At 60.9% G+C, this 56,857-nt stretch carries 57 protein-coding genes (2 of these 57 only partly in view); 25 read left to right on the top strand and 32 right to left on the bottom strand.

All coding sequences use genetic code 11. From position 1 onward, the window contains the following. From FGU65_RS05935 to FGU65_RS05975, 9 genes are all read right to left on the bottom strand, one after another. On the bottom strand, positions 1–484 hold the 5' portion of the coding sequence (locus tag FGU65_RS05935) for an ATP-binding cassette domain-containing protein (protein WP_301663507.1). Its footprint begins 194 nt before the window's first position; the window shows 484 of its 678 coding nt (coding positions 1–484); it begins with the start codon at positions 482–484; the stop codon falls past the left edge of the window. Then, complete coding sequence (locus FGU65_RS05940; RefSeq protein ID WP_301663508.1) at positions 481–978, bottom strand: biotin transporter BioY; 498 nt, start codon at positions 976–978, stop codon at positions 481–483. Before FGU65_RS05940 ends, FGU65_RS05935 begins: the two co-directional genes overlap by 4 nt. Before the next feature lie 441 nt (positions 979–1,419). Beyond that, positions 1,420–2,400 carry a biotin--[acetyl-CoA-carboxylase] ligase gene (locus tag FGU65_RS05945; RefSeq protein ID WP_301663509.1) on the bottom strand — a complete coding sequence of 327 codons (981 nt, stop codon included), beginning with the start codon at positions 2,398–2,400 and terminating at the stop codon, positions 1,420–1,422. Positions 2,401–2,405: 5 nt separating this feature from the next. Continuing rightward, the gene (locus FGU65_RS05950; protein ID WP_367652356.1) at positions 2,406–2,804 is read right to left on the bottom strand and encodes a DUF2111 domain-containing protein; all 399 of its coding nucleotides are present in this window, start codon (positions 2,802–2,804) and stop codon (positions 2,406–2,408) included. 56 nt (positions 2,805–2,860) lie between these two features. After that, on the bottom strand, positions 2,861–3,442 hold the full coding sequence (locus FGU65_RS05955; RefSeq protein WP_301663510.1) for a hypothetical protein: 582 nt from the start codon (positions 3,440–3,442) through the stop codon (positions 2,861–2,863). Further along, entirely contained in the window at positions 3,439–4,875 is a 1,437-nt protein-coding gene (locus FGU65_RS05960; RefSeq protein ID WP_301663511.1) for an RtcB family protein, read from the bottom strand. The genes FGU65_RS05955 and FGU65_RS05960 overlap by 4 nt, the downstream gene beginning before the upstream one ends. 9 nt (positions 4,876–4,884) lie before the next feature. After that, entirely contained in the window at positions 4,885–5,292 is a 408-nt protein-coding gene (locus FGU65_RS05965; RefSeq protein ID WP_301663512.1) for an archease, read from the bottom strand. A gap of 3 nt (positions 5,293–5,295) precedes the next feature. Next, a complete protein-coding gene (locus FGU65_RS05970) occupies positions 5,296–5,565 on the bottom strand; it encodes a hypothetical protein (RefSeq protein WP_301663513.1) in 270 nt (89 codons plus the stop codon). A 56-nt stretch (positions 5,566–5,621) separates the two neighbouring features. Further along, positions 5,622–5,936, bottom strand: coding sequence for a DUF2551 domain-containing protein (locus FGU65_RS05975; protein WP_301663514.1), 315 nt, complete (start codon positions 5,934–5,936; stop codon positions 5,622–5,624). 264 nt (positions 5,937–6,200) lie between these two features. Here FGU65_RS05975 and FGU65_RS05980 point away from each other — a divergent pair, with 264 nt between their 5' ends. From FGU65_RS05980 to FGU65_RS06000, 5 genes are all read left to right on the top strand, one after another. Further along, entirely contained in the window at positions 6,201–7,055 is an 855-nt protein-coding gene (locus FGU65_RS05980; RefSeq protein ID WP_301663515.1) for a protein translocase subunit SecF, read from the top strand. Continuing rightward, positions 7,052–8,512 carry a preprotein translocase subunit SecD gene (locus FGU65_RS05985; RefSeq protein ID WP_301663516.1) on the top strand — a complete coding sequence of 487 codons (1,461 nt, stop codon included), beginning with the start codon at positions 7,052–7,054 and terminating at the stop codon, positions 8,510–8,512. The genes FGU65_RS05980 and FGU65_RS05985 overlap by 4 nt, the downstream gene beginning before the upstream one ends. A 61-nt stretch (positions 8,513–8,573) precedes the next feature. Beyond that, the gene (locus tag FGU65_RS05990; protein WP_301663517.1) at positions 8,574–8,861 is read left to right on the top strand and encodes a thioredoxin family protein; all 288 of its coding nucleotides are present in this window, start codon (positions 8,574–8,576) and stop codon (positions 8,859–8,861) included. Further along, positions 8,858–9,508: an NADPH-dependent F420 reductase gene (gene npdG / locus FGU65_RS05995; RefSeq protein ID WP_301663518.1), complete on the top strand. Its 651-nt coding sequence runs from the start codon at positions 8,858–8,860 to the stop codon at positions 9,506–9,508. The genes FGU65_RS05990 and npdG overlap by 4 nt, the downstream gene beginning before the upstream one ends. Before the next feature lie 100 nt (positions 9,509–9,608). Next, positions 9,609–10,148, top strand: coding sequence for an aldolase (locus tag FGU65_RS06000; RefSeq protein WP_301663626.1), 540 nt, complete (start codon positions 9,609–9,611; stop codon positions 10,146–10,148). Here the strand turns inward: FGU65_RS06000 and aglJ are convergent. Beyond that, positions 10,122–11,045 (bottom strand): S-layer glycoprotein N-glycosyltransferase AglJ, encoded by a 924-nt coding sequence (gene aglJ, locus FGU65_RS06005; RefSeq protein WP_301663519.1) that lies wholly within the window; start codon positions 11,043–11,045, stop codon positions 10,122–10,124. The two genes, FGU65_RS06000 and aglJ, sit on opposite strands and share 27 nt — an antisense overlap. A gap of 39 nt (positions 11,046–11,084) precedes the next feature. On the opposite strand from aglJ, the gene FGU65_RS06010 reads away from it, so the two are divergent. Continuing rightward, positions 11,085–11,651, top strand: coding sequence for an endonuclease dU (locus tag FGU65_RS06010; RefSeq protein ID WP_301663520.1), 567 nt, complete (start codon positions 11,085–11,087; stop codon positions 11,649–11,651). 221 nt (positions 11,652–11,872) lie between these two features. Here FGU65_RS06010 and FGU65_RS06015 read toward each other — a convergent pair whose 3' ends face one another. The 5 genes from FGU65_RS06015 to FGU65_RS06035 form a co-directional block, all read right to left on the bottom strand. Next, the gene (locus tag FGU65_RS06015) at positions 11,873–12,703 is read right to left on the bottom strand and encodes a fibronectin type III domain-containing protein (RefSeq protein ID WP_301663521.1); all 831 of its coding nucleotides are present in this window, start codon (positions 12,701–12,703) and stop codon (positions 11,873–11,875) included. Positions 12,704–13,068: 365 nt separating this feature from the next. After that, the gene (locus tag FGU65_RS06020) at positions 13,069–13,527 is read right to left on the bottom strand and encodes a universal stress protein (protein ID WP_301663522.1); all 459 of its coding nucleotides are present in this window, start codon (positions 13,525–13,527) and stop codon (positions 13,069–13,071) included. Between the two features lie 65 nt (positions 13,528–13,592). Continuing rightward, positions 13,593–14,126 carry a type IV pilin domain-containing protein gene (locus tag FGU65_RS06025; protein ID WP_301663523.1) on the bottom strand — a complete coding sequence of 178 codons (534 nt, stop codon included), beginning with the start codon at positions 14,124–14,126 and terminating at the stop codon, positions 13,593–13,595. Between the two features lie 76 nt (positions 14,127–14,202). After that, entirely contained in the window at positions 14,203–14,544 is a 342-nt protein-coding gene (locus tag FGU65_RS06030; protein ID WP_301663524.1) for a helix-turn-helix transcriptional regulator, read from the bottom strand. Between the two features lie 6 nt (positions 14,545–14,550). Further along, on the bottom strand, positions 14,551–14,787 hold the full coding sequence (locus tag FGU65_RS06035; RefSeq protein WP_301663525.1) for an LSM domain-containing protein: 237 nt from the start codon (positions 14,785–14,787) through the stop codon (positions 14,551–14,553). 142 nt (positions 14,788–14,929) lie between these two features. Here FGU65_RS06035 and FGU65_RS06040 point away from each other — a divergent pair, with 142 nt between their 5' ends. From FGU65_RS06040 to FGU65_RS06050, 3 genes are read left to right on the top strand one after another with little or no spacing between them, the layout of a single operon-like run. Then, positions 14,930–15,823, top strand: a complete 894-nt coding sequence (locus tag FGU65_RS06040) for an ABC transporter substrate-binding protein (protein ID WP_301663526.1) — start codon at positions 14,930–14,932, stop codon at positions 15,821–15,823. A gap of 29 nt (positions 15,824–15,852) precedes the next feature. Beyond that, a complete protein-coding gene (locus tag FGU65_RS06045; protein ID WP_301663527.1) occupies positions 15,853–16,830 on the top strand; it encodes a FecCD family ABC transporter permease in 978 nt (325 codons plus the stop codon). Continuing rightward, positions 16,827–18,104, top strand: coding sequence for an ABC transporter ATP-binding protein (locus tag FGU65_RS06050; protein ID WP_301663528.1), 1,278 nt, complete (start codon positions 16,827–16,829; stop codon positions 18,102–18,104). Before FGU65_RS06045 ends, FGU65_RS06050 begins: the two co-directional genes overlap by 4 nt. 144 nt (positions 18,105–18,248) lie before the next feature. Here the strand turns inward: FGU65_RS06050 and fbp are convergent, their stop codons facing one another. From fbp to thiC, 6 genes are all read right to left on the bottom strand, one after another. After that, the gene (gene fbp / locus FGU65_RS06055) at positions 18,249–19,346 is read right to left on the bottom strand and encodes a fructose-1,6-bisphosphate aldolase/phosphatase (protein WP_301663529.1); all 1,098 of its coding nucleotides are present in this window, start codon (positions 19,344–19,346) and stop codon (positions 18,249–18,251) included. 102 nt (positions 19,347–19,448) lie between these two features. Continuing rightward, a complete protein-coding gene (locus FGU65_RS06060; protein ID WP_301663530.1) occupies positions 19,449–19,904 on the bottom strand; it encodes an Hsp20/alpha crystallin family protein in 456 nt (151 codons plus the stop codon). A gap of 105 nt (positions 19,905–20,009) precedes the next feature. After that, positions 20,010–22,430, bottom strand: coding sequence for a CDC48 family AAA ATPase (locus FGU65_RS06065; RefSeq protein WP_301663531.1), 2,421 nt, complete (start codon positions 22,428–22,430; stop codon positions 20,010–20,012). Positions 22,431–22,494: 64 nt separating this feature from the next. Beyond that, positions 22,495–23,067, bottom strand: coding sequence for a 5-formyltetrahydrofolate cyclo-ligase (locus FGU65_RS06070; protein WP_301663532.1), 573 nt, complete (start codon positions 23,065–23,067; stop codon positions 22,495–22,497). A gap of 57 nt (positions 23,068–23,124) precedes the next feature. Continuing rightward, positions 23,125–23,532 (bottom strand): carboxymuconolactone decarboxylase family protein, encoded by a 408-nt coding sequence (locus FGU65_RS06075; RefSeq protein WP_301663533.1) that lies wholly within the window; start codon positions 23,530–23,532, stop codon positions 23,125–23,127. A gap of 536 nt (positions 23,533–24,068) precedes the next feature. Continuing rightward, complete coding sequence (thiC, locus tag FGU65_RS06080) at positions 24,069–25,343, bottom strand: phosphomethylpyrimidine synthase ThiC (RefSeq protein WP_301663534.1); 1,275 nt, start codon at positions 25,341–25,343, stop codon at positions 24,069–24,071. Between the two features lie 176 nt (positions 25,344–25,519). Between thiC and FGU65_RS06085 the strand changes: the two genes are divergently transcribed. From FGU65_RS06085 to FGU65_RS06135, 11 genes are all read left to right on the top strand, one after another. Further along, positions 25,520–26,230 carry an anaerobic ribonucleoside-triphosphate reductase activating protein gene (locus tag FGU65_RS06085; RefSeq protein ID WP_301663535.1) on the top strand — a complete coding sequence of 237 codons (711 nt, stop codon included), beginning with the start codon at positions 25,520–25,522 and terminating at the stop codon, positions 26,228–26,230. Positions 26,231–26,406: 176 nt separating this feature from the next. Beyond that, a complete protein-coding gene (locus tag FGU65_RS06090) occupies positions 26,407–26,955 on the top strand; it encodes an AAA family ATPase (protein ID WP_301663536.1) in 549 nt (182 codons plus the stop codon). Then, positions 26,952–27,725 (top strand): sugar phosphate isomerase/epimerase family protein, encoded by a 774-nt coding sequence (locus tag FGU65_RS06095; RefSeq protein WP_301663537.1) that lies wholly within the window; start codon positions 26,952–26,954, stop codon positions 27,723–27,725. The genes FGU65_RS06090 and FGU65_RS06095 overlap by 4 nt, the downstream gene beginning before the upstream one ends. Continuing rightward, a complete protein-coding gene (locus FGU65_RS06100) occupies positions 27,722–28,666 on the top strand; it encodes a ribonuclease Z (RefSeq protein ID WP_437344439.1) in 945 nt (314 codons plus the stop codon). Before FGU65_RS06095 ends, FGU65_RS06100 begins: the two co-directional genes overlap by 4 nt. Positions 28,667–28,688: 22 nt before the next feature. Next, positions 28,689–29,885: a magnesium transporter gene (locus FGU65_RS06105; protein ID WP_301663539.1), complete on the top strand. Its 1,197-nt coding sequence runs from the start codon at positions 28,689–28,691 to the stop codon at positions 29,883–29,885. Positions 29,886–29,919: 34 nt separating this feature from the next. Then, positions 29,920–31,119 carry a potassium channel family protein gene (locus tag FGU65_RS06110; protein ID WP_301663540.1) on the top strand — a complete coding sequence of 400 codons (1,200 nt, stop codon included), beginning with the start codon at positions 29,920–29,922 and terminating at the stop codon, positions 31,117–31,119. Between the two features lie 15 nt (positions 31,120–31,134). Then, positions 31,135–32,970, top strand: a complete 1,836-nt coding sequence (locus FGU65_RS06115) for a DHH family phosphoesterase (protein WP_301663541.1) — start codon at positions 31,135–31,137, stop codon at positions 32,968–32,970. Positions 32,971–33,181: 211 nt separating this feature from the next. Then, positions 33,182–34,054: a hypothetical protein gene (locus FGU65_RS06120; protein ID WP_301663542.1), complete on the top strand. Its 873-nt coding sequence runs from the start codon at positions 33,182–33,184 to the stop codon at positions 34,052–34,054. A gap of 204 nt (positions 34,055–34,258) precedes the next feature. After that, a complete protein-coding gene (locus tag FGU65_RS06125; RefSeq protein ID WP_301663543.1) occupies positions 34,259–34,576 on the top strand; it encodes a hypothetical protein in 318 nt (105 codons plus the stop codon). A 249-nt stretch (positions 34,577–34,825) separates the two neighbouring features. Continuing rightward, positions 34,826–35,077 carry a DUF7123 family protein gene (locus tag FGU65_RS06130; RefSeq protein ID WP_301663544.1) on the top strand — a complete coding sequence of 84 codons (252 nt, stop codon included), beginning with the start codon at positions 34,826–34,828 and terminating at the stop codon, positions 35,075–35,077. A gap of 30 nt (positions 35,078–35,107) precedes the next feature. Further along, positions 35,108–35,497 (top strand): hypothetical protein, encoded by a 390-nt coding sequence (locus FGU65_RS06135; protein ID WP_301663630.1) that lies wholly within the window; start codon positions 35,108–35,110, stop codon positions 35,495–35,497. Positions 35,498–35,533: 36 nt separating this feature from the next. Here the strand turns inward: FGU65_RS06135 and FGU65_RS06140 are convergent, their stop codons facing one another. After that, the gene (locus FGU65_RS06140) at positions 35,534–36,148 is read right to left on the bottom strand and encodes a hypothetical protein (protein ID WP_301663545.1); all 615 of its coding nucleotides are present in this window, start codon (positions 36,146–36,148) and stop codon (positions 35,534–35,536) included. A gap of 167 nt (positions 36,149–36,315) precedes the next feature. Between FGU65_RS06140 and FGU65_RS06145 the strand changes: the two genes are divergently transcribed. Next, a complete protein-coding gene (locus FGU65_RS06145; protein ID WP_301663546.1) occupies positions 36,316–36,576 on the top strand; it encodes a hypothetical protein in 261 nt (86 codons plus the stop codon). Positions 36,577–36,581: 5 nt separating this feature from the next. After that, positions 36,582–37,172 carry a hypothetical protein gene (locus FGU65_RS06150; protein ID WP_301663547.1) on the top strand — a complete coding sequence of 197 codons (591 nt, stop codon included), beginning with the start codon at positions 36,582–36,584 and terminating at the stop codon, positions 37,170–37,172. A 116-nt stretch (positions 37,173–37,288) separates the two neighbouring features. On the opposite strand, the gene FGU65_RS06155 is transcribed toward FGU65_RS06150, so the two are convergent. The 4 genes from FGU65_RS06155 to FGU65_RS06170 all read right to left on the bottom strand — a co-directional run bounded on the left by FGU65_RS06155 (position 37,289) and on the right by FGU65_RS06170 (position 43,213). Further along, positions 37,289–38,068: a CheR family methyltransferase gene (locus FGU65_RS06155; RefSeq protein WP_367652358.1), complete on the bottom strand. Its 780-nt coding sequence runs from the start codon at positions 38,066–38,068 to the stop codon at positions 37,289–37,291. A gap of 76 nt (positions 38,069–38,144) precedes the next feature. Further along, positions 38,145–38,621 carry a chemotaxis protein CheW gene (locus tag FGU65_RS06160; RefSeq protein WP_301663549.1) on the bottom strand — a complete coding sequence of 159 codons (477 nt, stop codon included), beginning with the start codon at positions 38,619–38,621 and terminating at the stop codon, positions 38,145–38,147. An 11-nt stretch (positions 38,622–38,632) separates the two neighbouring features. Next, positions 38,633–42,253 carry a methyl-accepting chemotaxis protein gene (locus tag FGU65_RS06165; RefSeq protein WP_301663551.1) on the bottom strand — a complete coding sequence of 1,207 codons (3,621 nt, stop codon included), beginning with the start codon at positions 42,251–42,253 and terminating at the stop codon, positions 38,633–38,635. Between the two features lie 36 nt (positions 42,254–42,289). Continuing rightward, positions 42,290–43,213 (bottom strand): ParA family protein, encoded by a 924-nt coding sequence (locus tag FGU65_RS06170; protein ID WP_301663552.1) that lies wholly within the window; start codon positions 43,211–43,213, stop codon positions 42,290–42,292. A gap of 282 nt (positions 43,214–43,495) precedes the next feature. Here FGU65_RS06170 and FGU65_RS06175 point away from each other — a divergent pair, with 282 nt between their 5' ends. Together FGU65_RS06175 and ade are read left to right on the top strand one after the other, a co-directional pair. Next, on the top strand, positions 43,496–43,852 hold the full coding sequence (locus FGU65_RS06175) for a hypothetical protein (protein ID WP_301663553.1): 357 nt from the start codon (positions 43,496–43,498) through the stop codon (positions 43,850–43,852). Between the two features lie 3 nt (positions 43,853–43,855). Further along, on the top strand, positions 43,856–45,514 hold the full coding sequence (gene ade / locus FGU65_RS06180; RefSeq protein WP_301663554.1) for an adenine deaminase: 1,659 nt from the start codon (positions 43,856–43,858) through the stop codon (positions 45,512–45,514). 114 nt (positions 45,515–45,628) lie between these two features. Here the strand turns inward: ade and FGU65_RS06185 are convergent, their stop codons facing one another. The 4 genes from FGU65_RS06185 to FGU65_RS06200 all read right to left on the bottom strand — a co-directional run bounded on the left by FGU65_RS06185 (position 45,629) and on the right by FGU65_RS06200 (position 48,983). Next, complete coding sequence (locus FGU65_RS06185; protein WP_301663555.1) at positions 45,629–46,495, bottom strand: DMT family transporter; 867 nt, start codon at positions 46,493–46,495, stop codon at positions 45,629–45,631. A 26-nt stretch (positions 46,496–46,521) separates the two neighbouring features. Then, positions 46,522–47,262, bottom strand: a complete 741-nt coding sequence (locus FGU65_RS06190) for a heparan-alpha-glucosaminide N-acetyltransferase (RefSeq protein ID WP_301663558.1) — start codon at positions 47,260–47,262, stop codon at positions 46,522–46,524. Positions 47,263–47,275: 13 nt separating this feature from the next. Continuing rightward, entirely contained in the window at positions 47,276–47,434 is a 159-nt protein-coding gene (locus tag FGU65_RS06195; RefSeq protein WP_301663559.1) for a hypothetical protein, read from the bottom strand. A gap of 856 nt (positions 47,435–48,290) precedes the next feature. Further along, positions 48,291–48,983, bottom strand: coding sequence for an HAD family hydrolase (locus FGU65_RS06200; RefSeq protein WP_301663560.1), 693 nt, complete (start codon positions 48,981–48,983; stop codon positions 48,291–48,293). 616 nt (positions 48,984–49,599) lie between these two features. On the opposite strand from FGU65_RS06200, the gene FGU65_RS06205 reads away from it, so the two are divergent. Continuing rightward, positions 49,600–54,927 (top strand): GLUG motif-containing protein, encoded by a 5,328-nt coding sequence (locus FGU65_RS06205; protein ID WP_301663561.1) that lies wholly within the window; start codon positions 49,600–49,602, stop codon positions 54,925–54,927. A 522-nt stretch (positions 54,928–55,449) separates the two neighbouring features. On the opposite strand, the gene FGU65_RS06210 is transcribed toward FGU65_RS06205, so the two are convergent. After that, on the bottom strand, positions 55,450–56,457 hold the full coding sequence (locus tag FGU65_RS06210; RefSeq protein ID WP_301663562.1) for a PIN domain-containing protein: 1,008 nt from the start codon (positions 56,455–56,457) through the stop codon (positions 55,450–55,452). Then, positions 56,454–56,857, bottom strand: partial view of a hypothetical protein gene (locus tag FGU65_RS06215; RefSeq protein WP_301663563.1) — the 3' portion only. The gene runs 94 nt beyond the window's last position; the window shows 404 of its 498 coding nt (coding positions 95–498); its start codon lies beyond the right edge, outside the window; the stop codon is at positions 56,454–56,456. Before FGU65_RS06215 ends, FGU65_RS06210 begins: the two co-directional genes overlap by 4 nt.

Genomic DNA, 56,857 nt, shown 5'->3' on the forward strand with positions numbered 1-56,857 from the left:
TGACCCGGTCCGCCGCCGCCTCGTCGAGGTGCGTATCCACTTCATCCAGGATGAGGATCTCCGGGCCCGGGGCGAGCGCCGCTGCAAAGGCTACGAGAACCTTCTCGCCGCCGGAGAGCGTCTCGGTCGCCTTCGGGAGAAGGTGCGCGATCCCGAGCAGGGCGGCGATCTCGTGCACCTTCGCGTCGATATCGCGGCAGGGGGCGTGGCCGAACCGGAGCGGCGAGGCTATCTCGTCATGCACCCGGGAAAAAAGCATCGTCCGGTCCGGAAACTCGCCGACCCAGCCGACCCGCATCTTTGCAGGCAGTCTATCGGCGAGCGTGACCTCTCCTGCCTCCGGCTCCTCCATACCTGCCAGGAGTTCAAGGAGCGTCGTCTTTCCGCTGCCGTTCGGCCCGATCACCGCGACGATCCGCGCATCCGTCCGGAGCACCGGAATGTCCAGGAGGCGGTGGTGAACCTGGTTTAAGAGGATCCTCATAACCGTTTTCCGATAGAGTATGCTGCCGCGATCTTTACCGCGTCTCCGGGGATGAATGGTGCCACCCCGAGGAGCGCCGCCTGCAGGAGGGGCAGCGATGCGGAGTAGGAGAGCCAGGCAGTCCCGAAGAGATAGATCACGCCGCTCGCCGCTGCGAGGCCGGCGATGCGCAGGTATTCGTTCTTCTGCTCGTACGCAAGCCCCGCGACCAGGGCGGCAGCGATAAAGCCGATCAGAAACCCGCCGGTCGGGCCGAGGAGCATGCCGAGGCCAGCCGTTCCGTTGTGGAAGACCGGGAGGCCGAGGGCGCCGAGGAGGACGTACCCGGCGACCGGGATGACGGCATATCGCCGCATCGTGATGCCTGCCAGCATGACAAAGAGCGTCTGGAGCGTCAGGGGAACGGGAATGAAGGGGATGGAGATCCAGCTTCCTGCGGCGATGAGGGCAATGAACGTGCCGCTGTAGGCGAGGATCTCTGAACGCTGTTTCATCGTCAACCTCCTGATCGTTTGGTGGTTGACGAAAAAAGATTTTCTCCTTCACATCTCTGATGTATGAAAAATGGGGAGGAATCGGATTGTAGTGCCGATCTCTCCTTCTCCTGCACCCGCCTCCCGGTGCGATACCCCGGGGCTGACTGTGCCTGTGAGGCAGCATCGCCGAAAACCCTAGGCATCTGCCCTGGCGAAACCGTATCGTGGGGGCGTCTCCCTGGCGGTCTCCCCCCTCTCCCCAGGTACGATAGTCCGGAACGGACTACTGCTTGCCGGTCAGTAATATCATGCGGCTCTCACGCATCTGCTCTCCGGGAGCCCTGATCGTGGGAAGTAAAACTGCCTGCCGTCCTGGAGCGTCCGGCATCGGGAGACGAGCTCCGTTTGCAGGTCGAAGATCCGTTCCCAGCACAAAAACCGGAGCAGACAAAAAAAGTTTCAGAGCTGGTGGCAGTCGCCGGCGATGACGCGCTCGATCCTGCCGTTGTCCTTTCTGATGATGAGCGCACCATGCTCGTCGATGTCGATCGCCTCGCCGTCAAAGGACCTGCGCAGGGTCTTGATCTGCACCCGGTGATCGAGCGTCAGCGACATGCTCTTCCACTCCCGCACAATCGTCTCGTACTCCTCGCTCTCGAGCAGCAGATAGCGCTGTTCGAACTCCTTGAGCATCCGGGCGAGGAGCGACACCCGGTCGACGTCGCCGCCGGTCTCGGCCTTGAGCGAGGTGACCGTCTCCTTGAGGTCGGGGGAGAGCTCGTCGAGCAGAATGTTTGCATCGATCCCGATGCTGAGCAGGCAGTGGTGGACGGTATCTGCTTCTGCGGAGAGCTCGAGCAGCAGGCCGGCGACCTTTTTATCCCCGATATAGATGTCGTTCGGCCATTTGATCAGCGCTCCGATGTCGTACTCCTTCCGGATGGCACGGACGATCGCGATGGAGCCGGCCATGGTGATCATGAAGAGCCGGTCAAGCGGTATCCCGGGCTTTAAGACGATAGTGCACCAGATGCCGCCTGCGGGCGACGCCCACGACCTGCCGAGACGCCCGACGCCGCCGGTCTGCTCCTCGGCGAGAACCACCATGCCGTGGAGGTCTTCGGGTTTGCATTCGTCCGCGAGTTTCTTCCCGACCCAGATCGTCGACGCGGTCCGGTCAAAGTAGCGGATCTTCTTACCGATGAACTTTGTCCGCAGTTTCTTGTGGATCTCATGGGGAAGCATCCTGGTCGTCGACCCTTTCAGTCGGTACCCGGCTTTCTGCGACGAGGTAATCTCATATCCCATCTTCCGCAGTTCCCGGATCTGCTTCCAGACCGCAGAACGCGTAATTCCCAGGCGTTCGGCGATTATCTCCCCCGATAGAGCGCTGTCCGTTTCCTCGAGAATTCTCAGTACATTGAGTGCCGTATCCTTCATGTCGATTACCTTTTCGCCGCCGTCGACTCTGTCGGGAGTGGACACGGATCTGTTCCGCAGACCTGTTTTTTGATCGTGGTATACTGCTCCATAAGACCGGCGATATCGAAGATCCCCGTGACGTCGACGATCCCGATAGCCGCTATCGCCTCGCCGCTCTCGTTCCTGACCGGCGCGACGACGACCGGGGTTCCCCGGTACGGACCTGCCGAAGGTGTGACCTTCTGTATGACATTCCCGGCAAGGACATCCTCCAGAACAGGGCCTGAATAGGCTTCATCGACGATCTTTCCCTCTTCGATACGGATCCCCGGATGCTCGCGCGAGCGTGCCGTCACCGGCAGCCGGCCGACCAACTCGTGGAGACAGTACATAACAGGCGCAAGATCACGTGCTGTGGACACAGCAGAGATGATATATTGATCCACGGCCATTCCCCATAATTCCCATAAATTTTAACCTAAAATAAGGTTTCCCTATCGGCGCAGGAGAATGATGCCAGAAACGCTCTCGAGGGGTATTCGTGAATACTGGTTACGAGGACTGTTCCTGCTTGAATAGTCTTTTCCAGGACAATTGCGCAGCCTCCATCGTCGGTTGCGATCGCCTCCGCATCGTACCCGGTGAAGGAGCCGTCGCACTCGATGGCGCGAGGGTCGTAGCCCTGGATGATGGAAGCATACCGGGAATCTTCCTCCCGGAACCGGACCGGACGCGGGCCGTAGGTGTGATGATAGCGAAGATCGAACGGCAGCCAGTCGTAGGCGTCCGGCCGATCGGTTCCGGCACCGAAGATGAGCAGATTCCCACCGTTCTCGACAAACCGGCGGATACGCCCCTGTGATGCACGGAGAGCGGGCAGGAGGTTTGAGTAGTCGGCGTTGCCAAACCCGGTCGGGATGATGAGAGAGACGAACCGGCCGCGGTAGAAGGGCGATGCCAGCATGTGGGGGGTGATCGCCTCGCAGCAGGTGCCGCAGTCCTCGATCAGCCGTGCAAACATGAGCGGGCTGTCCCAGATCAGCCCGGCCTTGCAGATCACCCCTTGATCACTCCCTGCGGTTCGAGCCGTGCGACGAGGGTCGAGAGACCGACGCGGTCGACCACCCTGACGACCTCGTCGCTCGGTTTGTATGCCCCGGGAGCCTCTTCGGCGAGGACGGAGTCATGGTGAGCCCGGACATAGATCCCCTCCTTTGCGAGCTGCTCCCGGAGTTCCTTTCCCGTGACCTCCTTCTTTGCCTGCGAGCGGGAGAGGACCCTTCCGGCACCGTGGCAGGTGCTGCCGAACGAACGGTTCATGGCGATCTCGGTGCCGCGGAGCAGGTACGAACTCGTCCCCATGCTGCCCGGGATGATCACCGGCTGGCCTACGGCCGCGTAGGCCTGCGGGATATCCGGGGCGCCGGGGCCGAATGCACGGGTCGCCCCTTTCCGGTGGACGCAGACCTCCTGCTGTCGGCCGTCGACCTGGTGCGTCTCGTACTTGGCGACGTTATGGGCGACGTCGTAGACCAGTTTCAGGTCTTCATATGCGACATCGAAGATCGTTGTCAGGACACGCCGGACCTCATGCATGATGATCTGCCGGTTCGCCCAGGCGTAGTTGGCGGCGCAGGCCATCGCCCCGAAGTAGGAGCGCCCTTCGGGCGAGTCAACCGGAGCGCAGGCAAGCTGCCGGTCAGGGAGGGAGATGCCGTACTTCTTCGTCGCCTTCTCGAGGACCTTGAGGTGATCGGTGCAGACCTGGTGGCCGAGGCCGCGGGAGCCGCAGTGGATCATGAAGCAGACCTGGCCTTCGGTGATGCCCATCGCCGCCGCCGCCGCCGGGTCCAGGATCTCCCGGACGACCTGGATCTCCAGAAAGTGGTTGCCGGCCCCGAGCGTTCCCGCCTGGGGGAGCCCCCGCTGCCGTGCCTTTGCACTGACCGCGTCCGGGTCGGCGTTCTCCATCGCTCCCCCCTCCTCGGAGTGGGCGAGGTCGGACTCCATGCCGTAGCCGTGATCGACGCACCACCGGGTGCCGTCTGTCATCATCCCGGTCAGGTCTTTGTTCGAGAGTCTGATGCTGCTTCTGGCACCGACACCCGTCGGCACGGCCTGGAAGATCTCCTCGATGAGCCTGCGTTTGGTTCCCGCAAGGTCGTCCGCCGTCAGGGGCGACGCCACCAGGCGGACCCCGCAGTTGATGTCGAACCCGACGCCGCCGGGCGAGATGACGCCTTCGGTCATGTCGAATGCCGCAACGCCCCCGATAGGAAAGCCGTAGCCCCAGTGAATATCCGGCATGGCAAGTGCATTCTTCACGATACCAGGCAGCGTGGCCACGTTTGCCAGCTGCTGCACCGCGCCGGCCTCCAGGGTATTCCCGAGGTCTTCGGAGAGGAAGAACCGTCCGGGCACCCGCATATTCGGGACGAAACCGACCGGCACCTCCCACTCATATGTTCCTGCTCGTAGTACACCTTCAATCATAGCGATCCCTCACACGTCGAAGAGTACGTCGACTTCATAGGTTTCATCGTCTTTAACGATTTGCAGACCCGAATAGGAGATCCCCTTGACGATCGTCCCGCCGCTGTGCTTCTCATGCTCGAACGGTTCGCCCCGCATGACGACGGAGAGGTCGCCGTCCCGGACCTCCACATCGAACGAGCAGAAGACGACATTCTCCACATCGGTGATGAAGAGGAGTTCGGAGAGGAAGTCGTGGAGCAGTGATTCACGGTCATCCGCCTCGAGCGTAAGCGTCTGCACGATCCCGCCGTCTTCGCAGTCTCCGTACATCACCGAGAAGAGAGCGCGGGCTGCATCCGCGAAGACCTCGTTGATGCTTGCGCCCCGTACCCGCACCAGGACGTCGGCGGTATGGTACAGCTCCTCGAATGTCATGCTTCAGAAGTCGTCGAAGAAGATGGGGATCATGCCCTTGTGGATGGTATCGAGGTAACGTGCCTGATATTTGGAGATATATATGGTATAGTCGCCGACCATGACCCGCAGGTCAGTCATCTTCGGTGGTTTGACCGATGTTGGAAGAAGAATCGGGCCGCTGCAGGATGTACTCACCCGGAAATCGCGTTTCCGCGCGAGGATATACGTCCTGACATCCTCGGTGATGAATACCGTGTGCTCTGACGGGTGGCTGTCGGTGTCGCTGTGCATAATGCTCATTAAATCTGGTAGCCCGGATAAAAAATGGTTGTGGTTTTGGGGAACCGCTATGCGGTTCTGAGAATGTGCGTTACGACTTCGAGATACTGATCTTTTATCTCATAAATGGTGTTTGTTCCGTCGGCATTCCGTTTTACATGCAGGATTCCGATTCTGGATGCAATAATGCCGACCATCGATGCAACGGAGTGGTAACTGATACTGAACTGTTCGTGCAGTTTCTCATAAATCTGGGGAATCGTCAGCGACCTCACCTTTACGAAGAGGTTGAGGAGCTCGTGCCTGATTCCGTCCCGGTCCCGCGAGAGATAGCCTTTGAGTCGCGACTCAATCTCTTTTTTGAGCTCGGCGGGCGATCGCATATGTGCTTGTGTTTCTGTATTTTATATATAACTTTTGATTTTAATCGTATCGGCGCGGAACGGTCGGAAGGTGCCGTCTCTGTCGGACAATGGAATGGTTGCGCGAAGATGTGCGGAAAATGCCGAGCCCGCTACCGGCATTTTCCCGTGGAAGGATCGGCGCGGAACGCTCTCCCAGCGCCGATTGTAAACAGCAGGAGATGAATCCGGGAATATCTGCGACAACTAACCCTTTAACCTTTCATCACCCACTACTACACCAGTATGGAAATTGTCAGATATGACATCAACCGATATTCCCCCGGGCAGATGGTGGTCCTGCCCCTGGTTCTTCTGCTCATCGCCGGGATGGTGCTCGCCGCGAGCACGTTCATGACCGGCACGCCGGTGGAACTCGGGATCGATTTTGCAGGGGGAACGGCCGTCACGGTCTTTACGCCGGACAGCGTCGCGGAGATCGAAGCCTACTTTGCGGATTATCCGCTGCTGTCGATCGATGAAAGCGTAAACAACGGCAAGTACATCAAGTTCGGCCCGATGGAGGACGACCAGTTCCGCGCCCTCTCCGAAGCCGTGGTTGACCGGTATCCCAACGCCGGGATAGACCAGATCGGCGAGACCTTCGGCAAGACGCTCCAGCAGCAGGCGCTGCTCGCACTGATCTTCTCCTTCATCGGGATGTCGATCGTCGTCTTCATTGCATTCCGGAGCGCCGTCCCGTCGATTGCCGTCGTGCTCTCGGCCTTCTCCGATATCGCCATCACCGCAGCGGCCATGAGTATCCTCGGGATGCCTCTCTCTCTCGGGACGACTGCCGCGCTTCTGATGCTGATCGGCTACTCCGTGGACAGCGACATCCTGCTGACGTCCCGGGTGCTGAAGCGGAAAGGCAAACTCGCCGAGAAGCTCGGCGGGGCATTCCGGACCGGGTTTATCATGACGACGACGACGCTCTCGGCGCTCGTGGCCATGTGGGTCGTCGCGGTCGCCGGGCAGGTCCAGATCATCGCGGCGATAGCAAGCGTCCTGATCATCGGCCTTGTCATCGACCTGATGAACACGTGGCTCCTGAACGCCGGGATCATCAAGTGGTACGTGCAGAAGGGTGGTAACCGATGAACCGCGATACACTCAAGAAACTGGTCACTGACTGGCAGGTAGCGCTGGTGCTGGTGCTGGTGGCCGCATCCCTGATAGGCATCTACCTCGCACCCCCGGCCTTCCAGAACGGCATCGAGGGCAACCTCCAGTTCGGGCTCGACCTTGAGGGCGGTTCGTGGCTGCAGCTTGAGTTCCAGTCGGCGATTGTCGGGTTTACCACCGACCGGCCGATGAACGAGGTGATTCCGGAGCTTGAGCAGCAGCTCGATACCCAGGTCCTCCTGATAGACGAGAATACCGTCGAGATCCAGAAGCTGTATACCCGGGCCGAGCTCGAACCGGTCTTTGCAGCGGCCGGGGCGCAGATCGTCTCCTACCAGCAGGGCGTCTCGCAGGAGACGGCAGATACCGTGAAGCGGACGCTTGAGGAGAAGGTCAACAGCCTCGGGACGATGGACGCGAAGATCAACGTCCTGACTCCGACCGGGAGCGACTATCCGCAGTACGTGCGGGTCGAGCTCGCGGGTGTCGATATGGCCACGGCCCAGGAGATCGTGGGCAAGCAGGGCGTCTTCGAGATACGGATCCAGACCACCGGCAACGAAAGCGTCCATGTCGTCTACGGCGATGCGATCAGCAGTGTCTCCCCGCCGAGCCGTGAGTCGATGAACGGCGCCTGGGGCGTCCCCTTCACCCTCAACGATGCGGGCGCCGAGGCGTTCCGGCAGGCCGCGCTCACCTACGGCGCGGTGGACAACCCCGAAGCCCACCACCTGGTCATGCTCCTCGACGGCGAGGAGGTCTTCAACGGGGCGCTGAACCCGAGCCTTGCAAACCAGCTGCGGTCGCAGCCGGTGCGGAGTCTGCAGGCGACCACCGGCACGGGTGAGGAGGGCCTTGAGGACGCAAAGTCGCTTGAGATCCACCTCCGCGCCGGCGCGCTGCCGGTGGGCGTCCAGATCGTCGGATCCGGTTCGGTTCCGGCCGCGCTCGGCGAGCAGTTCAAGACCATGAGCATCCTCGCCGGGCTGCTTGCCCTCGTCGCGGTCGGCGTCGTCGTCTACTACCGCTACCGTGAGCCGTTCATCGTCGTGCCGATGCTCGCGATCAATCTCGCCGAGATCATCATCCTGCTCGGCATCGCCCGGTACATCCAGCAGCTCGACCTCGCCGCGATCGCCGGCCTGATCGCGGTGCTCGGAACCGGCATCGACCAGCTGGTCATCATCACCGACGAGGTGCTCCACGAGGGGCGGGTGCCTTCGCCGAACCTGTACATGAAGCGTTACGGGCGGGCGCTCGGCATCATCGCGGTCGCCGCGTCGACGATGTTCATCGCGATGCTCCCGCTGGCACTGATGGATCTCTCCACCCTGCGAGGGTTCGCCATCATCACGATCCTGGGCGTAGTCATCGGCGTGCTCGTCACCCGGCCTGCCTATGGGAAGATTATCATGGCAATCCTCTCCAAATAACCCAATACAACAAACTTTATGTACCCCTTCAGCACCAAGCTGTGTGAAAGGGGTACTGAATATGGCTAAACCTGTTTTGATGGACTTTTTCGCAGAATGGTGCGGCCCATGCCGCCAGCAGACGCCTATCCTCAACCAGCTCAAAGAGCGGATGGGCGACCAGGTAGAGATCCGGAAGATCGATGTCGGTGTCGATACGGCCGAGACACGGCAGTATGCCGCGAAATATGATATCCAGTTTGTCCCGACTATCGTCATCGAGAAGGATGGCGTCCTGATCCAGAAACTGGTTGGCGTTCAGGACCTGGAGAGACTTGAGGGCATCCTGCGGCCGCTGGTGGAAGCGTGAGGATCGGCATCGTCGGGGGAACCGGGGATATCGGGGAAGGCATGGCACTGCGCCTCTCCTCCACCCACGAGGTCATCGTCGGGTCGCGTGAAGCTGAAAAAGCCATTGCGTCCTGCACCGCCTGCGAGGAGATGCTCAGCGAGCGCGGGCTTGAGTGCAGCCTCCTCGGCGTCGGCAACCAGGCTGCCGTCGATGCGGCGGATGTCGTCGTGCTCGCCCTTCCGTTCAAGCACGTCGCCGGAACGCTTCAGTCGCTCTGCGGGTTTGAGGACAAGATCGTCATCACGCCCGTCAACCCGATCGAGCGGTCGACCTACTTCTACTATGCGCCGCCGCCGGAGGGCTCCGCCGCCATGCTGGTGAAGAAACTGCTCCCGGAGAGTGCCACGGTCTGCGCTGCATTCAACAACATCGCCGCGAAGAAGTGGAAGATCCTCGATGAGGTGCTCGACTACTCGGTCGCTGTCTGCTGCGATGATGAATCGGCAAAACGCCAGGTGATGGATCTCGTCAACGGGATTTCAGAGCTCAAAGCCTACGATGCAGGCCCGCTCGCGGCAGCATCGATGGTCGAGAGCGTCACACCCCTGCTGCTCAACGTCGGACGGCTGAATAAGCTGCGAGACGCCGGTGTCCGGTTCGTATAACCCACCGCCTTTTTTTCGGCTCACTCATCGGCCCTGCAGCGGCGTGCCGGAATGAAATGCCATAAGACCTTCTGCGCTGTATTGTAGGCAAGGTATGACGATACTGGATCGTGAGTTTGAGCGGATCGGGCAACGGCTCTTTGCAGAGCACCTGGTGGGCGGCAGTTTCGGGAACATGAGCGTTCTGGGCGAGGGCGGGTTCTTCATCACCCGGAGCGGGTCGTACCTCGACGCCTGCGGTGCCCCGGTCTTCGTGCCGGATGAGGGCGCCGTCCCGGAGGAGGCGTCGAGCGAGTACCGTGTGCACCGGGAGGTCTACCGCCGGACTCGCGCCCGCGCCCTTGTCCATGCCCATCCCGTCCACGCGGTTGCGGCATCCTTCGATACCGATACCATCCGGCCGGTGGACAGCGAAGGGCAGATGCTCTGCCCGGCGATCCCGGTGGTCGGGGGCAGCCCGGGCAGCGATGCGATCGCAGCAAACGTCGCGGCGGCGCTGGCGGGCGCGCCGGTCGTCGTCGTCAGGGGACATGGCACGTTTGCCGTCGGAAAAACGCTCGACGAGGCATATCTCTACACCTCGGTTGCAGAGTATGCCACGCGGATTCTTCTCTTATCGGGGAGGCTTGGGGGGGCGTAGGAGCTCGATCTCCCGGATGACCTCGCGGTGGAACCCGAGGATCATGTCGCTGATCACGCCGAACATGAATATCTGGAAACCGATGGTGATCAGCAGCACCGTCAGTACCGTCAGCGGCAGGTGCTCGATGTTCTGCAGCCACTCGTAGACGACGTAGATCCCGGTGATCCCGCCGAGGAGCGCTATGACAAGGCCGATCATGCCGAAGTAGAAGATCGGGTTGTTCATCTTTGCAAGCCGGTATATCGTGGAAAAAATCCGAAAGCCGTCCTGAAGCGGGTTGAGCTTCGTCTCGGTCCCGGGGCGTTTGCCGTAGGTGATCGGGACGACCATGATCCGGTGGCCGTTCCGCACCGCCTCGACGGCCATCTCGGTCTCTATCTCAAAGCCCGACTCGGTGAGGTTCATCTGCCGTGCGGACTCCAGCGAAAAGCCGCGATATCCCGAGAGGATGTCGCGGAGATCCCGTCCGTGGGCGAGCCGGAACATCAGGTTGAGGAGGTGGTTTCCGAGGAGGTTTAACCGGGTGAGCGCTCCCTTCTCGGGGTTGGCGAGCCTATCGCCGATGACGTGGTCGAATCCGAGAAAGAGCGGGCGGAGCATCTTCTCGGCGTCGGCGGGTGCGTAGGTGCCGTCGCCGTCGAGCATCAGGGCGTAGGGTGTATCGATATATTCCAGCGCCTCGATGATGGCGTTTCCCTTCCCCTTCCCTGACTGCGTCCTGACGGTTGCACCGGCTTTCTCTGCGATAGCCCGGGTGCCGTCTGCGCTGTTGCCGTCCATGACGAAGATGTGGTGGAAACCCTTCTTTTGGAACGCCTCAACGAGTTCTCCTATCGTCGGAGCCTCGTTCAGCGTGGGGATGAAGATGCAGACCTCATCTTTGTTGATTCTCATCGGTATAGTAATAATGAATTCAGTATCATAAGGGCTTGCATGCACGTCGCCAAAAAAGGCCTCCGGGTGCTCGGCATTGCCGAGAGTTATTCCGGGCGCGAACACTCCACTCTTGCGGGCATCGTGATGCGCAAGGATCTCCGGATCGACGGAGCGGCTTTCTCACAGGTGACCGTCGGCGGGACGGACGCGACCGGTGCCGTCGTGAGGATCGTGGACTGCCTCTCGCGGCGCGACATCAACCTCGTCATGATCAGCGGCAGCGTCATCGCCTGGTTCAACATCATCGACCCGGAGGCGGTCGCGGCGGCGACGGGGCTGCCGGCGATCGCGGTGACCTACGAGGCATCGGAGGGGATCGAGGAGGATATCCGGCACCACTTCCCGGGCGATGAGGGGCGGCTTCTGGCGTACCAACGGCTCGGGGAGCGGATACCGGTGAGGCTCCGCACCGGGCACGAGATTTACATCCGGCCGCACGGGATCGGGGAGAGCGATGCGGCACGCCTCTGCGACGATTTCACGCTCGACGGCAAGGTTCCCGAACCCCTCCGGGTGGCCAGGCTCGTTGCGAGGGGGGCGATGCGGTCGGGGATGGGTGGGTGAACCTGCACGGTTTTTCTTCTGTTTTACGGCTTGGATTTTCTGCACGTATGTTTCCGGGCGGGTCGGAGTGCTGGTCTGCCGGGATGGTCAGGTGACCACGGTGATGCTCCACCGACGCGATTGCCGCCTCGGCCTCAAGTGTGCCTGTCTGCGTTATCCATCTGGTATCCTTTAAGACATGGCGCAGAGCCAAAAAGAAGTGGGAATGGGCGCTGACCAGCCTACCCATCCGTCGTGAACTGCCAGACCGGGCCGGAGACATAATACATATCCCCGTCGGTGGCGACGACCTGCCAGGAGTAGGTCGTCCCCGGCTGCAGCGCCTCCGGCTGATACGCTGTTTCGGACGTTCCGTTCAGTACCGGAGTGAGGGAATCGGGCGACGTCCCGAGATAGATGTCGTAGAGCAGGGGGTACTGGCCTGAGTTCGAGCTGCTCCAGGTGAGCGTCGCATCAGGGGGGACGCCCACTGCTCCGTCGGCCGGAGCCGGCGAGCCCGGCGGGAAGGGGGGCTCGATGATCGATCCCGGGCCCGGGGAGTCGCCGGAGATGCCGCTCCCGTTTTCCTGGACGGTGAAGTTCCAGACATCGCCGGGGATGTAGTACATGTCCCCGTCGGTCGTGTAGACCTGCCAGTAGTAGGTTCCCGCCTCAAGGTCGCCGGGGTCGTACGCGGGCTCGGTGAGGTTTTGTGCGGTCGCCTCCTGTGGCGGAGCGTCTGCAGCGATGCCGACGTCGTAGCGGAGCGGGTACTGGCCCGCATCGCGGGCAGCCCACCGGAGGGTGGTATCGCCGGGTGCTACTGCGGCTCCCGAGGGGGGGGCGGGGGACGTGGGCGGGAAGGGCGGCTCGACGATCGACGAGGCGTCCGGCTCGGAGAGGTCGTTCTGCTCCTCGGGGAGGAGCGGGACGGTGATCGCGGTGGGCGCCTGCGCCAGGGCCGGGACGGTCATGCCGAGGATCAGGATCCCTGCAGAGAGCAGGGCGATGAAGAAGCGTCTGTATGTGTGCGCTGCTGCACCGCGGGCGGTGCTGTGAGTTCTGGTCGTCATTGGTATATTCCTCCATCTTCACGATCTGAGATGATCTCAGACAGACGCCCATACACCGCTGAAGATATATAATTTTTGGATTTTTATAAAAGAATTATTATGAGTCTTTGGCGCTCTGTTTTCACAGATCGCACGTTTTCCCGGTTCTTGAGAGGATGCCCGGAGCAGAGGATGGCTGACGGCGGTTGCCGGGGTGGCGGTGTTTTGATGGAGGCTATCACGCGTGAAAAACGGTGAAACTGCAGGATTTTGGGCAAAATCCATTTTTACGGGCTGTATAGTGGGCGGAACCCGACTCCGGCGCACTGCGGATGGAACTCTGTATACGGGAGGCCGACGGGTCTGTGCCCCTGCACCGCCGAACCCTACGCCCGGATCACCAGGGTCGCGACCGGGCTGCGCTCGATGACGAACGAGCTGACGCTGCCGAGGAAGAACCGGTCGATCCCGCTCTTGCCCCGCGACCCGACGATGATGAGGTCGGCACCGACCTCTTCGGCGAGGGCGACGATCTCGGATCCCGGATCCCCGAACTGCCGGTGGGTCGTGATCCTGACGCCTGCGGCGGCTGCCAGGTCCGCTGCCCGGGCGAGGATCTCCTCTGCTTCACGCTCGAGCATCTCGTACACCGCCTGCTGTGCGGGATCGGCCGGGATGCCGGGCGATATGATATTGTCCATGAAGAGCGAGGGATACAGCCCCGCCTGGATCACGTGTACAACGTGAAGGTCTGCATCGAGTTTCCCTGCGAGATCGATCGCGTCGGTGAGCGCCCTGTCCCCCACCTCCGATCCGTCGGTTGCGACAACGAGTGTTTTCAGCATATGCCTCTCCGTCTCTACAGAGAATGGTCTTACCCGGAATAAAAAGCAGACCGTTTTATCCTCGCCTACGCGGCATACGAGTGCCGGGACAGCCGCTCGCCGGTATCGCGGTCGAAGATCTCGACGGTGACCAGATCCCCGGGGATGAACGTTCTGTCGGTGAAATCGATCGCGATCTTCTCTCCCGGATTCCAGTAATCTTCCCGGCACCCGCTTCCTCCCATCGTCTGCACGCCGTAGTGGTGTGTCGGGATGAAGCTTGCACCATGCAGGGTCTTGATGATGCACGGCGTGATCGCCGCGCCGTTCCGGAAGAACCGTGCCGTCAGGCGGTCGTTCTCGTAGCGCTCCGTGCCGTTGTGGTAGAGGACAACCCGGGAGTCGTAGTTCATCGGGTAGGGGGCTACGTCGCTCTCGTGAAAGACCGCGGATATGATGAGCGGGGGTGGCGGCGGCGGAACGGGCGGCCATTCGAAATTCGGAATGAGGCCGAGCAGAATAACCAGCAGGATCGCGGCGAGAATGATCGCGACGGCGATGAGAATGAGCACGCCGTGGACCTGCGATACGGCACGATCGTTCCACTCCGGCGGTTTCACAGAAGAGTTTTTTCAGAACCGCTGGAAATAAGCGTTGCGATCGGCGGCCGCGGTTCTGCCGGGAAAAAGTGAGGGTTTACTCCTGGTATTCCTCAAGAGCAAGCTGGTATATCCAGTCAAGGAGCTGCGGGCACTCTTCGGGCGTGCACTCCTGGTCGCAGCCTATGCAGGGCAGAATCTCCGTGCCGGCAAGGATCACCGACGGGTCGATCGCACGTTTTTTGGCGCGCAGCAGATAGGTCTTGATGCCGTCGCTCCGAAACTCAATGCGCTCGATCAGGCCGGCATCGATCAGCCGCTTGACGATGCGGGAACACTTGCGGCTGTCGATATCCAGCAGTTTCCAGAGCTCGCTCTGGAGAACCCCCTGCCGGTGGGATTGGATGAGATTGAGTGCTTCTTCCTCCTGGTCGGTCATACGCAATCAGATCAGGGGTGCAATGGTCAGGATGTTATTGCCGCGGATAACGACGGTGCCGAGTGTGCGCCCCCTCTGTTCTCCCGAATACTCGATGGTTTCGTCCATATGGATGTTCAGGTGCTCGTCGACTGCCATCAGGCGGCCCTGGAGTTTGCGGCCGTCATCCTTAATTTCAACGACAACTTTGGAATCAACAAGCGAAAAAACTTTTTTAACTGGAAGTACAATGCCGTTAACCATCCGTTCTAATGTGGTTATTGTCTGTAATTAAGGTTTCCATGAGCTGCAGCGGCCGCCGATCCGGGCGGCACCGCGTGCGCGCCGGACGCGGTGCCGCGTATTTAGACAAACTTAATTGCGCAAACATCGAACTGTTTGCATGATGAGAACCGCCCTGTTCTGTGTTACTCTTGTTCTTCTCCTCACCACGGCGGGCTGTCTGCAGGCCACCGACGATGCGGCAGCCACCCTGGCGGTTACCGACGACACCGGCGTGCAGGCCGTGCTCTCGACCCCGGTTGCACGGGTCGTGTCGCTTGCCCCGAGCGAGACCGAGGTCGTCTGTGCTCTCGGGATGGACGCTCTGCTCGTCGGAAAGACTGATTACTGCAACTACCCGCCGAAGATCGAAGGCGCGCAGTCGGTCGGCGGGCCGAAGACGCTCAATGTCGAGAAGATCATCGGGCTGCAGCCCGATCTCGTTCTCGCCACCACGGTGACCGATACCACAAAGATCGAAGGGATACGGGCGATGGGGATCCCGGTCCTCATCTTCAGGCTCGAATCGCTGGAAGACATCCATCGCAACATCGAAACCGTCGGTACGGTGCTGGACTGTCCGGACGCGGCGGCGGCCCTGGTCGGCAGGATGCAGGAGCGGGAAGCAAACGTATCCGCCGCCCGGCACCCTGCAGAACCGGCGGCGGTGCTCTACGTCCTCTGGGACGACCCGCTCTACGTGGCAGGGAACAATACGCTGCAGGACGACCTGATCCGCCGGGCCGGCGGTGTCAACATCATGGCCGATGCTGAGGGCTACGTCGTCGCATCCGATGAAGCGGTGCTCACCCGGGCGCCGGATGTCATCATCGCCTCCACGTCGCACACGGCCGGTACGGCACCGATCAAGGACCGCCTCCTCGCCAGGTCTGTATTCGCGGATGTTCCGGCATTCCGGAACGGCCACATCGTCACCATCGACGCCGACCTGGCCAACCGCCCCGGACCGCGGATGGTCGATACGCTGGAGCTCTTCGCCGCATGCATCAACGCATAAATCCCCTGTGGATGTATCTCGGCTGTTCTGTGCTCCTTCTGGCCAGCGCGGTTCTTGCGGTCTGCATCGGGGAGTCGCCGATAGACTGCCGGACGGTGTTTGCGATCGTCGCCGCCCACCTGCTGGACCCCGGAGCCGGATATGCCACAGCGGACGAGACGATCATCATGCTCATCCGGATCCCGCGGGTGATTCTCGCCGCGTTCGTCGGGGCGAGCCTCGCCGTATCCGGCGCGGTGCTTCAGAGCCTCTTCCGCAATCCCATGGCCGATCCGTTCATCCTCGGCATCTCGAACGGTGCCGCGCTCGGCGCCTCTGCAGTCCTGCTCTACGGTGTTTCGTTCGGCCTCGGCCTCTTCAACCTGCCGCTGGCGGCGTTCGTCTCCGGGACAGTGACGATCCTGCTGGTCTACGAGCTGGCGCGGACCGGGAACCGGGTGGCGACGAATACCCTCCTCCTTTCCGGGATAGCCGCATCGGCGTTTATGTCCGCCTGCACTTCTTTTCTGCTCTTCGTGTCGAACGAAAACCTCCACCAGGTCATATTCTGGATGATGGGCGGCTTTGCCGGCCGGACCTGGGAGCACGTCGTCATGCTGCTGCCGTTTACCCTGCTCGGCGTCGGCGTCTTCCTGACTCTTGCCCGTCCCCTGAACGCGCTGATGTTCGGGGAGGAGTCGGCGCTCTACCTCGGCGTGCGGGTCGAGCGGCTGAAGAAGATCCTGCTCGTCGTATCGGCGGTCGTCACCGGAGCAGCGGTTGCGGTGAGCGGGATCATCGGGTTTGTGGGGCTGATCGTCCCGCACATCGTCCGGCTCATCGCCGGATCCGACCATCGCGTCCTGCTGCCGCTCTCGGTCCTCATCGGTGCGACGTTCCTCATCCTCGCCGATCTCCTGGCGCGGCTCGTCATCGCTCCGGCGGAACTTCCTATCGGCGTCATCACCGCGCTCTGCGGTGCCCCGTTCTTTGTCTACCTCCTGCGGTCGCGGCGGGGTGCGGCATGAACCGGCTCGACGTGAACGCCGTCGGGTATGCCTTCGGCAGCAAGACCGTTCTCGACGGCGTCAGCATGACCTGCGCCGAGGGGGAACTCGTCGGTGTCGTGGGGCCGAACGGCTGCGGGAAGACGACGCTGATGCGGTGCATGGCGGGGTATCTTGTTCCGGATGCCGGCTCGATCGCGTACAACGGCCGCCCGCTCCGGGATCTCCCGCCGCGTGAGTGCGCCCGGATACGGGCGGTCGTGGAGCAGCAGCTCGTAACGCCGTTCGACTTCTCGGTCTACGAGTACGTGATGCTCGGCAGGACACCGTATCTCGGCCGGTTCGGCTCGGAGACTACGGAGGATCACCGCTATGTCGAGGATGCGCTCGGTCTGACCGGGAGTTCTCCTTTCCGCGACCGGCTGATAGGCACCCTCTCCGGCGGCGAACTGCAGCGGGTGATGATCGCCCGGGCGCTTGCCCAACGCCCCGGGATTCTCCTGCTGGACGAGCCGACATCGCACCTCGATGTCCGGTACCGGCTTGAGATCATGCACCTGCTCCGCGACCTCGGCGGTGAGCGGGCCGTCGTCGCGGTTCTCCACGACATCAATGATGCCTATGCCTTCTGCGACCGCGTGCTGCTCCTGCGGCAGGCGAAAGCGGTCGCGTTCGGGCCGCCTGCAGAAGTCCTCACGGCCGGTGCGCTCAGCGATGTCTTCGGTGTCGTCGCACACCCGCTGGAGCATCCCGGGACGCCTGCTCCTGTGCTGTCGTTCACCCTGCCGACGCCCGTCCGCCGCAGACGGGCAGGACGCATCGTCGTCATCGCCGGGGGCGGCTCTGGGCGGCATGTCATCGCGTCGCTGGTGCACGAAGGCTATGATCTGCGGGTGGGCGTTCTGAACGAGGGCGACCGCGACCTCGAGCTTGCCCGTTCACTTGGGTGCCCGGCGCTGACGGAACCGCCGTTCTCCCGGATTGGGCAGGGCAGCCTGGATGCGCTCCGGGACTGGTGCATGGATGCCGACGCGATCGTGCTCGCGGCGATGCCGGTCGGCGAGGGAAACCTCGGCAACCTCGTCGTCGCGGAGGAGCTGCTCGGCACAAAGCCCCTGGTGCTCTTCGCCCGCGATCAGACCTTCGGGTGCCTCGATTTCACCGGGGGCCGCGGCGAAGAGGCATACCGGTCCGTTGCACAGGGCGCTCCGGTCGCATCGTCGGTCGGGGAGCTGCTCGGGCTGCTCGAACGGGAGATCCCAAAGGCGCCTTCGCTCTCCGGTGCGGAGGAGTGAGGGGCGCCGCTTCACCGGGCGGGGACAACAATTGCGCCGGTCACCCCTTATGGGGTTTTTCGAAGATCCGGCCAGGATGCGGCTTTGTCAGTCGCGATACGCGGGACTGTCTGAAGAAGAGAACGGGCTCGGAAAGAAAAGAGATTATTCGGGGAGGGGTCCCCATCTGTCCTTCAGCTGCTCTTCGACACCGGGAAGGGTCGTGTACTCCATCTCGTCGAGTGAGAGGCGGTGGGGCTCGAACGGCCCGTGGTTCCGCATAATCTCCGAGATCTCGCAGCATTTGTTGCGGACGAGGTCGAACGCCGGGTCGTCGAACATATCGGCGGGGCCGATGAGCTTGCCGTCCGAGACCTGGAACCCGAGACAGATCACGCGGGGCGGTCCGTCGAACTGGGTGCAGTTGGCATCGCAGACGCCGACCGGCATGAACGGCCCGTGGTGCGACCCGCGCATCCAGCCTGCAACCAGGATCGGCGTCCGGAAGGGATCGATGACCTCGCCGACGGAGGGGAACCCGCTCTGGGCGCGGACGACCATGACCGGGTCGTCCTTGCCGACGTAGCGTCCGGCCATCATGTTCAGGCGCTGCGTGCTCGTCGACGCGGCGATCTCGCCGTTCTTCTTCCAGACGTACTTGATGACGTAGCGGGACGGCGCACCGATATACGCGAGCAGACTGTAGATGTCCTCCGGGGTGTGGAAGTGGATCTTCCGCTTCTCAATAAGGTCGTGGACCTCGAAGGTAAAGCCGTCGTGCATCGACGGGTCGATGACGAGACCCGACGTGTTGAAGGGGTCTGCAAACATCTTGTAGAGGAAGAAGTTCCATGCACCGGGCTCGGTCTTGTCTGCCATGAAGACGAGAAGCGGATCGCTGCCCCGCTCCTCAAACTCCATCTCCGCAACGCCGGGTCCCATGCCCTTGACGTTGCCGCTGAAGGCGTCGCCGAGGAGGTCCTGTCCGGCGCCGTAGAGTTTCATCTCTTTTGCCATCTTGGCGCATTCCATGAAGATGTTCCACGCGAGTTCGTGGATCTCGGCGTTGTCTTCACCCTTGGTGTGGGTTATGATGAGCTCGAGATCGTCGCCGCAGTGGGTCACAAAAGAGTCGGTAATGATCGTCCCTTCGACCTCTTTCAGCATCTGGGCTGCTTTTTCAAGAAGTTTCGGGTGGGTGCGGGAGTGTCCGGGGAAGCTCCCTACATCTGCCTTGATAACCGAGACGGTGGTCTTTGCCATAGTATCACCAATAGTACCATGGGCATAGCTCCTATCCATATAGGTTTTGCCCTATAGGTACATGCGTCCAAGACGAAAAAAGGTTGGTGAACCGTTAACGGCTCAGTCGATCTGTATCGCCTTGCCCCGCTTGAATTTGACTTCCAGAACGCCGTTTTTATATGAGGATTGCATTGATTCGGCATCGACGGCCGGAAGGTCGACCGAGGTCAACTGGTTGCCTTCGGCGATGACGGTCAGCGTCCCGGCGATGGTTGAGAGGTTGATCTTGTCCTTCTCGACGCCCGGCAGGTCGATTGCCACCGTCACTTCGTCGTCGGTCAGGTATACTTCGGCGATAGGTTCGATGGAGCCCTCGGATGTAGACTGGGCTTCGACATCATGAGCTCCGCTCTCCGAAGCAAGTTCGGCCTTCGCTGCGTCCATATCGGTGATGACGATCTTGAAACCGTAGGCAAAGGGTCTGTTTGTGTCCCCCTGCTCTTTCATCCCCTGTTCCATGAGGCGTTTCATCAGTTCGTTGAGTTGCTGGAAGATGTCTGCTGGGCTGTCGGTCATATGCATCACTGTCGCTTGCTGTTGCTGCTGTGGGGCGGATGGTCGTACCGCCCTCCAAGAGAAGAGCCCTCTCTTCTCCCCTTTCGGAAAAAGATGGGATCTTCGTTAGAACGCCGTTCCTGCCACCGGCAGGGGCCGCTCTATTCTGGATTTCAGTTCCTGGGTGAGGCGCTTGATATCGCTGAAATTCTTCTTCCTCTTGTAGACCTCGGCCTTGAGAGCCCTGACAAGATCCTTGATTTCAGCCTCTCCTTTCCCTGTCTCCCGCATCTCGGCGCGCCTGATCGTCGAGACAGCCTCTTCGAGCGTCGAACGCTGCTCCTGGTTGTAGATGATCTCCCAGGAATGGCGTTCGTGCTCCTCCAGCTTGTCCATGTCAAGCGTGCCTTTCACGCGGGAGAGGGCTTCTTCGAAGTCGCTGCGGGTGACCTGGATGTTGCGGGCTGCGTTGCGCCGCTCCTCCTCGGTCTTGTCAGCCATCGATGCGATAAACTTGCGCATGGCCGCGATCTTTGCCTCGCGGACCACCGCTTCGATATCGGCACCGACGTAGCCTTCGGTCCTCTCGACCATGTCGTCGATGCTGACATCGCCGGCAAGGATCTCTTTCTCCCGAAGGTAGACTTCGAAGATCTTTCTTCTGCCTTCCCGGTCAGGCGGCGGAACGTAGATGATCCGGTCTAACCTTCCCGGGCGCAGCAGCGCCTCGTCCAACATGTCCGGGCGGTTGGTAGCGCCGAGTACCATGACATTGTTGAGCTCCTCGAGGCCGTCGAGCTCTGTCAAGATCTGGCTTACCACACTCTCAGTTACGTGGGATGATCCTATATAAGTACCGCGTTTTGGTATGAGCGCATCAATTTCATCAAAGAAGATAATTGACGGCGCAGCCTGCCGCGCTTTCCTGAATACCTCACGTACGCCCTTTTCTGACTCTCCAACCCACTTCGACAGCAGTTCAGGGCCCTTTATAGAGATGAAATTGCTTTCGCTTTCGTTAGCGACCGCCTTTGCAAGGAGGGTCTTGCCCGTACCGGGGGGGCCGAAGAGCAGGATCCCGCGGGGCGGTGCGGTGGCCAGCTGGTCGAAGACCTCCGGATATTTGAGCGGCCACTCAACGGCCTCGGTGAGTTCGCTCTTCACCTCTTCAAGGCCGCCAACGTCCTCCCAGGAGACATCGGGTATCTCCACGAGCACCTCGCGCATCGCGCTCGGTTCGACATGTTTCAGCGCTTCGATAAAGTCGTCGTTCGAAACGCGCAGCTCCTCGATGATCTCGGCAGGGATCTCCTCCTCGATGTTGATCCGCGGAATGACCTCGCGGAGCGCATGCATCGCCGCTTCTTTTGCGAGCAGCGATATGTCGGCGCCGACGAAGCCGTGCGTCGAGCGTGCATACTCGTCGAGGTTCACATCCTCTCCAAGCGGCATGCCGCGCGTGTGGATCTGGAAGATCTCCTGCCGTCCTTTCGTGTCCGGGATGCCGATCTCGATCTCACGGTCGAACCGGCCGCCGCGCCGGAGCGCCGGGTCGATTACGTCCGGGATGTTCGTCGCCGCGATGACCACGACCTGTCCGCGTGCCTTCAGCCCGTCCATCAGCGCCAGGAGCTGGGCGACGATGCGCCGCTCGACCTCGCCCTTCACCTCTTCGCGCTTCGGGGCGATGGAGTCGATCTCGTCGATGAAGATGATCGCGGGCGCGTTCTCCTGCGCCTCCTCGAAGACCTCACGGAGGCGCTCCTCGGACTCACCGTAGTACTTGCTCATGATCTCGGGGCCCGAGAGGGTGATGAAGTGCGCGTCGACCTCGTTTGCAACCGCCTTTGCGATCAGCGTCTTGCCGGTGCCCGGCGGGCCGTAGAGCAGCACGCCCTTCGGGGGCTCGATGCCGAGGCGCTCGAAGAGTTCGGGGTGCCGCAGCGGCAGCTCGATCATCTCGCGGACGAGCTGGAGTTCGCGCCCGAGGCCGCCGATGTCCTCGTAGTGGACGTCCGCCAGTTCTTTGCGTCCTTTCTCCGGCTCGTAGGGAGTCTCTTTGAGCTCCACCTCTGTGCTGTCGGTGACGATGACGATGCCTTTCGGGGCGACCTTGGAAATGACGAACGTCAGGGCGTTTCCGAGGATGTTCACCCGGATGCTCTGCCCCTCGGCGACCGGTCTTCCCCGGAGCAGCCGGCCGAGGTACTGCTCTCCGCCGACAAGCCTGATCGGCTGGGTCGGCTGGATGGTGATCTTCTTTGCGTAGCCTGCTTCGGACTTCCGGATCCGCACCTTGTCGTCGATGCCTGCCTGGACGTTGCTCCGGGTGCTTCCGTCGATCCTGAGAATGCCTTTGCCGGTGTCCTGCGGGAATCCCGGCCAGACGAGTGTTGCGGCCTTGGCTCGCCCCTCGATCTCGATCACATCCCCGCTCACGAGATTGAGAGCCTTCATCAGATCGATGCTTAAGCGGGCAATACCACGACCGGCGTCCTCGTGAGCCGCTTCTTTGATGGTAACTTCAACATAATTGGTATCTGCCATATGATTGGCCTCCTCGCGTATGTTTACCCAAGGTGAGTGCCAATAATATATAAATATTATTGTGTCAGGAGCGATGGTTGCAGTCGATGATACCTTTTTCGGTGACGATATAGTCCATGGTAACGTCGTTTGGCTCCGCCGGGAGGAGCGCGACCTCCTGGCAGGAATATGCGATGCCGATGGTCACTGGGTGCGGACAGCGTTCGAGGAACCGATCGTAGTAGCCGGCACCGTATCCCAGGCGGTTGCCGCTTTTGTCGTAGGCGAGCATCGGCACGACGACGACCTCCACATCGGCCGCCCGGGCCGGGATCTCGTGGCCGATCGGCTCGGGGACGCTGAAGGTGCTCGGCACCAGGACCGAGAGGTCTTCGAGGTACGAGAGCCGGAGGGTGCAGGTCTCCCGCTCGATGATCGGAACGATGACCCGCTTTCCTGCTGCGAGGAGATCGGCGATGATCCCCTCTGTCTCGACCTCGGGGTCTTTGGAGGCATAGACCATGATCTCCGTGTGCCCATCGAAGAGGTCGCGGAGCCGGTCCCGGATCGCCCGGCTTTTTCGGGATGCTTCGGCCGCCGGGATGGCGCTCCGTGCCGTCTTCGCCTGCTCGCGGAGGTACTGTTTCGTCCGGCTCATTTTCATCAGGATCTCGACCGGAATGCTCTTAAGGTTTGCACAGCGGCGGTGCAAAGGTCACCGGCCTTCCGTCCCGCAGGCGTCGCGAAACTCCCGCAGGGCCGTCGCGAGGATCTTTGTTTTGCCGATGAGCCCGGCTATCTGGAGGGTGTCGAGGATCTCGTCGCGGCTGGATCCCGCACGGAGGGCCGCCCGGATATGCACCTTCAGGCATTTGTCGGCGCCTGCACCGGCGGCAGCGGCGACGGCAACGAGTTCTGCGGTCCGTGCGTCCAGGCTCTCGGGGCGGGCGGTTTTGTAGTCCGCGAGAGCAGCGAGGACGAACGCTTCGGGGCGCTCCTGCAGAATGGGGAAGATGAACGGCACCGTGCCCAGCATCGCTTCGGTGTCGGCGACGATGTCGTCGCCGATCTCCTCCGCGTGGCTGAGAAATGCATCGAGTATGCGGGTATTTTCCGGATTCATTGCTCTCGGTATGCAGTATGCCGCTCTTCTGCTGAAAAGGTGTTGTTTTGATCGGGCACGGCCGGTTCCTGACCGCCGTACCCTGCGTTCATTTAACATGAAAGAGCCCCTCTGCTTTCGGTTCTTGCACGTGCCCGCAGAACCGGTCACGAAGAGCGGTATGAAATGCCGGATCCGTGAATACGGTTTTTCGTTGGATTACCGCTCCCCCTGCTGCATTTCTCGGCACGCTTTCACAAGTGTCGCGGTCGGGTTCCAGAGCACCGCAAGGAATACTCATCAATGAGCAGTGTCCGTCCCGGACTATCGCATCGGGGTGGGGACAGGGGAGGGGGCCCGGCCCCTTCCCCTGGTACCCCTCCCCCATGAAGATACTCCCCACGGTACGGTTGTCAGTGAAAGTGTTGCAGAGAGCAGACCTCGTAATGTTGTACAATGTGCTGAGCCCTTACTCAGTGAGCGTTTGATAGAGAGTCCCTGCAGCCACCGCCACGGGCGACCCGCCTGCAGCCCCGAAAAAAAGGAGTATCCGGTATTTAGAAGTTGAAGTGCCGGGAGACGATCTTGAGTGCGCAGAAGTCGCCGCACATTGTGCAGGCATCGGCATCGGCGGGCGAGCGCTCGTCGCGGATGGCTTTTGCGCGCTCCGGGTTGATCGCGACGGCAAACTGGCGGCCCCAGTCGAGGTCGCGGCGGGCGTGCCCCATCTCGAGATCGGCGTCGCGCTTCTTGAGTTTGATCATGTCGCCGACGTGAGCGGCGATCCGGGAACTGATGACGCCCTCGTAGACCTCCTCCGGAGTGGGGAGCGCCAGGTGCTCGGCCGGGGTGACGTAGCAGATGAAGTCCGCGCCGTACGACGAGGAGAGTGAGGCGCCGATTGCGGCGACGCGGTCGTCGTAGCCGGGAGCGATGTCGGTGACGAGCGGGCCGAGCATATAGAACGGCTTTCTGTTCGTGACGCGCTTCTGCAGGACGACGTTCGTCTCGATCTCGTCGATCGGGATGTGGCCGGGCCCTTCGACGATGACCTGCACGCCGGCGGCATGCGCCTTGTCCGCAAGCTCGGCGTTGATCAGGAGTTCCTGGATCTGGGCGCGGTCGGTCGCGTCGTGGCATGCGCCGGCACGCATGCCGTTCCCGAACGAGAGTGTCACCTCGTGCTCCTTGAGGATCTCAAGGAGGTAATCGAACTCGGCGTAGAGTGGGTTCTCCTTCTCGTTATGGATCATCCACGCGGTCATGAACGCGCCGCCGCGGGAGACCAGGCCGCCGTGGCGCCCCTGGTTCTGCAGGCGTTTCATGGTCTCGTAGTTGATGCCGGTGTGGATCGCCATGAAGTTGGTGCCGAGCTTCGCCTGCTCGGCGGTGATCCGGAAGAGGTCGTCCTCCTCCATATTGACGACCGCGCCGTCTTTTCGGGCGGCCTCGATGAACGCCTGGTAGAGGGGGACCGACCCGACCGAGAGATCCGTCGCCTCGACGACCCGCCGCCGGATCTCCGCGAAGTCTCCGCCGGTCGAGAGCTCCATCAGGGTGTCGGCTCCGGCGAGCTTGGCCTGCCGCGCCTTCTCAACCTCCATGTCGATATCGACGATGTCGGAGGAGGTGCCGATGCTGGCGTTGACCTTGGTGCGGAGCCCCTCGCCGATACCGCAGATCGCAACCTTGCGGTACGGGGAGATTGGGATGGTGATATGTGCGCCCGCAACGCCCCGCCTGACGAAGTCTTCGGTGACGCCTTCCTGCTGTGCGACTATTTTCATCTCTTCGGTAACGATGCCTCTCTTTGCATCCTCTATGAGACCCATGGGTATAGCGTTGGAAGAAAGAGTTGATAAAGCCTCTTTTTTACAAATCTCGAATAAATCGTGCTTGTTCTCTTCGCAAGTAAATTTGTTTACTCTTACTCAGGCTAAGTTGCATTGCGTGAATGCGAACCTATTCATGAAACCAACACCATATATCCGATTATCTGGGTGACGATGTGAAGGTCAATTTCGGAGGGTTCGTTCCGGTGAGCACCGTCGACTGGCGGGGGAGAGCGGTCTGCACGGTCTTCTTCCGGGGATGCCCCGCGGACTGCTACTACTGCCACAACCGCTCCATCCGCGAGGGCGAGGATATGCGCGAGGTCGCCGAGATCGCCCGGATGATCGATGAGTCGCTCCTGCTCATCTCCGGTGTCGTCTTCTCGGGTGGCGAAGCGACGATGCAGAAGGAGGGTCTGCTCGCCCTCGCCGAAGCATGCAGAAAGAGAGGTCTCGCCGTCGGCCTGCAGACGAACGGCATGTTTCCCGCGACACTGCAGGCGCTGCTCGACCGGGACCTCGTGGATATGGTCGCGCTTGATCTCAAGACCCGCTGGGAGCGCTACGACGAGCTGCTGGCCGTTCCCGCCGTCGACCGGGTGAAGCACTCGCTCGCCCTCTGCACCGCTGCGGCAGAAAGCGGCGATCTCGAGCATTTCGAGGTCGTGGTGACGCTCTTTCGAGGCTGGGAGGATGATCTTGCGTACATCGCCCCCGAAGTCCGGGGTGGAGACCTCGTCCTGCAGCAGGGGGTCTATGGGACCATCCCGCCGCTCACCCGGGAGGAGCTTTTGGCCGTCGCGGATACGCTCTCGCGGCAGGTGGCGGTCCGGACGCGTGAGGACGGTGAAGTGCCCTGTGACGGGCTGGGACGGCGGCAGTGCTGATCTGCTCCTGCCGGTCGTTAAGCATAATACACACGGTAACGAATTTTTTATAAGAAAGTTCTCGGTTCGCCGGACGGCGGACCCTGCGCACGGCCGGTCGGCAAACGACCTTTGGCGTGCAGAGATCCTGAATACGGAGATAATTTTTTGTGATTTATCAAGAGGAGATACCGCTGATGAAGGTAATAGGCGTAGTCGGGCTGCCGGGGAGCGGGAAAGGAGAGGTATCGAAGATAGCCGGAAAGATGGGAATCCCCGTCGTCGTGATGGGGGACGTCATACGGGAGCGTGTCAGGGCTGCGGGACGCGACCCGACCGATACGAATCTCGGTGAGGTCTCCCGGAGCCTGCGTGCCGAACTCGGCATGGACGCCATCGCCCGGCTCACCATCCCGGCGATCGAGAGTCAGGAGTCCCCGATCGTCCTGGTGGACGGGATCCGGGGCGACTACGAGGTTGCGACCTTCCGACAACGGTTCTCCGAGTTCGTGCTGGTCGGCATCACCGCCCCCTTTGCGGTGCGCCTCGCGCGCCTCGCGCGGCGGGGACGGGCGGACGATATGCTGACGGAGGACGACCTCCGCGCCCGCGACGAGCGCGAGCTCGGGTGGGGGCTTCTGCGTGCGCTCAGAGAGGCCGACTATACGGTCGAGAACGCCGGGTCCGTGGAAGACCTGGCCGCAGAGGTGGAAGGCCTCTTTGCCCGTCTCGGAGGCGATGCATGAGCCTTTCACCCTACTTCTCCTCCTCCTCCAAGGTCTGGGAGTCCCGGGACTGGATCTTCGGGATTGAAGAAGCCGGCTATGCAGGCTGGGAGATCGTGGCCGACGGCCGCTACCGGTTTGACAACCCGGAGACCTTCCGCGAGATCCGGGAGGACCTCGCAAGCACCGGGCTTTCCGCGACGGTGCACGCCCCCTACAGCGACCTCAACCTCGCCTCGCTCAACTACCCGATCTGGCGGGAGTCGGTCCGGCAGATCTGCACCTGCATTGAGAAGGCTGCGGAACTGACCGACCGGGTGACGGTGCACCCCGGGTTCGTATCCCCGGTGGGAAAGCTCGTGCCCGAGAAGACCTGGGAGATGCAGAAGAACGCTCTTGCCGAGATCGGGCGGTTCGCCGCCGATCGCGGCGTGCTTGCGTGCCTTGAGAATATGATAAGCATCAAGGAGTTTCTCTGCCGGTATCCCGAGGAGCTGATCGGGATGACCGAGGATATCGAGGGGATCGGTATCACCTTCGATGTCGGGCATGCGAACACCAACGGCATGGTCGCCTCCTTCCTGCAGTACGTCCCGCAGTTCGACCACCTGCACATCCACGACAACCACGGTGTGCAGGACGAACACCTGGCGCTCGGGGACGGGACGATCGACTGGGAGACCGTGGGACGGCGCATCGCCGCCGAGTACTCGGGGGTTGTCGTCGTGGAGGGGCGGTCGCTTGAAGAGGCGAAGAGAAGCCTTGCAGCTTTTGGGAAGTGGTTCGTATAGCGGGGGAGACGCTGCATGTCCACTTCCTCGGCACCGCCGGGGCGCTCCCTTCGCCGCAGCGAAACCCCTCCTGCATACTGATCCGGCGGGGTTCGGATACGCTCCTCTTCGACTGCGGCGAGGGAGCCCAGCAGCAGATGATGCGGGCACGGACGGGCTTTGGCATCGACGCGATCTTCGTCACACACTGGCATGCCGACCACTTCCTCGGCATCTTCGGGCTTGTGGAGACGCTCTCGTTCACGGGACGGACAGAGCCGCTGCATATCTACGGCCCTGACTGGGTGCGTGAGTTCGTCGGCCTGCTCCGGACGGTCGGCAGGGGCAACGTCGGCTTTCCGGTGCACGCCCATCCGCTCGGGCACGGCGCGGTCGTGCCGTTCCCCGGGTATACCGTGCGGGCGTTTGCGACGCGCCACGGGATCGCCGGCCTCGGCTATGTCCTCGAAGAAGACGCCCGTCCGGGGAGGTTCGACCGGGAACGGGCGATCGCGCTCGGCGTCCCCGCAGGGCCGCTCTTCGGGAGGCTGCAGCGGGGCGAGACGGTCCGGGTCGTGCGGGACGGCGTCGAGATCGAGGTCCGTCCCTCCGACGTGATGGGCGACGAGCGGCCGGGCAGAAAGATCGTCTATACCGGCGACACCCGGCCGCTGCAGCACCAGCCGGAGGCGGCTGCACTGATGCGGGACGCCGACCTTCTGATCCACGACGCGACCTTCGACGACGAGGACGCCGCCCGGGCTGCCGAAGTCCTCCACGCTACGGCGGGCGAGGCAGGCGAGGCTGCAGAAGCACTCAATTCCCGCATGCTGGCTTTGGTTCACCTCAGTTCGCGATATACGGGCATAGGAAACCATATACGCGATGCAAAGAGAAATTATAAGGGTGACGTGATCGCGCCGGCCGACCTGACGGTGCTTGAGATCACGTACAGGGGCTGATCGGCGATGGACGGTGATATTGATGTTCCTGGGCATAGGCGACCGGAGCAGGCTTATTCTGACCGGGCTTGCCGCTCTGGTCATCAGTGCCGCCGTGATCAGCATCGCCGGCATGGTTCTCGGGTCTGCCCGTGAGCTCCTGGCGGTCATTCCCGGACTGATGGTGCTGCTCCCGGCGTCCATCAACATGCGGGGGAGCATATCGGGCGTTTTTGCCTCCCGGCTCTCCTCGTCGATGCACCGTGGTGAGTTCGAGGTCGATCTCCGGGAGGGGGAGATCCTCGGCAACAATCTCCGTGCATCGTTTGTGATCACCGTCCTGATCGCCTTTGTTCTCGGTATCTTTGCATACGCCGTCGCCAGGCTCGCCGCCCTCGAGGTGCTCGGCGTCCTCGATCTGGTGCTGATCTCCATGATCAGCGGCGTCGTATCGGGGGTCGTCGTCATGGCGATCACGATCCTCGTCTCGGTTGCAAGTTACCGCTACGGTCTCGACCTCGACATGATCGCCGCCCCGACCGTCACGACCTCGGGTGACATCGTCACCCTGCCGGTCCTCCTCCTCTCCGCATTTCTTGTCATCCTCCTGCCGCCCGGCATCCGCCTGGCGCTGGTCGCGGCTGCTCTCCTTCTGGTTGCGGCGACGGTGGTGTATGCCCTGCAGCGGACCGAGGAAGTGCGCGATGTCGTGCGCGAGACGACATCGCTTCTCATCCCGCTCTGCTTCGTGGGCACCCTGGCCGGCGTGACCTACACCGTGAGCCTCGACAGTCTGATCGCCTTCGCCGCGCTTCTGATCCTGATACCGCCGTTCGCAGGCGGACTTGGTTCGATCGGCGGGATCCTTGCCTCCCGCCTCTCGACCGGGATGCATATGGGTGAGATAAATCCGACGCTGCTGCCGGAGCGCGGTGTCGTGCATCAGTTTATTATCACCTATTTCTATACGCTGATACTGCTCCCGCTGGTGGCAGGAATCGCGCACGGTGGGGCGCTGCTCCTCGGCCTGAACAGTCCCGGGCTGGGGGTGCTGGTCGCCATCAGCGCCCTTGCCGGGGTGGCGATTATGACGCTGGTGAACGGCGTGGCCTACGTGACAGCAACTCTGTCGTTTCGCTACGGCCTTGATCCCGATAATTTCGGGATTCCGGTTATCACCAGCCTGATAGACCTGATCGGCGCAACAGCGCTCATCGCGGTTATTACTCTTGTGCTATAGTGAGAGATATATGAAAAGAGCGCCAAAAAGACCTATGATGGAACGTGATTATCAGCCGGTCAGCTTTAAGGATGTCCTGATCGAGATGAAGGATATCTCCGAGCTGATGGTTGATCTTGCATATTCTGCCATACTGTTCGATAGTAAAGAGATTGCCCTTGAAGTCATCAATCTCGAAGAGAGCATGAATAAACTGGTCTATCAGGCCAGGATCCAGAGCGTCCTCGGTGCCCGGCGCCTCGAAGAGGCGGAGGCGATGAGCGGGATGCTCCAGGTGGCCGAGGCTGCCGAGAAGATCGCAAACTCCGCTTCGGATGTCGCAACGCTCATCCTGAAGGACGTGAAGTTCCCTGCCCAGCTCCGGCGTGTCCTCCCCGAGGCAGAAGAGGTCGTCACCCGCGTGGTGGTCTCCCCGGGAAGCGGCCTTGACGGACGGACACTCGGCGACCTGAAACTCCAGAGCACGAGCGGCATGCAGGTCATTGCCATCCGGCGCGGGCGGGGATGGATATACGACCCGGATAAGTGGACGTGTATGGTCGAGGGAGATATTCTGCTCGCAAAAGGGCCTGAAGACGGCGCCGAGCAGCTCGCCCTGATGGCCGGAGCCGAAGCATACCTGCGCCGCGAACCGCGCACGGTCGGTGTCGTCGACGACATCGACCGGGCCGTCAAGCTCATCATCGAGATGAAGAACATCAGCGAGCTCTCCGTCGGGCTCGCCTATACATCCCTGCTCTTCAACAACAAGGAGGTCGCCGACGAGGTGGTTGCCCTCGATGCAGCGATGGAGGATATGCGCTACGATCTCGATCTCTGGATCCTCGAGGCGGCAAAGAAGATCGACGACGTCAGGTACCTGCGCGGCCTGCTGTACATGTCGTCGTTTTCAGAGGCGATCAGCAACGCCGCGCACGCCGTCGTCGACGTGCTGCTGCGGGACATCGAGATCCCTCCGGTCTTCAGGAAGATCGTGCGCGAGTCGGACGAGATCATCACGCGGATCTCGGTGAGCGAGTCCTCGCCCCTTGCGGGCAAGAGCCTCAAGGAGGCGTCCCTCGGCAGGGTGACCGGTATGGTGGTGCTCGCGATAAAGAGCCGGGACCGCTGGATCTACCGCCCGGGCAAGAACGTGCGCCTCCGGAGCGGGGACAGCATCATTGCAAAGGGAAGAAGAGACGGCGAGTGCAGACTCTATGAACTCGCCGGATACAGACGGGAAGAACCTGAATAACGTGGAGATACAGAAATGTCAGACACAACTGATACTATTGTTTATCGCCTTGGAGCAAACTGCGACCTGGAGGAGGTCGAGGAAGGAAAGGCATACCTCGGCCGCGTCCAGGGATTTGCCAACTTCGGCGTCTTCGTGCAGCTGAACGACCGGGTGAAAGGGCTTGTGCATAAGAGCAACGTCAAGATGCAGCACACAGAACGCGACCCGATCATCGTGCGGGTGCTGCAGATCCGGTCGAACGGCAACATCGATCTTGAGGAGGAGACTCCGACCGTCTACCACACCCAGACGGTGGTGAAGAAGACCCCGACGATCCGGCTCTCGGAGCTCGGGAAGAAGATCGGCAGAACCGTGCTGATCGAAGGGGAGGTCGCCCAGATCAAGCAGACGTCAGGGCCGACGATCTTTACGCTGGTGGACGAGTCCGGCACCGAGAACGCCGCCGCCTTCATCGAAGCAGGCGTCCGGGCATACCCGGAGGTGCAGATCGGCGACATCGTCGGGGTTATCGGCGAGGTGATGCAGCGCAACAACCAGCTCCAGATCGAGGTCGCCTCGCTTGCGGCTCTGGAACCCGAGGATGCCGCACGGGTGCGCGCCCGGATCGATCAGGCGCTTGACGAGCGGGCGGAGCCCGAAGACCTGCCGTTCCTGGTCGAGAGCGAGGTCTTCGAGAAACTGAAACCTGCGATGCGGAACGTGGCGAAGCAGATCCGAAAAGCGGTCTTCACCGCACAGCCGATCATCCTCCGGCACCACGCCGACGCGGACGGCATCTGCGCCGCCGTCGCCGTCGAGACCGCCGTCACCGCCCTGATCAGGGAGAGTGGCGGGGATTTCGACGCCGAGTACTTCCTCTTCAAGCGGGCACCCTCGAAGGCGCCGTTCTACGAGATTGAGGATATCACCCGCGATCTCGACTTTGCCCTGAAGGACAACGTCCGCTACGGCCAGAAGATGCCGATGATCCTGCTGATGGACAACGGGTCCACGGAGGAGGACGAGCCGTCGATGAAGGTCACGAAGATCTACGGTCTTCCGGTCCTCGTCGTCGATCACCACCACCCCGACGAGATCGTGGACCAGTACCTGGTCGGCCACGTCAACCCCTACCATGTCGGCGGCGACTTCGGGATCACCGCAGGAATGCTCGGCACCGAGATCGCCCGGATGATCAACCCGGACGTCGAGGAGCAGATCAAACACCTGCCGGCGATTGCGGCCGTCGGCGACCGGAGCGAGGCTCCGGAGCGGGCGCGTTACCTGGAGCTCGCCGCTCCTGCCTACACCGAGCAGGACTGCAAGGATATCGCGCTTGCACTCGACTACGAACAGTTCTGGCTCCGCTTCAACGACGGGCGCGAGATCGTCAAGGATATCGTCAACCTGACCGGCAACACCGAGCGGCACCGGCAGTTCGTCGCGCTGCTTGTGGCCGAGGCGAACCGTGCAATCGACGAGCAGATGGCGGCGGTGATGCCGCACGTGGTCTCCCGGGTGCTGCCGAACGGGGCGAACCTCTTCATGCTGGACGTCGAGATATACGCCCACCGGTTCACCTTCCCGCCGCCCGGGAAGACCTCGGGCGAGGTCCACGACCGGCTTGTCCAGCAGCATCCGGGTGAGCCGGTGGTGACCCTGGGCTTTGGGCCTGACTTTGCCGTGCTGCGTTCGAAGGGCGTCATGATGAACATCCCGCAGATGGTCCGCGAACTGCGGCAGGAGATCATCGGCGGCGGCGTCAACGGCGGCGGCCACCTGGTGGTCGGCAGCATAAAGTTCGTGGAGGGCATGCGCGACGCCGTCCTCGAGGCCCTGATTGAGAAGATTGGCCAGGCTCCAATCTAAAACCGGCTTTTTTCTTCGGGACTGCATATCCCGCTCTGCCCCTCTGCGGGGATCTGTGCCGCTCCTGCGGGTTCCGGCTCCGCAAACACCTTCAATCCTGCACGCTTGTCAGAATTATGTTGTTTATTCGGCTTTGGGCGTTGAAAGGCGCCTCTCGAATTCTATTATCACCGAAATATAAATATAATAGTATTGAATAGATGGTCTCCGTATGTCCGGAAGTAGACGAGCACAAAAGGCCCTCCTGATGGCCCTGCTGGTGGTGGGCTGCGTTATCGCCGTACCGGTATCGGCACAGGTCGATACCCCGACGGCGACCGAAATTCCCTTCGACGAGACGACTCCGAATGAGACCGTGACCGAAACCCCGACTGAGACCGTGACTGAGATTGCGACTGAGACCGTGACCGAAACCCCGACTGAGACCGTGACTGAGATTGCGACTGAAACGATGACCGTAACCGAAACCGTAACTGAAAGTGGAGCTGTTGTCAGCGGACAGGAGGCGGAGAACGTGACCGAAGTGCCGGTTCAGGTACAGCCGGGCGAGACGATCACTGTGGGAAGCGAAACTCAGATCTACGATCTCTCCGGGCTTCGGAACGCCACGACCGACGAGCCTGTCACCGAGCTGCGTGCGTACGAAGATAACAACCCCGAGACCGGCACCCTGGTGAACACGGTCTCCGTAGGGCCAATAGACACTAACGTCGAGCTCTCTGCCGCCGACTTCGGGGACACCTTCGGTGTGTACTACCCCTACGACGGTCAGGCCGTCGTCGATAACTCCATCACTGTCATGGAGGAGGAAGGCGGTGTTGCAGCGAATGAGACCGCCAACGTGACCGAGACGATGACCACGGAGACCACGGCTACGCCTGCAGAGACCGAGACGGTGACCACCGAGGAGACGCCTGTGGAGACGATGACAACCGAGGCCATGACGCCTGAGACGACGTTCACGCCGATGCAGGAGACCGAGACCCCGTCACCGACACCGACAACGCCGCTCTCGTTCTTCTCTGTTCTCGGCGCTCTGGGGATCCTGAGTCTCCTGATTGTCGTATTGCGGTACCGGCGCTGATCTACGCGCCCGCCCTTTTTTTTACTCCGCCATCCCGCACCCGCGCCGCCTCCCGTTCCCGGGGATCCCGCCTCCGCAGCATCTTTCGTCGGACCTGGTTGTCAGAACCCCGCTGCTTGTTCGGGTTTGGGTACTGAAAGACGCCTCTTGAATTCAAGCATCACCGAAATGTACATAAGATAGTATTGGATAGGGTGTCTCCGTATGTCCGGAAGTAGACGAGCCGAGAAGGCCTTCCTGATTGCCCTGCTGGTTGTGGGTTGCGTCATTGCCATACCAGTGTCGGCACAGACCGATACACCACCGCCGACCGAGGTGCCGTTCGGGGAGACGGCCCCGAACGTGAACGAGACCGCCAATGTGACCGAAACGACGACCGAAACGACGACCGAAACGACGACCGAAACGACGACAGACGAGATCCCGATACCGACACCGACAACGCCGCTCTCGATATTCTCCGTTCTCGGTGCTCTGGGGATCCTGGGTATCCTGCTTGTCGTGTCGAGAAACCGGCGCTGATCTACGCGCCCGCCCTTTTTTTCTCGCCCCTCCTGCACCCGTATTCTCCTGTCCCGTCCCTTCTGATGGTGCTTTGCTGCAGGGTCGGGAAACGACCTCGCTCTCTCGCTCCTCGGAGACCCCGTTCGGGGTTTCTGTCAGACGCGATATCCGTGAATGCGCGAAGAACCGCTGCCGGTCGTGTTCACAAATAGGTAGATATATATACTGGGCTGAATAAAATGGAGGTGCTCACGAGGGAAATGGCGAATGTCGACAAAAGACCGTATACGGAAAAAGTACAACGATACTCAGAGAAAAATACTCTACCACCTGAAGTCCGGCATGAAGGCGGGCAAGTCCTATTTCAAATCCAAGTACATCGCAAAAGACCTCGGCCTGTCGCCGAAGGAAGTCGGGATTAACCTTGCAATCCTTTCGGAGATCTGCGACGAGCTGGATATCAAGCGCTGGAGCTACTCCAACAGCACCACCTGGCGGGTGACCTGCCGGGCGTCATAATATTAATGAGAGCCAACCCTATTTCTTCCCATGACTATTGTTGACTTCGTAGCACCGGTTGAGTTTGTTGCAAACATCAACGGCGACAAAGACTGTCTGATGGCGCCGGACCTGGGCACCGCTGAGGCCGGCGTCTTCTGGTTCAACATCGACGTGCCGAAGGGTCACGGCGTCTCGGCGGGAGACCGCATCCGTGTCGTTGTGGACGCCGGAGGATCGGATACGGCTCTGGAAGGAGCGATCGCCGACTTCGAGGCGCCGGTGGAGATGGTTGCGCACGTCAGCGAGCAGAAGGACTGCCTGCTCTATCAGGAGAAGAACCACGATGACCCGAACGTCTTCTGGTTTAACATCGACATCCCGGCGGGTCACGGCATATCGGCAGGAGACCGCGTCCGCATTATTGTTGCGAAGCCGTGAACCGCAGGGTTGCGGCCGGTGAGCCGCCGGCGGGGATTACGCCGATGCATACGCAGGCAGCGTCTCGAAGTCGATCCGGTATCTATCCACGGCGTCACAGCCAACGATCAGGTAGTACTCGGCGTCGCTGCTCTGCACGTTCTTGACAACGGAGCCGGAATACCACAGTTCGGCTCCCTCGACGATTGTTCCGTCCCCGGCATCGACGAGAATGAAGCTGATATGCGCGGCGTGGGGTCGGCGTTCGGCGTAGACGGTGCAGTTCATTCTCCAGACCGGGTAGGGCACGCTGAATGTTTCGGTCAAACCGCCGCCGGACTCCTCGACGTAGGCAAAGGGTATTGTCCGGTTGCTCTTCCAGAGAATATCCGATCCGCCGAAGGTACCCATATTCGGTGGAAGGAGGTGCCGGGGATACGTCAGGTAATCGGGATTGTATCTGATCCTGTACGGCTCCGGAACCGGGGGTGCCGTCGGCGACGGGGAGGGTTCTGCAGCCCCCGCATCCGGCGGGCGATACGGTGTCTCACCCGGTGTTTGGATCTCCCCCTGCCCGGCCTGATCCTCCCCTGCTGCCGGGTTGAAGACGACCGCAATGAGGCTGACGATGATCAGTGCCGCCAGGATGCTGATGACATCTCCTCTCTCCACGCATGTATGGTTCCCGGGCAGTCGGAAATAGGTTTCGTAACGGATGCGGGAAATCCGTATCGATCACCGGCCAAAAGACCCCCGATCTCTCTCCTGCCTTCTCGAGAGCCGCTGCCCGAAAAGAGAAGTGTTTAAATATCCAAAGTCGAAAATGTCCTGTTGCGATCATGGAAATCCCGGAAGCACGCACGTGGGTCATTTTTTATCTGCTCTCGTTTGTCGTACTTCTGGTGGCGCTCTTTCTTACAACGCAGGAAAGCGGTCAGCTCTGGATAAGTCTCATGCTCATCATCGTGGTAGTCGGCATCAACTTCACGACACTCTTTTCGGAACTGAAGAGAGAGAAGGAAAAGAGGGAACTTATGCGGAAAATGTCAGGTGATGAAGGTCTTGTACCTGCTGCCGACGCTCCCGGGCGCAGGTGGTGAACGGCATGGCTGGTGAGACGCCGCTGCCCCCTCATGTCCATGAGCAGGAGTACTGGAAGCGTTACCGGACGTTGCGGTCGATGACCGGAAGGCTTGCATCGCAGCAGGCGCTCATCCATGCACTCCATGATGAGGGTTCGATCCCCCAGCAGATCCGGGACCTTGCCGTTAAAGCGGTGAACAGCGATATCGAGGCGACACGGCATATGCTGATCGAAGTTCTGGAGAACTTCATCAGCACCGGTATGCAGGGCATCCATAGCATCGACGTCGAGGTTTCGGTCGCGATTCCCCCCGACTCGGATCTGATCGACGTTGATGAATGCCGGCTTCTGGTCGACGGAAGAGAGGAGTCGATCCCCCCGGAGATCGGGGAGGCTCTCATCACCTACGGCATACGCCACGGCCACGGCACTCCCGTCCGTGCTCTCCTTGAGTTTTACCGAACCGAAGAGGTGCGCTACGACCGGATGCTGGAAGGCGCCCTCGGCCGCTGCTCGATGCAGATTCTGCAGGAAGTGTATCCCGGAAAACAGTACCGGATCAGGCTCCGCCTGCCGGCACAAGCTCTGGTCGAATATGGGATTGTGGCGTAGGGCTTTTCGCGGGCTCCCCGGCAGAAAGAGCTATTGTGCCTCCATGGCTGTCCCGGATTCTGCGACCCACAAGGCAATTGCATGCGGGGAGTGGCGGCAGGGCTCCCTCGCCCGGCCTACCGCTTTATCAGCACCTTCTGGGCGCTGTTGTACGAGGCGAAGAGGTGTTCGACCTCCCGGCCGAGATACTCGGTCTTCCCCATGACATAGTATCCGTCGTTTAAGAGAGCGGAATGAAAGAGGCGTGCGAGGTCGTTCTTCTGCTTCTCGGTAAAATAGATCGTGACGTTTCTGCAGCTGACAAGATCCAGGAAGCGGATGATCGGCGTTCCTGACATCAGGTCATGGTGGCGGAACTTGATGAGTTCCCTGATGTGCGGCCTGACCTCGTATTTGCCGTCATCGCGGGCGATAAAGTGTTTCCGCAGATCCCGCTCGTTCACGTTCTCCAGAACCCGGCGGTCGTACACGCCATCGACTGCCTTTCGGATGGCTTCGCGATCGATATCGGTCGCATAGATCGTGATACTGACGTTTTTCCGCGCCATCATGAGGTCGTGTGCGAGGATGGCGTACGAGTACGGCTCTTCGCCGGTAGCACAGCCCGCACACCAGATCCTGATGCTGCTCTTCTTCGCGGCAAGCGAGGGGAGGATATCCTGCCGCAGAAGGCTATAGACCTCCTGGTCGCGGAAAAATTTGGTGACGTTGATTGTGAGAGCATTCCTGAGAAACTCAACCTCGGCGGGGTTTGCGAAGAGGTACTTGTGGTAATCGTCGTAGGTCTCCTGCTTTGTAAGGCGCATCCGGGAGAGGATGCGCCGTTTGATGTAGTCTTCTTTGTACTGTGAGCACCGGATATGAACCAGTTTCTCGATGCTCCTCTGGAGTGACAAAAATGCATCCGTCATTGCTTTCGATACCGTGTCTCTGCGCCGCAGGGTTTTGTTCCGGCAGCATCTCCGCTGCCGATCAGGTGTTCAGGTGTTCCTCGAGGTTGCCGATCACCTTGAGGATATCGATCCAGATGACCAGGTTCTTTGCCTTCTGGGTATCGTCGCTCCCTCCCTTGATGATGCCCTTGACGAAGGAGCCGATACTCGAGGATATGCCGTCGCTCATCTTCTCGATATCGGTAGAGTGCACCTGGATAACACTATGGACGTCGTCGACGATGATGCCGACGTTCGCTCCGCCGGTCGCCTCGGGGATCAGGACGACGATCTTCTGGCTCTCCCCTATCTGGCTGCCCGGGAGCCCGAGGAGAGTCTTCAGGTTGATGATGTTCGTGATCTCGCCGCGCAGGTTGATGATCCCGGCCAGGTAGTGCGGAGCCCTCGGGAGTGGAGTGATTGGCATCATCTCCACGATCTCCCGGGCGATCTGGATGTCCATGGCGTAATGCTCCGCTCCCAGCTGGAATTCTACCACATCGATGGTCTCTGTCATCTGCGGGCACCTCAGTTGAGCCTGAACTGTTCCATCATCTTCTTCAGTTGCTCCGTCATTGCAGCAAGCTCGTGCGAGGCGCTTCCGACTTCTTCGGTGGATGCACTAACCTCCTCGGCAAGAGCGGCCATGTCCTCGGTTCTGCCCATGTTCTCCTTTGTCATATCCGTCGAGTCTTCCATCTTCTGCATGACGTTGTTGGTGGAGGTTGCCTGGTCTTCGGTCGCCTTGGTGATCTCGGTGATGCCGTGTGCCACCACTTCGGCTTCATCGATGATCCGGTTGAGCGCCTCGATGGCCTTGTTCACGCTCTCGATACCCTCCTGGATCTCCTGGTGGGACGAGCGCATCGATGTCGCCGTCTTTTCGCTGCTTGCCTGGATCGACCGGATCAGGTTTTCGATGTCCTGGCTTGCGCCTTTGGACTCGCCGGCGAGGTTCCGGATCTCGCCGGCTACGACGGCAAAGCCCCGGCCGTGCTCGCCCGCCCGGGCCGCCTCGATCGCTGCGTTCAGTGCAAGCAGGTTCGTCTGGTTGGCGATATCGGTGATCAGCTTCACAATGTTGTTGATCTCCAGCATCTGCGCATTCAGGTCGGTGATCTCCTGCACGCTCTGCAGGGAGACTTCCTCCACAAGCTGCATCTTCGAGGTGGCGACCTGGCCGAGGGCTGCGGCGTCGTTGCCCTCTTTGGCAGCCTTCGACGCATGCTCCATAACCTCCTGCGAGGTGCTTGCAATCTCCTCGATGGATGCGGAGAGATCCGTGATCGCCTGGCCAATCTCCTCGATCTTTTCGAGCTGCCGCCGTGCGTCTTCGCTCGACTGCTGGGTGGAGAGCGCCACCTGCTCGGTTGCACGGATGATCTCGTCCGAACTCTTGCTGACCTCCTGGGTGGTCTGCTCGACCTGCAGTGCCGACTTCACGACCTGCTGCAGGGTGGAGCGGATCGCGGTCAGGGACGTATTGTAGTCCTCTTTCACCTTCTTGAGGGGATCGTCCTCTCCAACGTTCACAAACGCCGTCAGGTTGCCCTTTGCCATCGCGTCCAGGGCACTGCCGAGCTCATCGGCACTGGCGGCCAGTTTCGCGTTCTCCTCCTGGGCGTTTTTCATCAGCAGCTGGACTTCTTCCACCTTGTCGTGCATATCCGTCCAGTCGTTCCAGACGTAGAAGGCCATCTCGATATCGCCGTTCTTGTCCAGAATCGGGATGGCGTTTAAGGTCAGGTACTTCTGCACGCCGTCGGGCCACTTCGCGAGGACGTCGGTCCGTGCCCGCTTCTTCGTCTCGTAGCAGGCGTAGAAGTCGTCGCCGTCGATGACCGTGATGTCGTAGTCGTAGAGCTTCTTGGCGAGGGTCTCTTCGCGGGTTCCCCGCCACATCCGGGCATACTCGTCGTTGATATCGATCCGGCTCTTGTCTGCCCGCAGGACGGCGATGGCGAGCGGGTTGTCCTTGATCATGGTGTCGACACGCTGCTGCGCTGCAGTGGATTCGTTCATCTTCTCGTGCAGTTCCGTCCAGTCGTTCCAGACATAGAAGGCCATCTCGATATCGCCGTTTGCGTCCAGGATCGGGATGGCGTTCAGGGTCAGGTATTTCCGGACGCCGTCGGGCCACTTGACCCTGACGTTGGTGGTCGCCCGCTTCTTCGTCTCGTAGCAGGCATAGAAGTGGTCGCCGTCGAGCACCTCGATGTCGTAGTCATAGAGTTTCTTTGCGAGGGTCTCTTCGCGGGTTCCCCGCCACATCCGGGCATACTCATCGTTGATGTCGAGGCGGCTCTTGTCGGCACGCAGGACGGCGATGGCGAGCGGGTTGTCCTGGATCATCGTGTCGACCCGCGCCTGCGCCGTCTTGGCCTCTTCTGCCTTATCGTGCACCTCCGTCCAGTCGTTCCAGACGTAGAAGGCCATCTCGATCTCCCCGTTTTCATCGAGGATGGGGATGGCATTGAGGGTCAGGTACTTCTGCACGCCGTCGGGCCACTTCGCGAGGACGTCGGTCCGTGCCCGTTTCTTCGTCTCGTAGCAGGCGTAGAAGTCTTCGCCGCCGATGACCGTGATATCGTAGTCGTAGAGCTTCTTGGCGAGGGTCTCTTCGCGGGTCCCCCGCCACATCCGGACGTACTCGTCGTTGATATCGATCCTGCTCTTGTCGCCCCGCAGCACCGCGATGGCGAGCGGGTTGTCCTTGATCATGGTGTCGACGCGGTGCTGCATCCGCTTGATCTCTTCCTCCTCTCTGCGCAGCTCGGTGACGTTATTGTAGACGACCAGCAGGCCGGTGAGCTCGCCTTTGTCGCTCAGGATCGGGATGCCGTACTGCTCGAGAGCGTAGGTTCCGGTCGGGAACTCGACGGTGACTTCGCCGTACGACCGCTGCTTCTCGCCGATGGCCTTCCTGATCCCGTCTCCCTTCTGGGAGAGGACACGGAAGTCGCGGAGGGTCATGGCCATGACCTTCTCCCGCGCGAAACCACTCAGTCTGACGAAGGCGTCGTTGGTGACCGTCACCTTCATCTCCGGATCGACGACCAGGATGGGCATCGGGTTCTGCTCGACGATGGTCTCGGACCGCTTCTGGAGCTCGGCGATCTCGTCCATCTGGGTCTTCAGTTCCTCTTCCTCTTCCCGCTGCCTCGTCACGTCGTTGTAGACGATCAGCAGGCCGGTGAGCTCGCCTTTGTCGCTCAGGATCGGGATGCCGTACTGCTCCAGGATAAGGGTTCCCGTCGGGAACTCGACGACGACCTCTCCGTACGATCGCTGCTTCTCGCCGATGGCCTTCTTGATCCCGTCCCCTTTCTGGGAGAGGACGCGGAAATCGCGGAGGGTCATGGCCATGACCTTCTCCCGCGCGAAACCGCTCAGTCTGACGAAGGCGTCGTTCGTGACCGTCACTTTCATCTCCGGATCGACGACCAGGATGGGCATCGGGTTCTGCTCGACGATGGTCTCTGACCGCTTCTGGAGTTCGGCGATCTCGTCCATCTGGGTCTTCAGCTCCTCTTCCTCTTCCCGCTGCTTCGTCACGTCGTTGTAGACGATCAGGATCCGCTCGATATCGCCCCTGTCGTCCAGAAGCGGGATGCCGTACTGCTCGAGGGTGAAGGTGCCTGCCGGCAGTTCGACGACGACCTCTCCGAAGGCCTTCCGCTTCCCCTTCACCGCCTGCCCGATCCCGTCACCCTTCTGGGAGACAATACGGAAGTCGCGGAGGGTCATGGTCGTGATCTTCTCCTCCGGAATGCCGCTCAGCTTCGCATATGCCTCGTTCGTGACGGTTATACGGAAGTCCGCATCCACCACGAGCATCGGCATGGGGTTCTGCCCGATGATCTCGTCGGAAGTCTTGCGAATGTTCTCCACGAGCTGCATGCTCTGCTGAACCTCCTGCTCTTCACCCTCGACTTTCTCAAGGAGCGTATTGATGGAGGCAGCAAGTGATCTGAATGCCTCCGGAATCCCCGCAGGGTCGATTCTGCCGGAGAAATCTCCGGCAACTGCTTTTCCGAGTACGGCCTCGATCGCGGGCGGCACCTCGGCCGGCGCCTGGCCCGTCGTCCCGCTCACGCCGGTACCCACGGCCCCCGTGAACAGTGCTTTTCTTCCTGGTTTGTCGGTCATAGTTTTTCTTCCTCCCTTCCGGATTCTCCCGTCGCTTCAGTTCCAGTTCTGTATCGTGGACGCAATCGTTCGATACATCTCTCCTGCGTCGCTTTCGGGTGCATAGTGCGAGATGGGCAGCCCCTTCTGCTGCGTCTCGTAGATCTTCGGCGAGTACGGAACCGTGAAGACCTGCTTGAAGTGTTTCTTCACCTCGTCCTCAAGGTCGGTCAGCCTCTGGCGCTCTTTCTCGTCATCCGGGGATGCCCTGGGAGCAAAAAGGCGTTTGATGAAGAGTGCCAGTCCTCCTGTCGATTCGTCTTTTGCTTCGCCCGGCCGGTTCCAGCGTGTCAGAATGGCAACGTCGGTCTCGACTCGTGCGCCGAGAATCTCTCCGATATCATCGAAGATGGTGGAGAGGGCTCCTATCCCTTTGAGTGCGAACGTGCCGGGATCAAGGGTCACGATGGTGTGGTCGGCTGCAACGAGGCCGTTGATAACGAACTGGCCCATGCTCGGAGGAGTATCGATCAGGATGTAGTCGTACTGCGCTACCATCGGCGTCAGCAGTTCCCTGAGAATTCCCGCACGGTCACCGATGTTGTAGAGGTACGGCTCGACGCCGACGAGGTCGAGGGTCGCCGGTGCGAGATCTACCCCCGAAGCGGTGGGAATGATGATCTCTGCGAGGGGGACGTCCGGGAACCCCTCAAAGACGCTCATGAACACGTCATACATGCTGTGCTCCAGCGAGTCCGGTTCAACGCCGAGCCCGGTTGTGGCGTTGGCCTGCGGATCGCAGTCGACGACGAGCACCTTCTTTCCGGCTTTCTGGAGAAACCCTGCAATGTTGATGCACGATGTCGTTTTTCCTGTCCCACCTTTATGGTGGGCGAACGCTACGATGGTAATGCTAGCACCCCTATTACGTGTATTTGCAATATGTGAACTTAAATCTATTTTTCCTGTATGGGCACTCATGCCGCCGGTTATCTCATTTCCTGAATCATTGGTTCACTTTTTTGCCGGAAAGGGGCGGCATGTCTCCGGCTGCCGGGACGATGGATTCACGCGGAGTATCGAAGACCGGATTTTTGGGATTGCCGGCAGTTCCGGCATATCTCGCCTCCCGGGGGCTTTAGCATGCGGCCGGCGGGCGGTTCGGCCATGGTATCCACGGAGCGATCCCGGCATGCCCCGGCGGGGATAATGTCAGAGCCGGGATCGCAAAGAATAATTCTCTTTCTGCTCCACACTCAATCAATGTCCAAAAAATGTGCGGCTCTTTGTATTCTCATCCTCGGCGTGGCGATCGGCGCTGCCGGCTGCCTGGGCGACGGTTTCAGTTTCGGGGATGCGGTCTATGCCGACGATGCGCTCACTATCGGGATAGAGAGTTCCCGAGACGTGGCCGGTGCGGTCATGCAGGTCGGGGTGACCGAGATGGCCGGTTTTTCGCAGAACGAGATCTCCACCGAGGCGGTCTACGTCGATCTCCGGCAGGGTATGCACGAGTACACCTATGCGATCGGTCTTGCGCCCGGTGAGTACCGGGTCTACCTTCTCCTCTTCGTCGACGGCGAACGGGTTGCCTCCGTGATCCGGGATGTGGAGGTGTAGGCGGTGAACCGGGAGGGCATCGCTGCGGCACGGGGGCTTGCACCGGCCGACAGCGTCTATACGAACTGCGAGATCTTCAACCCGTTCGCCTGCACGTGGGAGAAGACCGGCCTTGCGGTGAAAGACGGCCTTGTCGTCGGGCTTGGCGAGTATACCGGCCGAAAGGAGGTCGACTGCGGCGGCGCCCGGATCGTCCCGGGGCTGATCGACGCCCATGTCCACATCGAGAGTTTGCTCCTCACGCCTGCGGAGTACGCCCGCCTTGTCCTCCGGCACGGCACCACGACGGTGGTGGCGGATCCCCATGAGATAGCGAACGTCTGCGGCTCTGCGGGCATCGAGTACATCCTGCGCGAGAGCGGTGCGACGCCGCTCGATATCCTGGTAATGCTCCCGTCCTGCGTCCCGGCGACGCCGATGGACCGGGGCGGCGCGGTGCTCGGCCCCGAGGACCTCAGGGCGTTCGTCGGCCGCGACGGTGTCATCGGCCTTGGGGAGATGATGAACGTCCCCGGCGTGCTGGCCGGGGACGGCGAGGTCGCAGAGAAGCTCGATCTCTGTGCAATCGTCGACGGCCACGCACCGCTGCTGTCCGGCAAAGACCTGAACGCCTACATGTATGCAGGGATTGACAGCGATCACGAGTGCACGCAGCTCCCGGAGGGCCGGGAGAAACTGCTGCGGGGGATGTACGTCATGATGCGGGAGGGTTCGACGGAGCGGAACCTCCGGGAGCTGGTGCCGCTCGTCGATGCCTGCACCGCCCCGCGCTGCTGCTTTGCGACCGACGACCGGCACGTGGATATGCTGCTTGGCGCGGGGCATATCGACGACTGCATCCGGAAAGCCATCTTTTACGGGTGTGAACCCGAGATCGCGCTCCGTATGGCGACCCTCTCCGCCGCCGAGCGTTTCGGGCTGCACGACCGGGGTGCGCTCGCTCCCGGCAGGATAGCCGACTTCTGCATCCTCGACGATTGCGAGACCTTCCGGGTGGCGCGGACGTTCAAGCGGGGTATTGAGGTCGTCGATCCGGGCTACCGCGCTCCGGCCGCTCTCCGGCGCCCGCCGGTTGCCCGGCTGCCCGTCCCCGGAGATCTCGCGATCGCCGGCGAGGGCGTTGCCCGGGTCGTCGGTCTCGTCCCCGGCCAGATCATGACCGAAGACCTCCGGTTCGCGGTGGCGGGGGCGAGCCTCCCCGATACCGGCCGCGACATCCTCAAAGCGGTGGTCACTGACCGGTACCGCGGGAGCGGTTTCGGGGTCGGGCTCGTCCACGGGTTCGGCCTTCTCACGGGTGCGCTGGCGAGCAGCGTCTCCCACGACTCGCACAACATCGTAGCGGTCGGTGCGGACGACGGCGCCATCGTCCGGGCGATCGCCGAGGTTGCCGGGCTCGGCGGCGGGATGGCGGCCGTATCGGACGGGGCGGTCACGTCGCTCCCGCTGGACTGTGCCGGACTGATGTCGACGCTTCCCTACGACGAGGTCGCCCGGCGCCTGGCGGACCTCGAGGAGCATGCCCGGAGCCTCGGCGCCGTGGCGAATCCCTTTATGTACCTCTCCTTCCTCGCGCTGACCGTGATCCCGCACCTGCGGGTGACGGAGCGGGGTGTCTTCGACGTCGACGCCTTTGCGGACGTGCCGCTGTTTGTTCCGTAAGTGCCGGTCGGTGAGGGGGCTGACCGCCTCTCCTCACCTCACCCCCCTCCTCTGCGATTGCCATCTCGGTCCGCCGGGTCCGGGAAGGCGAGAGTCAAAGATTCTCTTCAATCTTCAGAAGAGGATCAGCACCGCCGCGCCTGCGGCCATCATCGCCGCTCCGGGGAATCGGGTGTGGAGTTCTCCTTCGCGGAGGATCAGTCCGCCGTACAGGACGGTCATGAGAATGCTCAGCCGTTTCATCGATATGACGTACGGCACGATCTGGACGGAGAGCGCGAGATTGATCGAGACCGCTCCGGCCGCGAGAACGGCGCCCGTTATGAGAAGAGGCCTGACGGCGAGAGGCTGACGGGCTCTTTCCTCCCGCTCCCCTCGGTTCCGTGCTGCAATGCCGAGGACGACGCCCATGACGGTCAGGATGCACGCCGTCCCGAAAAGCGGGTCTGAGTTTAAGAGTGCCAGTTTGTCGGCGTTGGCGCCGATGCTGAAGAGAAATGCGACGGCCAGCATTGCGAGGATTCCTGCATCGCTCCGCATCTTCCTGAAAGGGTCGAGAAGGCCGGCCGGTTTTCCGGTCATGGTGAGGACGTAGGCGCCGGCTGCGACGGATGCGATCCCGATGAGCCCGAAAGTGTCCGGAAACTCCCCGAGCATCACTGCGGACGTGACGATGAGAAACAGGGGGGTGAAGGCTATCATCGGCACGGCGAGCGAGATGTCGGTCGTCTGCAGCGCCCGGTAGTACAGGGTTGCTGCCAGGGTGTTCACTCCCGCCGAGGTGAGGACGGCGGGGTAAAACATGTCTCCGAGCGTCGGGGTTCCCATGGCGGCCGATGCGGCGAGCAGGAGCGTCCCCGAGCAGAGGAATGTGCCTGCAGCAAAGGTAACTGCTCCGATATCGCCGACATAGCGCTTGACGAGTATGGAGTATGCCGCATCGAGCGTTGCACCCGCGACGGCGAAGGCGATCCAGAGCATCTCGCCCCTGGTTGGGGGCCGATCTCTTATGCATTGCTGAGCAGGAAGATCGCGGCGAGGATGATCGGCTGATGGAGGAAGTAGATGAAGAGGGAGTGGCGCCCCAGGAACGCGAGCGGCCGGGCTGCTCCGGGCTCCGCAATCTTCACCGAAAATCCTCTGGTGCCTTCGGGGTAGAACTTCTTGCCGAAGTAGATCCCGAAGAGGACGAGCCCGAACCAGGGGAGGAGCGGGACGTAGTCGAGGCTGGTGAACGACGATGGGTGGATGCCGAGCCAGAGCAGCGGCCAGGGGCCGGTGATGGCGTTCGTGACGTAGCCCGCGAAAAGAGCCGCGACGCCGAAGAGAAGGTTGGCCTCCTCGAAGCGTATGAAGAACGGGGCGATGATGACGGCGATCCCGATGAAGTGGAGGATGCCGAAGACGATGTAGCCCGACGGCAGGAAGAGGTAGGTCGCGGCGGTGACGACGAGGCCGTAGCCGAAGATGGTTGCGCCCCTTTTCAGATATTTCCTGCGGAGAGCCTGCGCATCAAGCCGCCTGCTCGAGCGTGCGTAGCTGATCGTCAGCGAGAGGCCGACAAGAAAGATGAACGTGGATGCCGTGGCGTATGCCAGCATCCGCCAGAACCCGGTCGCAACGGTGACCGTGACGATGCCGAAGTAATTGAGGTCGAAGACGGCGTGGAAGAGGATCATCGTGACGACGGCGATGCCCCGGGCGGCATCGATCTCCCAGTAGCGGCCGGAGATGGCCGTCCCCGTCATGGGCTCCACAGCATCAGAAGGCGGCACGCTGCACGTCCACTCCGCAGAGCGGGCAGGTCGTAAGCTCCTCGATCTCCTGCATCTGTTCTTCCGTCGGCTGGTTGTAGATCCGGGAAAAGCCGCAGTGCCTGCTGCACTCAAGAACAATAAAGAGACTGCATATCCTGCCCATGGTCGGTCACATCATCTCGTCGTGGTCTTCTTTTTCAGTATGGTGCCCGCAGCTCATAAGTATATCACCGCTCCCGTACACGTGATCGGAAAAGTGGCCGGCAAGATGATCGCCTGCGCACGGATCGAAGAGATGCCGGTAGTGCCCTCCGAAACAACTGATACTCCCTTTGTTGCGATCGCGTCCGGGTGTTCCCGATTGATTGCACCCCGGGGCACGGCTTTCCATTGGGTATCGCCATGACTGCCCCCGCCCCCCGGGGCGGGGGAGGTATGCGGATCTTTGCGTAAGACAGGGGAGGGGGGAAGCCCCCATACACGCTACCGTGCCCTCTGGGTGCACCGAAATTCCTGGTGCTATCGGCGGGGTCTAGGCAATAGATGAGGTTCCATCTCTTGCTCCGGATGACCGCAATCCGGGGTATTCGGGGGCACGGCTTTCCCCTGGGTATCGCCATGACTGCCCCCGCCCCTTGAGGGGCGGGGGAGGAGGCCGGAGGCCGGGTGGGGTGGGGTTGACAATGTCTGGGGATCTTCGCGGGAGACAGGGGAGGGGAAAACCCCTCCCCGTCAGCCCCACCCCCATGGTAATAGCCACCACGGTTCACGGCATGCGGGCATGCGTGAGAAAAAAGGCCGAACTTCGGGAACCGGCCTGATCAGGCACCAATCTCGTCCGGGAAGAATGACAGCCGGAAGAGAGCTTCACCAAAGCCCGATCATGGAAATCTTCTCCCCATGGTATTTTCTCATGAACGCGGGTTGGTGCGCACCATAATTCGGTCGGATTCTCTGAGATCACGTATCAGGTATATGCTGGAGCACTACCGAGATGCCGCAGCGGTTCTCGTTTCCCCTCACCGCAGCAGCCCGAGGTGGGCGAGGAGGTCCGAGAACCGCTGCAGGACATAGTCGGCCCCGTGCTCGCCCGAGGTGTCGGTCCTCCAGTCGCCGTAGGCGGCAAACGCCGTCGCCATCCCGAGCCTGCGTCCGCCGGCGATATCGCGTGCCGGACTGTCGCCAACTATCATCGCCGACCGGGGCGATGCGCCGAACTCCCGGAGGATGTAGAGGAACGAGTCAGGTTCGGGCTTTCGCTTCCCGGAGACGTCGGGGGTCACGACCAGTTCGAAGTGGTCGATGAGCCCGGTGCGGGCCAGCCGCTTTTCCGCCTGGGAGAGCTCCGCATCCGTCGCGACGGCGAGCCGCAGCCCGGCATCGCGGAGGCGGCGGAGCGTCGCATCGACCTCCGGGTAGGGCTCAAGACCCCGGAGTTTCGCGTCTTCGTAGATGCGGCAGCATGCCCCGAAGGTCTCTGGACAGCAGATGCCGATCGTGTTTAGGTAGTCGCGGATGTTGTCGTGGTGCTCGAACCCATGGACGCCCCGGAGGAAGTAGCGGAAGCACTCTTCCGCATCCCCGGCGCCGGCATACTCGACGATTCCCCGGCACGCCTCCCGTTTTGCCGTCACAAAATCGAAGAGGGTGTTGTCCATATCGCAGATCACGGTGGTTATGGGGTTGCTGGCTGCGTGGCAATGTGGTATCATATGGTTGCTACCCTGGTCTCCATAGCCCTTATCGCGCGAAACGTATGTAACTATCTCATCGGTGTACATGGTATACCGAGCCCGGGGAAGATCCGCACTGCGGCAGGTGTGCCTCGCAGATGTACCGGGCACATGTCCGTCGGCAGTTGAACGGCAAGCGGTCGTGGGTAGCCATTGGATAGTGGTGCCCGATGTGCGGCATGTTCGATGAGGGCGCGATCGCGTCCCTGCCGGTGATCACCTCGGGTTTGCCCGCGGCATGCGGCCGTGCCCTGAAGGCGCGACGACGCGTTATCGCCAGGGCCATCTGGACACAACCCGGCGCCCACCGCTGCAGGCCCGGCGAGGTCTCTGCCTCTTCTCCTGAGTGTGATTGCCCTTCCGGGACTCGGCGGTATACGGGCCTTTTTGGGAGATGAACGAGTAGACCCTCTTATTTTGTAATGGGGTTCACCTATTGCCTGGTTGAGGATAAAAACTACTATATGGGCATCTACAGATATACGCATTTATGTTGGCACGCCTCCCTTTGTTCTCTATAGGTCGCACGATGTGCTGTTTTTGCACCAATACGTCGCCTTTTCGGCTTATTCTTCTTGGAGCGCTCCTCTTTGGAATGTGTCTGGTACTGCCGGCCGCCGCGTACAGCGGCGGCACCGGCACGGTAGGCGATCCCTACCGGATCGGCACACGGGATGATGTCATCGCTCTCGGAGCCGATTCCGCACACTGGGACAACCATTTCATCGTAACGAATGACATTTCCCTCGCTGCCGGAAGCCCGACGGAGACGATCGGGAATGCAAGCACGAAATTCAACGGCACTTTCGACGGCCAGGGGTATACCATCAGCGATTTTGTGATGGATAAGAGCGGTTCCGATTATATCGGCTTCTTTGGCCATCTTGGTTCAGGTGCGGAGATTACGAATCTCCGGATCACGGCTGGCGATGCCGGCGTATCCGGACAGAATTATGTAGGTGTCCTTGCTGGTCGCAACAATGGTGGTACCATCACAGACTGCTCTGCAACCGGGAGGGTCACTGCCAGTTCGGAAGCCGGTGGTCTTGTTGGGTATAATAACCATGGCACCATCACGAGCTGTTCTGCAACGGGGAGTGCCGCTGCCACCATGTGGTATGCCGGCGGTCTTGTCGGTCTGAACTATAAGGGTACCATCACGAGCTGTTACGCAACCGGGAACGCCGCTGCCGGGAGTGGTTACGCCGGTGGTCTTGTTGGCGTCAGCGATGGGGGCACCATCACGGGCTGTTATGCAACCGGGAATGCCACTGCCGGGAGTTATGCCGGTGGTCTTGTTGGAGCCAGTGCCGGCACCATCACGGGCTGCTATGCCTCCGGGAGCGGCACTGCCGGGATTGGTTATGCCGGGGGTCTTGTTGGTGTGAATACGGGCACCATCACCAACTGTTATCGGCACTATACCGGCGGCGATTGTCTTGACGGCACCTATGTTTCCGATCGCACGAAGTTCAGGGACATCGCGTTCCTCACCGGCACGACACCCGGTGACGGTCTGAACTGGTCTCACGATATCATCAGCACCGATGCAGACCCGTCAAAGGTCTGGCGGGTGTTTCCCTACAAGGGCCGGTATCCGATCTTCCAGTGGCAGTCGTTTGGTACCGGTACGATTACGGTAAATTCGGTTCCGGCAGGTGCTGACGTCTCCTTCAATGGCGTTGCCACCGGGAGGATGACCAACACAACGGTGTCTGATCTGCCGGAAGGCGAATACAATATCACCGCTGAACATGGAGGGCCCGCCTTCTCACCGGCCTTTTCGGTGGTACTGCTTGCGGCGGACGAAACAAAAACCGTGGAGTTTACCCTGTACAGCGGCGGAAGCGGTACGCCGGATGACCCGTACCGGATCAGCACACGGGATGATGTCATCTCCCTCGGAGCCGATTCCGCAAACTGGGACAAACACTTCATTGTAACCAATGACATCTCCCTCGCTGCCGGAAGCCCGACGGAGACGATCGGGAACAAAAGCAGTGCGGAGTATTACTTCACCGGCACGTTCGACGGCCAGGGGTATACCATCAGCGATTTTGTGATGGATAAGAGGTATTCTTATTGTGTCGGCTTCTTTGGCTATCTTGGTTCAGGCGCGGAGATCAGGAATCTCCAGATCGCGACTGGTGATGCCGGCGTCATTGGAGATGAACATGTAGGTATCCTTGCTGGTTACAACGATGGGGGCACCATCACGAACTGTTCTGCAACCGGGAGCGTCACTGCCGACGTGAATGCCGGAGGTCTTGTTGGTTACAGCGATAGGGGCACCATCACGAACTGTTCCGCAACCGGGAGTGCCACTGCTGATGATTATGCCGGCGGTCTTGTCGGACGTAATCTCTATGGCACCATCACGAGCTGCTCTGCAACCGGGAGTGCCACTGCTGATGACAATTATGCCGGCGGTCTTGTTGGGTGTTTCTATTATGGCACCATCACAAACAGTTCTGCAACCGGGAGTGCCACTGCCTGGAGTTATGCCGGTGGTCTTGTTGGATGCGGCGCCGGCACCATCACAAACTGCTCTGCAACCGGGAGTGCCACTGCCCGGAATAATTATGCCGGCGGTCTTTTGGGATACACTGATATTACCAGCACCATCACGAGCTGCTCTGCAACCGGAAGTGCCACTGCCACCATGTGGTATGCTGGCGGTCTTGTTGGGAGAAACCGTTATGGCACCATCACGAGCTGCTATGCAATCGGGACTGTCACTGCCTGGGAGTATGCCGGCGGTCTTGTTGGTTACGACTATGATGGCACCATCACGGGCAGCTATGCAACCGGGAGTGTCACTGCCCGGAATAATTATGCCGGCGGTCTTGTTGGACAAGATTATGGCACTATAACGAACTGTTATGCAACGGGGAATGCCACTGGCGGTAATTATACCGGTGGTCTTGTCGGTTACAACGATGGGGGCACCATCACCAACTGTTATCGGCACTATGCCGGCGGCGATTGTCTTGACGGCACGCACGTCCCCGATCGTACGAAGTTTGGGGACATTGCTTTCCTCACCTGCGATACACCCGGTGACGGTCTGAACTGGTCTCACGATATCATCAGCACCGATGCAGATTCAGCAAAGGTCTGGCGGGTGTTTCCCTACAAGAGCCGGTATCCGATCTTCCAGTGGCAGTCGTTTGGTACCGGTACGATTACCGTAAACTCGGTTCCGGCAGGCGCGGACGTTTCCTTTAATGGCGTTGCCACCGGGAGGACGACCAACACAACGGTGTCTGACCTGCCGGAAGGCGAATACAATATCACCGTTGAACGTGGCGACGTCATCTTCTCATCGGCCTTTTCAGTGGTACTCCTTGCGGCGGATGGAACGGAAACCGTGGAGTTTATCCGACTATACAGCGGTGGAAGCGGTACGCCGGATGACCCGTACCGGATCAGCACTCGGGGCGATGTCATCTATCTCTCCATCGATTCCGTACACTGGGAGAACCATTTCATCGTAACGAGCGACATCTCCCTCGCTGCCGGAAGCCCGACAGAGACGATCGGGAACAAAAGCAGTGCGGAGTATTATTTCAACGGCACTTTTGATGGCCAGGGGCATACAATCAGCGATTTTGTGATGGATAAGGGCAGCTCGAATTATATCGGTTTGTTTGGCTGTCTCGGTTCAGGTGCGGAGATCAGGGATCTCAGGATCGCGGCAGGCGATGCCGGCGTCACTGGAGCTGAGTACGTAGGCATCCTTGCCGGTCACAACGATGGGGGCACCATCACAGACTGTTCTGCAACCGGGAGCGTCACTGCCGACGTGAGTGCCGGTGTCCTTGCTGGTAGCAACTATTATCATGGCACTATCACGAGCTGCTCTGCAACCGGGAGTGTCACTGCCGGGAATTATGCCGGCGGTCTTGTTGGGAGAAACATGGGCACCATCACGAGCTGTTCTGCAACCGGGAGTGCCACTGCCGGCAACTATACCGGTGGTCTTGCTGGAAGCAGCACTGGCACCATCACGAGCTGTTCTGCAACCGGGAATGCCACTGCCGGGAGCAATTATGCCGGCGGTCTTGTCGGTTACAGCTATGATGGCACCATCACGAGCTGCTCTGCAACCGGGAGTGCCACTGCCGGGAGCAATTATGCCGGCGGTCTTGCTGGTAATAGCCTTGGCACCATAACAAACTGTTATGCAACCGGGAATGCCACTGCCGGTAACTGTGCCGGCGGTCTTGCTGGATATAGCGAGCGCACCATCACGCGCTGCTATGCAACCGGGAGTGCCGCTGCCGGGAATTATGCCGGCGGTCTTGTTGGTAGGAACTGGGCCACCATAACAAATTGTTATGCAACCGGGAGTGCCGCTGCCAGTTCGGATGCCGGCGGTCTTGTTGGAGATAACGGGCGCACCATCACTAACTGTTATCGGCACTATACCGGCGGCGATTGTCTTGACGGCACCTATGTTTCCGATCGTACGCAGTTTGGGGACATTGCGTTCCTCACCGGCACGACACCCGGTGACGGTCTGAACTGGTCTGCCGATAGTATCAGCACCGATGCAGACCCGTCAAAGGTCTGGCGGGCGTTTCCCTACAAGGGCCGGTATCCGATCTTCCAGTGGCAGTCGTTTGGTACCGGTACGATTACGGTAACCTCGGTTCCGGCAGGTGCTGACGTTTCCCTCAATGGCGTTGCCACCGGGAGGACGACCAACACAACGGTGTCCGATCTGCCGGAAGGCGAATACAACGTCACGGTAGAGAAAGCCGGGTATCAGCCGGCTCCGGTCCTGACCGTTCAGGTCAACCCGAACGAGACCGCGGAGGCCGCGTTCACCCTCACCCCGGTGGGAACCGCTCCGGTCGCGAACTTCACCGCCAATGTCACCGCAGGAATGAGGCCGCTCACCGTGCAGTTCGCCGACACCTCCACCGGCGAGCCGACCTTCTGGTCGTGGTCGTTCGGCGACGGCGAGACCTCCTCCGAGCAGAACCCGGTCCACACCTACACCGCGGCCGGCGCCTACACGGTGAACCTGACGGTGACGAACGCCGCCGGCACCGATGCAACGTCCGTGCCGGGGTATATCACCGTCGAACGCGGGACGGTCAGCATCACGGCTCCGGGAGGCGGCAGTGCGACCATCGGTGATGCGATCACTCTCACCGGGACGAACACCGACAGCACGACAACCTACCTCTTCCTGACCGGGCCCGGGCTGCCGCTGGCGGGTGCCAACCTCATGAACCTCTCGATGCCCGTGGTGAGCGGCAGCGCCGCGACGTTCACCGTCGCCGCCGTCGCGGTCGACGACACCTGGGAGCATTGCTGGGACACCGGGGCGGTCTGGGGCGGCGCCCTGCAGGAAGGCGTGTATACCGTCTACGCCGTCTCGGAACCGAAATCACGGACTGACCTTGCCGGCATCCCGCATGCAACCGTCGCCATACGGTTCGCCGTTCCCGGGCAGTCGAACGCATCCTTCGTCGCGGACGTGACGGGCGGCCCTGCCCCGCTCACGGTGCAGTTCACCGACACCTCGTCGATCAGCGCGACCTCCTGGTCATGGACGTTCGGCGACGGCGGCACTTCGACCGCACAGAATCCGGTGCACACCTACGCGGCAGCGGGTAACTACACTGTCACGCTCGCGCTCAGCGGCGGCGGCGAGACCTGCACGCGGTCTGCATACATCAAGGTCACGCCGGTCCTCTTCGGCGACGCGAACGGCGACGGTGCGGTCAACCAGGCCGACACCCTGCGGGTGCTCAAAGAGGTCGTCGGCCTTGAGACAAAACCGGCGAGCGGCACCGAACAGTTCCAAAAGACCGACGTCCACAGAAACGGGATCATCGATGTCAGCGACGCCCTCTTCATCGCCCAGTACAACGTCGGACTGCGGGACGTCTGGTTCGTGATTGCTTGAAGATTTTTCCCCTCTTTTCAACTTCCCTGTCATTGTGTCGTATGATGATAGTCCTCATCCATTACCTGGCCACGATACGAGGAACTCTATTCATCATGCTGCCTATCAGCAATGCCATTCCTTGTCATGCCGCCTGGGATGACAGGGTGCATGGCCGGCTATAAACAGTTCTAAGTAACCTTCCCTATTTCGGGGTGTATGAAATTCGGTAGCCCGGATAGTGGTGCCCTCCCTTACGGTATAGCGTAACGCCTACGTCCCTATCGTTGAGGGTTTGAGCATGTTTCAGATTACATGCGACGGTAAACCGATAACACCCCGGAACGCAGATGGTGAAACGCAGCTACAACAGCTCTTTCACCGGGAACTTGGGCGCGGATTCCGCTGCCACTCATGCATGTACGCGGCGTATGCGGGACAGAGTAAAGGACGCATACGCGCGTGTGAGGGGCGGATGCGCACGCCCTCGAACCGTTCAGTTTACGTGGTTCATACGTTGCGTGGAAGCAACGTTATTCCCGGTTATCGCTCGATCCCAAGGTCGATGAGTCTTCTGCATACGGTCACCTCCCGCATGAATTCGTCCCCTGCAGCATCGTCGCCGAACCGGAGTTTGAGGTCGTCAAGCGCGTTCCCCTTTCCGCCGTACTCGCCGAGGATATCCACGCCGTTGCAGCGTATGAACCCGAAGGCGGCGGCGAGGGTGAAGAGAAACTCCCGGAAGGCTCCGGCGGAGCAGTAGGCGGTCTCCGCGGTATACGGCCGCTCGAAGAAGAAGTACTCGATCCCCTCGGCATCGCAGAGATCGGCCATATAGATATCTGCCGTGAGCAGGACCGGGAGTGCGTAACGCTCCTCCTCGAACCGCCGCAGCGCCCGGGCGATGTTGAGATCGTTCTCCGCGTTCCTGTGTGAGTGCTGCCCGGGGGACGCGATCTCGGTTGCCCGGTCGCGGATGCTCCGGTACTCCCGCAGCGCAAGGTATGCGGCTTTCCGCGATTTCCTGGTGCGCTTGTTCTCGAGTTCGCCGATGAGCGGCGCGTACGCAGGGGCGTGCCCGGCGATCTCGGCGATCCTCTCGGCACTGTACTTGTGGTTGATGGCAAAGGTGATCTCGTCCCTGACCGTGTCGACGATCAGGTACTGCGCCGGATCGATCGCAGGGCAGCGGGATGCGAACCGGTGGTAGAAGAGGTTCGTGTCGAGGCCGAAGAAGACGTCCTTCTTCAGGCGGCGGTATGCGGGCACCATCTCCTCAAAGGCGTCCTGGTTGTCGTACCTGAGAATGCCGCTTGCCAGCAGACACTCGAGGAGATCGGAGAAGGAGGGGAGTTCGCCGGCGACGGAACCGAACGACTCCTGCCGGGCGGAGAGCGTCTCCCTGTCGGCAGAGATCTCCAGGGCATATCCGGCGTCGTGCGGCCGTGCGACCAGGAGGTCGCCTTCGTAGAGCGGATAGGAGATGCGGACCTCCCCGAGGGTGTTGAGCAGAACCTGCACCTCGTCGGCACGGACGATTGCGTCGATCATGCGGAGAGCGCTGCCTCCTGCTCCCGGGTGAAGTCCCGGATCTGCTGTATCTGGAAGGGGATCATCATATACGGCTTCGCAACGTTATCGATGCTCTTCATGGCGAGGTAGTAGATGTGCCGGATTTCGAGGCCTGCTCGCGCGGTGGCGACGAGGGCGCCGGCGACCATGGCCTTCCTCCCCGAGGTGATGTCCAGCCCCACGACGAACCCCTCTTCGCCCAGGGTTCTGACGAGCGATCCGACCATCCGGCCCGCGCCGGCAAAGTCCGCCTCCGGGACCGTCCGGAGATGCACCTCCGGGCGTAGCCCGAAGGACTCTGAGATGATCCCGATGCCGCCCGCAGCTTTCTGGGTGCTCTCTGTGTACGGCTCCTCGGCGATGATGTAGACCTGCTCCG

Origin of the sequence: Methanoculleus frigidifontis, assembly GCF_030464345.1 — an archaeon.
GTDB classification, from domain to species: Archaea; Halobacteriota; Methanomicrobia; order Methanomicrobiales; family Methanoculleaceae; genus Methanoculleus_A; species Methanoculleus_A frigidifontis.

Coding starts and splice junctions, on each gene's coding strand:
- FGU65_RS05940 (WP_301663508.1), bottom strand. CDS start 978: ATGAAACAGCGTTCAGAGATCCTCGCCTACAGCGGCACGTTCATTGCC.
- FGU65_RS05945 (WP_301663509.1), bottom strand. CDS start 2,400: ATGAAGGATACGGCACTCAATGTACTGAGAATTCTCGAGGAAACGGAC.
- FGU65_RS05960 (WP_301663511.1), bottom strand. CDS start 4,875: ATGATTGAAGGTGTACTACGAGCAGGAACATATGAGTGGGAGGTGCCG.
- FGU65_RS05965 (WP_301663512.1), bottom strand. CDS start 5,292: ATGACATTCGAGGAGCTGTACCATACCGCCGACGTCCTGGTGCGGGTA.
- FGU65_RS05970 (WP_301663513.1), bottom strand. CDS start 5,565: ATGCACAGCGACACCGACAGCCACCCGTCAGAGCACACGGTATTCATC.
- FGU65_RS05975 (WP_301663514.1), bottom strand. CDS start 5,936: ATGCGATCGCCCGCCGAGCTCAAAAAAGAGATTGAGTCGCGACTCAAA.
- FGU65_RS05980 (WP_301663515.1), top strand. CDS start 6,201: ATGGAAATTGTCAGATATGACATCAACCGATATTCCCCCGGGCAGATG.
- FGU65_RS05985 (WP_301663516.1), top strand. CDS start 7,052: ATGAACCGCGATACACTCAAGAAACTGGTCACTGACTGGCAGGTAGCG.
- FGU65_RS05990 (WP_301663517.1), top strand. CDS start 8,574: ATGGCTAAACCTGTTTTGATGGACTTTTTCGCAGAATGGTGCGGCCCA.
- aglJ (WP_301663519.1), bottom strand. CDS start 11,045: ATGAGAATCAACAAAGATGAGGTCTGCATCTTCATCCCCACGCTGAAC.
- FGU65_RS06010 (WP_301663520.1), top strand. CDS start 11,085: ATGCACGTCGCCAAAAAAGGCCTCCGGGTGCTCGGCATTGCCGAGAGT.
- FGU65_RS06015 (WP_301663521.1), bottom strand. CDS start 12,703: ATGACGACCAGAACTCACAGCACCGCCCGCGGTGCAGCAGCGCACACA.
- FGU65_RS06020 (WP_301663522.1), bottom strand. CDS start 13,527: ATGCTGAAAACACTCGTTGTCGCAACCGACGGATCGGAGGTGGGGGAC.
- FGU65_RS06030 (WP_301663524.1), bottom strand. CDS start 14,544: ATGACCGACCAGGAGGAAGAAGCACTCAATCTCATCCAATCCCACCGG.
- FGU65_RS06035 (WP_301663525.1), bottom strand. CDS start 14,787: ATGGTTAACGGCATTGTACTTCCAGTTAAAAAAGTTTTTTCGCTTGTT.
- FGU65_RS06040 (WP_301663526.1), top strand. CDS start 14,930: ATGAGAACCGCCCTGTTCTGTGTTACTCTTGTTCTTCTCCTCACCACG.
- FGU65_RS06050 (WP_301663528.1), top strand. CDS start 16,827: ATGAACCGGCTCGACGTGAACGCCGTCGGGTATGCCTTCGGCAGCAAG.
- fbp (WP_301663529.1), bottom strand. CDS start 19,346: ATGGCAAAGACCACCGTCTCGGTTATCAAGGCAGATGTAGGGAGCTTC.
- FGU65_RS06060 (WP_301663530.1), bottom strand. CDS start 19,904: ATGACCGACAGCCCAGCAGACATCTTCCAGCAACTCAACGAACTGATG.
- FGU65_RS06065 (WP_301663531.1), bottom strand. CDS start 22,430: ATGGCAGATACCAATTATGTTGAAGTTACCATCAAAGAAGCGGCTCAC.
- FGU65_RS06070 (WP_301663532.1), bottom strand. CDS start 23,067: ATGAGCCGGACGAAACAGTACCTCCGCGAGCAGGCGAAGACGGCACGG.
- FGU65_RS06075 (WP_301663533.1), bottom strand. CDS start 23,532: ATGAATCCGGAAAATACCCGCATACTCGATGCATTTCTCAGCCACGCG.
- thiC (WP_301663534.1), bottom strand. CDS start 25,343: ATGGGTCTCATAGAGGATGCAAAGAGAGGCATCGTTACCGAAGAGATG.
- FGU65_RS06090 (WP_301663536.1), top strand. CDS start 26,407: ATGAAGGTAATAGGCGTAGTCGGGCTGCCGGGGAGCGGGAAAGGAGAG.
- FGU65_RS06095 (WP_301663537.1), top strand. CDS start 26,952: ATGAGCCTTTCACCCTACTTCTCCTCCTCCTCCAAGGTCTGGGAGTCC.
- FGU65_RS06105 (WP_301663539.1), top strand. CDS start 28,689: ATGTTCCTGGGCATAGGCGACCGGAGCAGGCTTATTCTGACCGGGCTT.
- FGU65_RS06110 (WP_301663540.1), top strand. CDS start 29,920: ATGATGGAACGTGATTATCAGCCGGTCAGCTTTAAGGATGTCCTGATC.
- FGU65_RS06115 (WP_301663541.1), top strand. CDS start 31,135: ATGTCAGACACAACTGATACTATTGTTTATCGCCTTGGAGCAAACTGC.
- FGU65_RS06120 (WP_301663542.1), top strand. CDS start 33,182: ATGTCCGGAAGTAGACGAGCACAAAAGGCCCTCCTGATGGCCCTGCTG.
- FGU65_RS06125 (WP_301663543.1), top strand. CDS start 34,259: ATGTCCGGAAGTAGACGAGCCGAGAAGGCCTTCCTGATTGCCCTGCTG.
- FGU65_RS06130 (WP_301663544.1), top strand. CDS start 34,826: ATGTCGACAAAAGACCGTATACGGAAAAAGTACAACGATACTCAGAGA.
- FGU65_RS06135 (WP_301663630.1), top strand. CDS start 35,108: ATGACTATTGTTGACTTCGTAGCACCGGTTGAGTTTGTTGCAAACATC.
- FGU65_RS06145 (WP_301663546.1), top strand. CDS start 36,316: ATGGAAATCCCGGAAGCACGCACGTGGGTCATTTTTTATCTGCTCTCG.
- FGU65_RS06150 (WP_301663547.1), top strand. CDS start 36,582: ATGGCTGGTGAGACGCCGCTGCCCCCTCATGTCCATGAGCAGGAGTAC.
- FGU65_RS06160 (WP_301663549.1), bottom strand. CDS start 38,621: ATGACAGAGACCATCGATGTGGTAGAATTCCAGCTGGGAGCGGAGCAT.
- FGU65_RS06165 (WP_301663551.1), bottom strand. CDS start 42,253: ATGACCGACAAACCAGGAAGAAAAGCACTGTTCACGGGGGCCGTGGGT.
- FGU65_RS06170 (WP_301663552.1), bottom strand. CDS start 43,213: ATGAGTGCCCATACAGGAAAAATAGATTTAAGTTCACATATTGCAAAT.
- FGU65_RS06175 (WP_301663553.1), top strand. CDS start 43,496: ATGTCCAAAAAATGTGCGGCTCTTTGTATTCTCATCCTCGGCGTGGCG.
- FGU65_RS06185 (WP_301663555.1), bottom strand. CDS start 46,495: ATGCTCTGGATCGCCTTCGCCGTCGCGGGTGCAACGCTCGATGCGGCA.
- FGU65_RS06190 (WP_301663558.1), bottom strand. CDS start 47,262: ATGACGGGGACGGCCATCTCCGGCCGCTACTGGGAGATCGATGCCGCC.
- FGU65_RS06195 (WP_301663559.1), bottom strand. CDS start 47,434: ATGGGCAGGATATGCAGTCTCTTTATTGTTCTTGAGTGCAGCAGGCAC.
- FGU65_RS06200 (WP_301663560.1), bottom strand. CDS start 48,983: ATGATACCACATTGCCACGCAGCCAGCAACCCCATAACCACCGTGATC.
- FGU65_RS06205 (WP_301663561.1), top strand. CDS start 49,600: ATGTGTCTGGTACTGCCGGCCGCCGCGTACAGCGGCGGCACCGGCACG.
- FGU65_RS06210 (WP_301663562.1), bottom strand. CDS start 56,457: ATGATCGACGCAATCGTCCGTGCCGACGAGGTGCAGGTTCTGCTCAAC.